General features: G+C 62.3%; 41 protein-coding genes. 14 read left to right on the forward strand and 27 right to left on the reverse strand.

The window, feature by feature from the left end:
- Positions 1–328: 328 nt before the first annotated feature.
- A complete protein-coding gene (locus tag NCT32_RS10605; protein WP_250490198.1) occupies positions 329–718 on the reverse strand; it encodes a type II toxin-antitoxin system VapC family toxin in 390 nt (129 codons plus the stop codon).
- Positions 715–966 (reverse strand): type II toxin-antitoxin system Phd/YefM family antitoxin, encoded by a 252-nt coding sequence (locus NCT32_RS10610; RefSeq protein ID WP_250490199.1) that lies wholly within the window; start codon positions 964–966, stop codon positions 715–717. The genes NCT32_RS10605 and NCT32_RS10610 overlap by 4 nt, the downstream gene beginning before the upstream one ends.
- Positions 967–1,199: 233 nt before the next feature.
- Here NCT32_RS10610 and NCT32_RS10615 point away from each other — a divergent pair, with 233 nt between their 5' ends.
- The 7 genes from NCT32_RS10615 (at position 1,200) to NCT32_RS10645 (ending at position 9,152) form a co-directional block, all read left to right on the forward strand.
- The gene (locus NCT32_RS10615; protein ID WP_250490200.1) at positions 1,200–2,624 is read left to right on the forward strand and encodes a UbiA family prenyltransferase; all 1,425 of its coding nucleotides are present in this window, start codon (positions 1,200–1,202) and stop codon (positions 2,622–2,624) included.
- A 3-nt stretch (positions 2,625–2,627) separates the two neighbouring features.
- Positions 2,628–3,941, forward strand: a complete 1,314-nt coding sequence (locus tag NCT32_RS10620; RefSeq protein ID WP_250490201.1) for an FAD-binding oxidoreductase — start codon at positions 2,628–2,630, stop codon at positions 3,939–3,941.
- Complete coding sequence (locus NCT32_RS10625) at positions 3,938–4,678, forward strand: SDR family oxidoreductase (protein ID WP_250490202.1); 741 nt, start codon at positions 3,938–3,940, stop codon at positions 4,676–4,678. Before NCT32_RS10620 ends, NCT32_RS10625 begins: the two co-directional genes overlap by 4 nt.
- Positions 4,675–6,390, forward strand: coding sequence for a hypothetical protein (locus NCT32_RS10630; RefSeq protein WP_250490203.1), 1,716 nt, complete (start codon positions 4,675–4,677; stop codon positions 6,388–6,390). Before NCT32_RS10625 ends, NCT32_RS10630 begins: the two co-directional genes overlap by 4 nt.
- Positions 6,391–6,496: 106 nt before the next feature.
- Positions 6,497–7,435, forward strand: coding sequence for an NAD(P)-dependent oxidoreductase (locus NCT32_RS10635; RefSeq protein ID WP_250490204.1), 939 nt, complete (start codon positions 6,497–6,499; stop codon positions 7,433–7,435).
- An 11-nt stretch (positions 7,436–7,446) separates the two neighbouring features.
- Positions 7,447–8,730 (forward strand): NAD(P)/FAD-dependent oxidoreductase, encoded by a 1,284-nt coding sequence (locus NCT32_RS10640; RefSeq protein ID WP_250490205.1) that lies wholly within the window; start codon positions 7,447–7,449, stop codon positions 8,728–8,730.
- The gene (locus tag NCT32_RS10645; RefSeq protein ID WP_250490206.1) at positions 8,727–9,152 is read left to right on the forward strand and encodes a GtrA family protein; all 426 of its coding nucleotides are present in this window, start codon (positions 8,727–8,729) and stop codon (positions 9,150–9,152) included. Before NCT32_RS10640 ends, NCT32_RS10645 begins: the two co-directional genes overlap by 4 nt.
- A gap of 82 nt (positions 9,153–9,234) precedes the next feature.
- On the opposite strand, the gene NCT32_RS10650 is transcribed toward NCT32_RS10645, so the two are convergent.
- Entirely contained in the window at positions 9,235–10,809 is a 1,575-nt protein-coding gene (locus tag NCT32_RS10650) for a hypothetical protein (RefSeq protein ID WP_250490207.1), read from the reverse strand.
- Between the two features lie 399 nt (positions 10,810–11,208).
- Here NCT32_RS10650 and NCT32_RS10655 point away from each other — a divergent pair, with 399 nt between their 5' ends.
- Positions 11,209–12,108: a class I SAM-dependent methyltransferase gene (locus NCT32_RS10655; RefSeq protein ID WP_250490208.1), complete on the forward strand. Its 900-nt coding sequence runs from the start codon at positions 11,209–11,211 to the stop codon at positions 12,106–12,108.
- A gap of 46 nt (positions 12,109–12,154) precedes the next feature.
- Here the strand turns inward: NCT32_RS10655 and NCT32_RS10660 are convergent, their stop codons facing one another.
- The 8 genes from NCT32_RS10660 to rfbB are packed head-to-tail and all read right to left on the reverse strand — an operon-like array spanning position 12,155 to position 24,246.
- Positions 12,155–14,344 carry a glycoside hydrolase family 99-like domain-containing protein gene (locus tag NCT32_RS10660; RefSeq protein WP_250490209.1) on the reverse strand — a complete coding sequence of 730 codons (2,190 nt, stop codon included), beginning with the start codon at positions 14,342–14,344 and terminating at the stop codon, positions 12,155–12,157.
- An 8-nt stretch (positions 14,345–14,352) separates the two neighbouring features.
- Positions 14,353–18,615 (reverse strand): glycoside hydrolase family 99-like domain-containing protein, encoded by a 4,263-nt coding sequence (locus tag NCT32_RS10665; RefSeq protein WP_250490210.1) that lies wholly within the window; start codon positions 18,613–18,615, stop codon positions 14,353–14,355.
- A complete protein-coding gene (locus tag NCT32_RS10670) occupies positions 18,612–19,964 on the reverse strand; it encodes an ABC transporter ATP-binding protein (protein ID WP_250490211.1) in 1,353 nt (450 codons plus the stop codon). The genes NCT32_RS10665 and NCT32_RS10670 overlap by 4 nt, the downstream gene beginning before the upstream one ends.
- Before the next feature lie 19 nt (positions 19,965–19,983).
- Entirely contained in the window at positions 19,984–20,805 is an 822-nt protein-coding gene (locus NCT32_RS10675) for an ABC transporter permease (protein ID WP_250490212.1), read from the reverse strand.
- Between the two features lie 46 nt (positions 20,806–20,851).
- Positions 20,852–21,748, reverse strand: a complete 897-nt coding sequence (gene rfbD, locus NCT32_RS10680; protein WP_250490213.1) for a dTDP-4-dehydrorhamnose reductase — start codon at positions 21,746–21,748, stop codon at positions 20,852–20,854.
- Positions 21,745–22,296, reverse strand: a complete 552-nt coding sequence (rfbC, locus tag NCT32_RS10685) for a dTDP-4-dehydrorhamnose 3,5-epimerase (protein WP_250490214.1) — start codon at positions 22,294–22,296, stop codon at positions 21,745–21,747. The genes rfbD and rfbC overlap by 4 nt, the downstream gene beginning before the upstream one ends.
- Entirely contained in the window at positions 22,281–23,174 is an 894-nt protein-coding gene (gene rfbA / locus NCT32_RS10690; protein ID WP_250490215.1) for a glucose-1-phosphate thymidylyltransferase RfbA, read from the reverse strand. The genes rfbC and rfbA overlap by 16 nt, the downstream gene beginning before the upstream one ends.
- Before the next feature lie 10 nt (positions 23,175–23,184).
- Positions 23,185–24,246 carry a dTDP-glucose 4,6-dehydratase gene (gene rfbB / locus NCT32_RS10695; RefSeq protein ID WP_250490216.1) on the reverse strand — a complete coding sequence of 354 codons (1,062 nt, stop codon included), beginning with the start codon at positions 24,244–24,246 and terminating at the stop codon, positions 23,185–23,187.
- A gap of 352 nt (positions 24,247–24,598) precedes the next feature.
- Between rfbB and NCT32_RS10700 the strand changes: the two genes are divergently transcribed.
- Positions 24,599–25,453, forward strand: a complete 855-nt coding sequence (locus NCT32_RS10700) for a symmetrical bis(5'-nucleosyl)-tetraphosphatase (RefSeq protein WP_250490217.1) — start codon at positions 24,599–24,601, stop codon at positions 25,451–25,453.
- Here NCT32_RS10700 and NCT32_RS10705 read toward each other — a convergent pair.
- From NCT32_RS10705 to NCT32_RS10730, 6 genes are all read right to left on the reverse strand, one after another.
- Positions 25,422–26,222 (reverse strand): 1-acyl-sn-glycerol-3-phosphate acyltransferase, encoded by an 801-nt coding sequence (locus NCT32_RS10705; RefSeq protein ID WP_250490218.1) that lies wholly within the window; start codon positions 26,220–26,222, stop codon positions 25,422–25,424. The genes NCT32_RS10700 and NCT32_RS10705 overlap by 32 nt on opposite strands.
- 2 nt (positions 26,223–26,224) lie before the next feature.
- Positions 26,225–27,502, reverse strand: a complete 1,278-nt coding sequence (locus NCT32_RS10710) for a dihydroorotase (protein WP_250490219.1) — start codon at positions 27,500–27,502, stop codon at positions 26,225–26,227.
- Between the two features lie 10 nt (positions 27,503–27,512).
- A complete protein-coding gene (locus NCT32_RS10715; protein WP_250490220.1) occupies positions 27,513–28,538 on the reverse strand; it encodes an aspartate carbamoyltransferase catalytic subunit in 1,026 nt (341 codons plus the stop codon).
- A gap of 62 nt (positions 28,539–28,600) precedes the next feature.
- The gene (gene pyrR, locus NCT32_RS10720) at positions 28,601–29,116 is read right to left on the reverse strand and encodes a bifunctional pyr operon transcriptional regulator/uracil phosphoribosyltransferase PyrR (protein WP_061119336.1); all 516 of its coding nucleotides are present in this window, start codon (positions 29,114–29,116) and stop codon (positions 28,601–28,603) included.
- Complete coding sequence (gene ruvX, locus NCT32_RS10725; RefSeq protein ID WP_250477012.1) at positions 29,103–29,549, reverse strand: Holliday junction resolvase RuvX; 447 nt, start codon at positions 29,547–29,549, stop codon at positions 29,103–29,105. Before ruvX ends, pyrR begins: the two co-directional genes overlap by 14 nt.
- A complete protein-coding gene (locus NCT32_RS10730; protein WP_061119338.1) occupies positions 29,546–30,124 on the reverse strand; it encodes a YqgE/AlgH family protein in 579 nt (192 codons plus the stop codon). Before NCT32_RS10730 ends, ruvX begins: the two co-directional genes overlap by 4 nt.
- 30 nt (positions 30,125–30,154) lie before the next feature.
- On the opposite strand from NCT32_RS10730, the gene NCT32_RS10735 reads away from it, so the two are divergent.
- Complete coding sequence (locus tag NCT32_RS10735; RefSeq protein WP_250490221.1) at positions 30,155–31,645, forward strand: deoxyribodipyrimidine photo-lyase; 1,491 nt, start codon at positions 30,155–30,157, stop codon at positions 31,643–31,645.
- Here NCT32_RS10735 and NCT32_RS10740 read toward each other — a convergent pair.
- Both NCT32_RS10740 and NCT32_RS10745 read right to left on the reverse strand, forming a co-directional pair.
- Positions 31,642–33,036 carry a hypothetical protein gene (locus tag NCT32_RS10740; protein ID WP_250490222.1) on the reverse strand — a complete coding sequence of 465 codons (1,395 nt, stop codon included), beginning with the start codon at positions 33,034–33,036 and terminating at the stop codon, positions 31,642–31,644. The two genes, NCT32_RS10735 and NCT32_RS10740, sit on opposite strands and share 4 nt — an antisense overlap.
- A 365-nt stretch (positions 33,037–33,401) precedes the next feature.
- Entirely contained in the window at positions 33,402–33,572 is a 171-nt protein-coding gene (locus NCT32_RS10745) for a rubredoxin (protein ID WP_025527884.1), read from the reverse strand.
- Between the two features lie 311 nt (positions 33,573–33,883).
- Between NCT32_RS10745 and NCT32_RS10750 the strand changes: the two genes are divergently transcribed.
- The 3 genes from NCT32_RS10750 to NCT32_RS10760 all read left to right on the forward strand — a co-directional run bounded on the left by NCT32_RS10750 (position 33,884) and on the right by NCT32_RS10760 (position 36,030).
- Complete coding sequence (locus tag NCT32_RS10750; protein ID WP_061119341.1) at positions 33,884–34,759, forward strand: hydroxymethylpyrimidine/phosphomethylpyrimidine kinase; 876 nt, start codon at positions 33,884–33,886, stop codon at positions 34,757–34,759.
- A 31-nt stretch (positions 34,760–34,790) separates the two neighbouring features.
- On the forward strand, positions 34,791–35,570 hold the full coding sequence (locus NCT32_RS10755) for a DUF72 domain-containing protein (RefSeq protein ID WP_250490223.1): 780 nt from the start codon (positions 34,791–34,793) through the stop codon (positions 35,568–35,570).
- 73 nt (positions 35,571–35,643) lie between these two features.
- Positions 35,644–36,030, forward strand: coding sequence for a hypothetical protein (locus NCT32_RS10760; RefSeq protein WP_250490224.1), 387 nt, complete (start codon positions 35,644–35,646; stop codon positions 36,028–36,030).
- Between the two features lie 100 nt (positions 36,031–36,130).
- On the opposite strand, the gene groL is transcribed toward NCT32_RS10760, so the two are convergent.
- From groL to NCT32_RS10785, 5 genes are all read right to left on the reverse strand, one after another.
- Complete coding sequence (gene groL, locus NCT32_RS10765; RefSeq protein ID WP_250490225.1) at positions 36,131–37,771, reverse strand: chaperonin GroEL; 1,641 nt, start codon at positions 37,769–37,771, stop codon at positions 36,131–36,133.
- Positions 37,772–37,868: 97 nt separating this feature from the next.
- Positions 37,869–38,159 (reverse strand): co-chaperone GroES, encoded by a 291-nt coding sequence (locus NCT32_RS10770; RefSeq protein ID WP_035500852.1) that lies wholly within the window; start codon positions 38,157–38,159, stop codon positions 37,869–37,871.
- Positions 38,160–38,868: 709 nt separating this feature from the next.
- Entirely contained in the window at positions 38,869–39,609 is a 741-nt protein-coding gene (locus NCT32_RS10775) for an SDR family NAD(P)-dependent oxidoreductase (RefSeq protein ID WP_250490226.1), read from the reverse strand.
- 282 nt (positions 39,610–39,891) lie between these two features.
- Positions 39,892–40,572: a peroxiredoxin-like family protein gene (locus tag NCT32_RS10780; RefSeq protein ID WP_250490227.1), complete on the reverse strand. Its 681-nt coding sequence runs from the start codon at positions 40,570–40,572 to the stop codon at positions 39,892–39,894.
- Between the two features lie 100 nt (positions 40,573–40,672).
- Complete coding sequence (locus NCT32_RS10785; protein ID WP_250490233.1) at positions 40,673–41,815, reverse strand: alkene reductase; 1,143 nt, start codon at positions 41,813–41,815, stop codon at positions 40,673–40,675.
- A gap of 318 nt (positions 41,816–42,133) precedes the next feature.
- Here NCT32_RS10785 and NCT32_RS10790 point away from each other — a divergent pair, with 318 nt between their 5' ends.
- Positions 42,134–43,048, forward strand: a complete 915-nt coding sequence (locus NCT32_RS10790) for a LysR family transcriptional regulator (RefSeq protein ID WP_250490228.1) — start codon at positions 42,134–42,136, stop codon at positions 43,046–43,048.
- Between the two features lie 713 nt (positions 43,049–43,761).
- Here the strand turns inward: NCT32_RS10790 and NCT32_RS10795 are convergent.
- The 3 genes from NCT32_RS10795 to NCT32_RS10805 form a co-directional block, all read right to left on the reverse strand.
- On the reverse strand, positions 43,762–44,271 hold the full coding sequence (locus NCT32_RS10795; protein ID WP_250490229.1) for a GNAT family N-acetyltransferase: 510 nt from the start codon (positions 44,269–44,271) through the stop codon (positions 43,762–43,764).
- 66 nt (positions 44,272–44,337) lie between these two features.
- Positions 44,338–45,162: an AraC family transcriptional regulator gene (locus tag NCT32_RS10800; RefSeq protein ID WP_250490230.1), complete on the reverse strand. Its 825-nt coding sequence runs from the start codon at positions 45,160–45,162 to the stop codon at positions 44,338–44,340.
- Between the two features lie 303 nt (positions 45,163–45,465).
- Positions 45,466–46,297 (reverse strand): transposase (locus NCT32_RS10805; protein ID WP_250490231.1); only part of this gene is annotated, 832 nt, incomplete at its 5' end.

Below are 46,297 nucleotides of genomic sequence, written 5' to 3' on the forward strand. Positions count from 1 at the left end.
GATGCGTCGGTGACGCGGATAGGTAATTAGGATACTAGGCCCTTCGGCGCGCGAGGTTTGACGGAAAGCTCGCGATTTCGATACGCCTTTCGCCATTCGCCTTTCAATGCCTGTACAAACACAGCGCAAAGCGATTCGAAACCTTGCGCTTCATCTTAACGATCGGCGGTCTCATGCTCACCGGTTTCATCGGTGGGCCGAATTCGCGCCGATGCCGATTGGTGCGCTTCCAGCGGTGCTCAAGCGTTGCGGGGACATTCCTGTCAACGCCGGCTGAAACCTGATCGGCTGATGGCCTTGACGATCCTGCTTGCGTTAGTCGAAAAGATTAGACATACCGCACCGGGGCGGAATCGTACTGCCGCACGATGTCATCGTGCGTAAGCAGCACGATTCCTTCCGAGATCGCCTGAGCGATTAGCATCCGGTCGAACGGATCTCTGTGAATCGGCGGAAGCTGCAGTATCTCGAGGGCGTGGTGAGCCTCGATTGAGAGCTCGTTGTATCCGGCGTCAAGAAGGTTCGTTCGAAAAACGCGGGCATCGAGTTGGAAATCGGGACGCCGGAGCGAGCTCTTGATGACGATCTCCCAGATGCTCTGAACACTGAAATAAAGCGTGTTGTTCGGATCTTCGATCAAACTTCGCGCTTGCCCGGACAGCGCCGGATCATCGCTCGCCGCCCAAATGAGCAGATGCGTATCGAGAAGAAGCTTCACTTCGACTTGCCCTCGAACATATCAGCAATTTCGTCTGCAGCCATCCTATCGAAGTCAGGAGGCACCGTCAGCTGCCCCTTCATGAATCCAATACGTCTGCGCGGCTGCTCCGCTTCTGCGTCTATCCTCACAACTTTGACCAACGGCTTGCCCGCTTTCGCGATAACGAACGGCTGTCCGCCGTTCACCGTCTCATCGATGAGCTTTGAGAGGTTGGTTTTCGCTTCGTGCATGTTGAATGTGCGCATTTTTACCTCCTGAACTTAGTTTCATTGACTTAGTTTATAGCGTAGATCAAGAAATTGCATATTTCGAGTCAACCGTGCCAAGGTAGAATTTTGCAAAAAATTAGGGCACGGTTTGTGCTCGAGCCCCACCGATAGTAAAGTAGCGCCCGCATAACGTTCAAATGCATGCCGTTTGCACAATTCTTCGAGGTGAATGACGCCTCACTCATAAAGTTGATTCCTTGGCCGATTGAATGCGCAGCAAACCCATCGTCGTCGACCTCGACGGCACGCTCATCCGTTCGGACGTACTGGTTGAAAGCGGGTTTGCGTTCCTGAGAGCATTCCCGCTTCGATTCTACGCACCGCTCCTGTGGCTCGCGCGCGGGGGCAAGGCCACGCTGAAGACGGGCCTTGCGGAGCACGCGAATATCGATGTCAGCGTTCTTCCTTACGACACCGAACTCATCGCATGGCTGAGCGAGGCGCGCGAATCGGGACGCTCACTCGTGCTTGCCACTGCGAGTCACGAACGCTTCGCCAAGGGCATCGCCGATCACCTAGGGATCTTCGACACCGTTTTCGCGACCAACGAGACGATCAATCTTTCGGCCGAAAAGAAACGCGACGCCCTGGTCGCCGAATACGGCGAAAAGGGCTTCGACTATGTCGGCAACTCCCATGACGACGTTCCAGTCTGGCAGGCCGCAGATCGCGCGTACGTGGTCAATCCGCTCCCCGGCGTGGCGCGCGCGGCGCACGGCAACGGCAATGTGGAGCGCGTGTTCGAGAGCCGCCCGTCGACGCTCAGAGTGTGGGCGAAGTCGCTGCGGCTGCACCAGTGGCTCAAGAATTTGCTGATCTTCCTGCCGCTGCTCGCCGGGCATTTCGCGGACGACTCGCATCGCGTGCTCGCCGCGATCATCGCTTTTATTACTTTCGGTATGTGTGCGTCGAGCGTCTATCTGCTCAACGACCTGCTCGATCTCGAGGACGATCGCCATCATCCGGTGAAGCGCAAGCGTCCGCTCGCCGCGGGCGCGATGCCGTTGCTCGTCGGCCTCACCTCATTTCCCGTGCTGGTGGTCGCGGCGTTCGGGATCGCATTCGCCTTCCTGCCCTGGCGCTTCGGCGCCGTGCTCGGGGGTTACTATGTGCTCACGCTCGCCTATTCGACGGTGCTCAAGCGCCGCGTGATGGTCGACGTGGTCGTGCTCGCGGGGCTGTACACCGTGCGCATCGTCGCGGGCACCGCGGCGATTGGCGCGCACCTGACGTTCTGGCTGCTCGCGTTCTCGATGTTCATCTTTCTCAGCCTGGCCCTCGTCAAGCGCTACGCAGAGCTTCATTCTATGAAAGAGCGCGGGCTCGTGAAGACGCGCGGGCGAGGCTACGTCGCGAGCGACCTGTCGCTGATCTCGTCGCTCGGCACATCGTCTGGCTATCTCGCCGTGCTGGTGCTGGCGCTGTACATCCAGGACCGCGGCACGACGGCGCTCTATCGCCATCCGCAGATCATCTGGCTCGCATGCCCGCTGCTACTTTACTGGATCAGCCGCACGTGGATCATCGCGCATCGTGGCGGCATGGACGACGATCCCATCGTGTTCGCCGCGCGCGACCGGACGAGCTTGTGCGTCGTCGCGTTGTGCGCGCTCGTTTTCTGGCTGGCGATCTGAACGATGACGGAGCTTCTGTCCTGGGGACGCTATCCCAAAGCGCCGCAGCAGCCGCATGCGGTCGCTTGGCGCGACATGACCGCACGCGTCTGGCGCGAGGCTGCGGCGCACGGCAGCACGCTTGCATTCGGCAACGGCCGCAGCTACGGCGATAGTTGCCTAGCGGCATCGGGACATGTAGTTCACATGCTCGCGCTCGACCGAATTATGAGCGCGGACTGGACGACAGGCGTGTTTCGGGCGGAACCCGGCATCACCCTGGAGCAAATTCTCACCGCGGCGGTCCCGCGAGGCTGGATGCTGCCCGTCACGCCCGGCACCAAATACGCGACGCTCGCCGGAGCCGTCGCCAACGACGTTCATGGCAAGAATCATCACGTCCGTGGGACGTTCGGCCGGCATGTTCGCGCCTTCGGCCTTCTGCGCAGCGACGGCACTGAAATGCAGTGCTCGCCTTCGTTCAACGAGAGTCTTTTTTCCGCCACGATTGGCGGTCTGGGCCTGACGGGGCTCATTACCTGGGTCGAGATCCAGCTGATGCCGGTTTTCACTAGCCAGATCGACGTGACGAGCATCCGGTTCGCCAATCTCGACGAGTTCTTCGTCCTATCGGAGGAACTCGATGCCCGGCACGAATACAGCGTCGCCTGGGTGGACTGCCTGAGCCAGGGCGCGGCGCTCGGCCGCGGCATCTTCATGGTGGGCGACCACGCGGCGCATGGGCCGCTCGCCATCGACGACCGCAAGAAGCACACGATGCCTGTAACGCCACCCGTCTCGCCCATCAACGGCCTGACACTGCGTGCCTTCAACGAACTGTATTACCGCCGCCAGCGCGGCGCGCGCGTGGAGTCGCGCGTCGGCTACGATGCGTATTTTTATCCGCTCGACAGCCTGCTCCACTGGAACCGCATGTACGGGCGCGCGGGGTTCCAGCAGTATCAGTGCGTGGTCCCGACGGCGAACGCGCGCGAAGCCACGCGTGCGATTCTCGAGACCATATCGGCGAGCGGCACAGGCTCGTTCCTGGCCGTGCTAAAACGCTGCGGCGATGTGGCATCGCCCGGCCTGTTGTCATTCCCCTTGCCCGGCGCGTCGCTCGCGCTCGACTTTCCACAAAGGGATGCGCGTAACGACAGGCTCTTTGCAACGCTCGACGCGATCGTGCGCGAAGCCGGCGGACGCCTCTATCCGGCCAAGGACGCGCATATGTCGGGCGCCGATTTTCGAACGGCCTATCCGCAATGGGAATTGCTGGAGGCCCAGCGCGACCCGGCCATGCTGTCGCGCTTCTGGGAACGAGTAGTCAAGACATGAAAAACATTGTTATCGTTGGCGCGACTTCCGCGATCGCCATCGCCTGCGCGCGCGTCTGGGCTGCGAAGGGCGCGCGTTTCGTTCTCGTCGCGCGCAATGGCGAGCGGCTCGCGCAGGTATCCGCCGATCTCACCGCGCGCGGCGCGCAGTTGGCGGCCTGCCATCAGTTGGATATCGATGACCTGGACGCGCACGCGGCCATGCTGGAACGCGCCGTTGCGGAACTCCGCTCGATCGATGTCGTGCTGGTCGCGCCCGGCACGCTGCCGGACCAATCGGCGTGCGAAGCGGATGCGTCCGTCGCGGTTCGGGAATTCAACACGAACGCCACGTCGCTGATCGCGCTTCTGACGCCGCTCGCTAATGTACTGGAGGGCCAGCGGCATGGCGCACTTGCCGTAATCTCGTCGGTGGCGGGCGATCGCGGACGGCCATCGAACTATCTCTATGGCAGCGCGAAGGCGGCGCTCTCGGCATTTCTCGAGGGGCTGAGGGCGCGCCTGTTCAAGAAAGGCGTGCACGTGCTGACGATCAAGCCGGGTTTCGTCGCCACGCCGATGACGGCGGGTCTGCCGCTGCCCGGCCCGCTCGTGGCTACGCCCGACAAGGTCGCGGGCGATATTGTGCGGGCCATCGACCGGAAAAAGAACGTGTTGTACACGCCGTGGTTCTGGTGGGGAATCATGGCGATCATCCGCAACGTGCCGCAGTTTCTGTTCAAGCGGGCGTCTTTGTGAGCTGTGCAGCACGCGCGCAAACGCTGCGGCACGTCGGGAACTGGACCCTCTTCGCGCTTGGCGCGGCCACGTTTCTCCTGACCGTGTACGGCGTCGTGCGGCATTTCTCGCCGGTGCCGCTCGCCGATCAGTGGGACGGCAACGTCGCATTCTTCATGCGCGCGGCGCAGAACCCGCTCGCTGCATTTTTCGAGCAGCACAACGAGCACCGGCTCGTTTTTCCGCGCATCTTCTTTTATCTGGACTTGCGCTACCTCGGCGGCCGCAACGTCCTGCTAATCGCCGCCAATCTCGCATTGGGCGGATGCATCGGTTTGCTCCTATTCTGCGTCGCGCGCCGTCATGCGCGCTTTCCCGGCGTCCGGTCGCTCGGTTTGGCGGGCGTGTGCCTGATCGTCGCGTTCTCGTGGATGCAGGGCGGCAACTTCTTCTGGGGCTTCCAGCTTCAGTGGTTTGCGGTGTATCTGTTCGCGCTCTGCGCGTTCCATTGCATGGACCGCTGCGCGGAATTCGTGGCGACGCGCGAAGCGGTCCGCGCGAACGCATGGCTGGCGCTTGCGCTCGGTTCAGCGGTGCTGTCGGCGTGCTCGATGTCGAGCGGCGTGCTCGTCTTCCCCGTGCTGTTCGCCGTCGCGCTTTACCGGCGCATCGGGGCGGGGCGCGTCGTCGTGACGGCGGCGGTTTCCGCGGCGACGCTGTTTGCCTACTTCGCTAACTGGCACGCGCCCGCCAGCAGCGGCGGTTCGCCGCTCGCCGCGTTGCGCGAGCATCCGGTGCAGGTTCTGCGCTATTTCGTTCTTTATCTGGGATCGCCTGCCGGGCAGACCGTGCTCGGGTCCAAAGGCGCGGACGTCGCGGGTCTCATCGTGCTTCTGACGCTGCTGGTTCACTGTGCTCGTCTTCTCTTCGCGCGTGGCGCCGACGCTCCGAAGGCGACGTCGCTTCTCGCGATGTCGATGTTCGTCGCCAGCAATGGCTTCGCGACCGCCTGCGGCCGGCTCGGCTTCGGGCTCGAATCGGCGCTCGCAGGCCGCTACACCACGGCCTCGCTCACGTGCTGGCTCGCGCTCGGCTTATTCACGTTCCTCAACGCTTCGACTCGCTCCGGCAAACGGCTCACGCTCGTCGTTGCGATGGCCGGCGTCGTTCTCGTCGCGTCGTTCGAGCGGCTCGCGCTGCGCTACGACGCGAAATCGATCTACGCGCTCGACGTCGCCGGGCTGGCGCTCAGGGCGCACGTGTACGATCCGGACTTTCTGCTCGGCGCCTATCCCGTGCCGTCCGCACTGGAGGCAATCGCGAAGCAAGCCGAGCCTCGCGGTTTCGCGATCTTCGCAAAGGATCAGACGGACTACTATGTTGCGCCCGTGCGTATCGCGGCGGGCACGGCCTGCGAAGGCAAGATCGAATCGATTCACGCCACGGGCACGCCCGGTATGCTCGTCGCGAAAGGATGGATCTTCGACCCGCATGCCGGTGCGGTGCCGCGCACCATCGTCGCGACGGACGCGGACGGCAACGTGCTCGGCACAGGCATCGCAGGCGGGAAGCGCCACGACATCGAGCGCGTCGCCGGCCGGGACGCGCTCTTTTCGCAGTGGACGGCATTCGTGGAAGCAGGCGACGCGCAACGCGTGCGCATCAGCGGGCGCTTGCGGGACGGCACGTTCTGCTCGCTGCCCGAAGCAGGCACGACCAGGCTCGCGCCCTGAGAAGCGCGGCGCAGATCGCCTAGCGAGCGGCCGCCCGTTCGGGCCGCCTGCCGCCACGCGGTAAAATGCCGCGTATTTTACCGAGTTTTACCTTTCGAGCTAACGCATGAAGCAAATCCGAATCCTTCTTCCCGGCGGCGCAGGCCTGGTCGGCCAGAACCTCGTCGCACGCCTCAAGGCTCAGGGGTACGACAATCTCGTCGTGCTCGACAAGTTTCGCGAGAACCTCGATATTCTCCGTCAGACCCATCCGGACGTGACGGCCGTCTATGCGGATCTCGCAGAACCGGGCGGCTGGGAGCACTACTTCGAAGGTGCGGACGTCGTGGTCATGTTGCAGGCGCAGATCGGCGCGCCGACCATCGAACCGTTCATTCGCAACAACATCGTGTCGACACGCAACGTGCTCGCCGCCATCAAGCAATACAACGTGCCCTATACCGTGCACATCAGCTCGTCGGTAGTGAATTCGGTGGCGAAGGATTTTTATACCGACACCAAGCGGGAGCAGGAAGAAATCGTGCTGGCTTCGGGGATCGAATGCGTGGTGCTGCGCCCGACGCTCATGTTCGGCTGGTTCGACCGCAAGCATCTCGGCTGGCTCTCGCGCTTCATGCAGAAGGTGCCGGTGTTTCCCATTCCCGGAAGCGGCAAGTACATGCGCCAGCCTCTGTACGTCGGCGACTTCTGCAACGTGATCATCAGTTGCATCAACTCGCGCATCAAGGGTTCGGCATACAACATCTCGGGGCTCGAACGTGTCGATTACATTGACATCATTCGCCAGATCAAGCGGGCCACGCGCGCGAGATGCGCGATCGTGAACATTCCTTACGGGCTGTTCGCCGTCCTGCTGAAGATCTACGCCGTCTTCGATAAAAATCCGCCTTTCACGGCCGATCAGCTGAAAGCGCTCACAGCGGGCGATGAATTCGAAATCATCGACTGGCCGGGCATTTTCCAGATTCGACAGACATCTTTCGCCAACGCGATGGACGAGACGTTCAATGATCCCGTCTACAGCCACATCGCACTCAAATTCTAGTTTCGCGACACATGAACGACGAGCGAATTGCAGTCCTGGGCGCGGGGCCGATGGGCCTCGCCGCCGCGTACCAACTCGTGAAAGACGGGCGCAAGCCGATCGTCTTCGAAGCGGACGACCGCGTCGGCGGCATGGCCGCGTGCTTCGACTTCGGCGGTTTGTCCATCGAGCGCTATTACCACTTCCACGCCATCTCGGATCACGCCTTTCTGAAGGTGCTCGACGAGCTCGGGCTGGCGGACAAGATGCAGTGGCGCGAAACCAAAATGGGCTACTTCTATCAGAATCGCGTGCAGCCCTGGGGCAATCCCATCGCCCTCCTGAAGTTCAAGGGGCTGAGCTTCGCCGCGAAGTTCCGCTACGGCCTGCATGCGTTTCTTTCGACCAAGCGCAACGACTGGAAACCGCTGGACAATGTAGAGGCAACCGGCTGGATTCGCCGCTGGATCGGCGAGGAAGCATGGGAAGTCCTCTGGCGCCGTCTGTTCGACTACAAGTTCTACGACTACGCGTACAACCTGTCGGCCGCGTGGATCTGGAGCCGCATTCGCCGCATCGGGCGCTCGCGCTACAACCTCTTTCACGAGAAGCTCGGATATCTCGACGGCGGTTCCGAAACCTTGCTTAACGGCATGCGGCGCTATATCGAGGAAAATGGCGGCGAGTTCCGGCTGGGCACGCGCGTGCAGAAGGTCGTCATGGAGAACGGCGCGGTCAAGGGCATTCAGGTTAACGACACGTTGCATCCGTTCGACAAGGTGATCAGCACCATTCCGCTGCCCTACGTGCCATCGGTCATGCCCGACCTGCCGCCGAAGATTCTCGACGCGTTCAAGAGCGTGAAGAACATCGCGGTTGTCTGCATCATCGCCAAGCTCAGGAAGCCCGTCACGGATAATTTCTGGCTCAACACCAACGACCCGGAGATGGACATTCCGGGAATCGTCGAGTACACGAATCTGCGCCCGCTGGATCAGCACATCGTCTATGTGCCGTACTATCTTCCGGGCGAGCACCCGAAGTATCAGCAGCCCGATGCGGTGTTCATCGACACCGTTAAGCGCTATCTCATGAAAATCAATCCGGCGCTCAAGCAAGCTGATTTCATCGACGTTCGGGCGAGCCGCTACCGCTATGCGCAGCCCATTTGCGAACCGGGTTATCTCGATCGCCTGCCGCCGATTCAACTCCCGGTGAAAGGCTTGCTGGTCGCGGATACGTCGTATTACTACCCGGAGGATCGCGGTATCTCCGAGAGTATCGATCTCGCCCGCAAGATGGCGAAGATGATATGAGGCGCATTCATTCGATCGCCAAGAACACCTTCGTCTCGCGCGAATTTCTCGTCTTCCTGCTGACAGGCGGCTTTGCCGCGGCGGTCAATTGGGGAAGCCGGATCGTCTATAACCTGTGGATGCCCTATTCGCCCGCGATCGTCGTCGCGTATATCACGGGCATGATCACGGCGTTTGTGCTCGCCAAGCTCTTCGTGTTCAAGAGCAGCACGCAGTCGACAGGACGCTCCGTGTTTTTCTTCACGCTCGTGAATTTCGTCGCGGTGCTGCAGACATGGACGGTCAGCGTGGGCATCGCGTACTATCTGTTCCCGCGCATTGGCATGAACTGGCACGATCGGGATATCGCGCATCTGGTCGGTGTGGCGGTGCCCGTGTTCACCAGCTACATCGGGCATAAGCGCTGGACCTTCAAGGGCTGAGCGTAGCGGGCGCGGCGTGTCCGGCTGAAACATCGCGTCGCGCGAGTTCGCGCGGCACGCGTTCTCAGGCGGCGCCGTTTCTTCATTTCAAACGGCAGTACCCGCCATCGCGCGTCTTCGCGAACACCGAAATGTTCGGTGTCGTTCGATAGAACGCCACCCAGCCCACGCGCGTCTCTCGCGTGCCGAGCGTGGCCGCCGCGTCGGCGCGCGTTTTGCCGACGACGCCGTTGCCGATCGTATCCCCATCCGCATCCGTCACGACGATGGTCTTCGGCGCCGAATCGTGCGACCGGTCGAAGACCCAGCCTTCCGCGCGGGACATGCCCTGCGTCTCGGTGGGCGCCGTGCCGTCGATATAGCCTTCGCAACGTTCGTCGGTGAGAATCCGCGCGGGAGGATGGTCGTAGCCCGGCGCGTCCGGCGCGAGAATGCTGAGCTTTTGCGCCCTCGCGGCTTCGATGATCGTCTTCAGATAGTCGTCGTGATCCCACAGAACGCCCAGATAAGCGTGATCGTAGACGCCCTCGCGGATCGCCTGCCCGGCGACGAGACGCTCGAACATCACGTCGCGATCCGGCGAAAGCGCCTTGCGCTGCGAAACGCCCACCGCGACGAGCGCGAAGAGCGCGCACACGCCGACGACGCGCCGCCACGGCCGCTGTTGAACGTTCAAGAAGCCGAAGAGAAGCAGCGCCATCCACGCGAGCAGAGCGTTGGTCGCGTAGCGCGGTTGATAGACGTTGCCCAGACCGAGCACCAGCCGCCCGACGCCCGTCGCGAATGCGGTAAGACACAAGAAGATCGCGAAAGCGAGCAATGCAGGCGCTTTCGTTCGCCGGGACCGGAGCGCCGTCCATGTGCCCCAACCGGCTCCGACCAGGACCACGGCGCCGGCGAAGGTTGCAAGCGGCGAGCTTCGAAACGCGAAGAACATGGGCGAACCGAGATATCGCACGCCATAGCGAATCAGGTCGCCGATCTGATGCTGGATGACGTAGGCGAGCGTGCCGTGCGGGATCGATCCCGTTGCGCCCTGTGAGCGCCAGAAATTGGCAGCCGCCACGATCAGGAACGTGGCCACCAGCGTGACCAGCACGCGAAGCGGAAAGCGCCAGTACAGCACGAGAAGGATCGAGAGAGGCCACGTGAGCGTGCCGTTGGCCATCGAAAACGATGCTGCGATGTTGCACAACAGCGCGACGACGAACGGGCGGACGTCATGCCCTCGCGCCGCGCTCACGGAGATCGAATGGAACGCGAGCAGCGCGAACAGGTTCACCGCGAACCATTGATTCTGGAAGCCCCACGTGAAGTTGTCGCTCTGCATCCACGAAAAGCAGAACGCCATCACGAAGCCGGCAACAGCCAGTCTGCACGTGCGCGAGAAGGACGATCCGAGTTGCACGCTTCGATACGATGCAAAGGCGAGCGCCGCGCACACCGCGACGTTTCCAGCCAGCGAAAGCACGTTGACGCCGCCGAACCAGCGCATGTCGGGCCAGAAGATGAGTCGCGAGAACAACAGGCGATGCTCGTTATGCAGACTCCAGAACGAAGGCCACCAGTGCTGTTCCGCCTGCATGTACCAGTTCACCGTTCCGAACCATTGGTCCCACCACGGGACGGGCGAATAGTTCAGGACGACGCCCGTCACCGAGGTTGCCGCAACAGCCAGCCCAAACAGAAACAGAAGGCAGGCTCCGGTCCGAAATCTGGGTAAGCGAGCCTTCTTTGAAGGCGTTTGGATGAGAGTATCTGCGCCCAACTACGTGTTCCCGTTGGCAAGTGAAAAGAAAGAGTGAGATCGTGCGCCGCTGAAAACGCGGTGCGGCGCGCCGCCGTTTCGAGCACGGAGTCTATCATTTGTGACGCAACGTCTCGCCGGCCTGTCCAATGGCCGAAAACCATGCCGTGTCAGGCTAGAGTTTTCCTGTACCATCTTCAGCGAACTGTAAGTTTCGGAGCAGTCGTGCTGACGCTCGATGCCCTCCGCGAAACAACCCGGTAGTTGGTTGCCCTCTGACGTCTCAATGCTTATCGACAGGAGAAGCGCATGGACCGTCCGGCAATCTTCGAGAAGTTGAATGCAATCGCGGAGCAAGGGGGGAACGTATTCGCGGCACTGCGCGAGTTGCCGCTCGACGTGGTGGCCGACGCGCTGCTCGAGATCCCGAGCCAGTATGCCGCGGCCCGCGCAGCGCTTCCGATGATGGCAGCGGACAGTGTTCAGGACGCCTGGACGGGCAATCACGGACACACGCTGCTGTTTCAGAGCGCGGCGTTCGCGCGCGCCGTGGAGGCGGGATTCTTTAGACACACGGGCCGGCTGCTCGACGGCGCAACGATGCTAGATTACGGATGCGGCTGGGGCCGCCTGCTTCGTCTCATGTACAAGTTCACCGATCCGGCCCGCTTGTACGGGTGCGATCCGTGGAGTGCGTCGATCGATCTTTGCAAGGGGTACAAGGTCGCCGCCAATCTGGCCGTTTGCGACTACGTTCCGGATGAAGTGCCCTTTCCGGATGTCCGGTTCGACCTCATCTATGCGTTCAGCGTGTTCACGCATCTGTCTGAGAAAACCGCGATCTCGGTGCTGCGCGCGCTTCGCAAGAGCCTCGCGCCAGACGGACTGCTCGCCATGACGATCCGCCCCGACAGCTATTGGTACGTTCACAACACGGGAAGCGCGAAAGCCGACACGGACCTGATGCGCCGGCTGCATCGCGAGAACAAGTACGCGTTCACGCCTCACCATGTCCAGCAGGGCGTCGGCGCAGTCGATGCCGAGGGACTTAACACTTATGGCGATGCCTCATTCTCGTTCGACTATCTGCGCACCCACTGGCCGGAATGGGAATTCGTCGGCTACGACGTGTCTTTGCTCGACCCCTATCAGACCATCGTATTTTTGAAGCCGCGCGAGACGCGTGCCGCTTCGCAGGGAAGCGAATGATACCGCGCGCTGTCCGGCGGTGTCCGGCCAGCGCGCGGCGGCGAAGTCAACCGCGCCGCGCCCAGGCGTATTCCCCGTAGTCGCCGACATCCTGCATCGTGGACCCCTGCTCCATCACGAGATTGGTGTCGACGACGCACATTCCCGCGTTCGCGACGGAGAGCGGCAATGCGCGCTCGACCGCGTGGGCGAGCGTGCCATCGAGTTGCCCCGCTTCGGCTTCGAAGTCATCGCGGGAAAGCGGCAGATCCAGCAATGGCTTCAGCGCGGCGACCTTGGCCCAGAACATCGTGCCGGCGGCGAACTCGTACTGCATCGACTCGGCATCGAAGCCGAGCTGGCGACCCAGGCGGCCTACGTTCGCCGCGTTGGAGCCCCAGTAGTATGCCGACGACACCATGTGTCCCGTAGGCCCGATCAATCCGAGGGTTTGGCGGTCTTCGAACGCGTACAAAATGCTGTCGATCACCTCGGGGGAGCCTAACAACTTGTCGTAGAGATCGCGGCGCCAGACGTCGCCATCGACGCGATGCTTCGACTTCTTCGAATGAATCTTGCAAAGATAGCGCTGGCCATCCGACACGACTTCCCGGAACAAGGTCATGAAGGGCAGGATATCGCGTCCGCGATTTTCGAGCCGACGCACGACGGCGTTAGCGAAATCCCGTTTGATCTGGGCTTCCAGATCCGCCGGCGCGCTTTGCGCTATTGACACGTACACGCCGGATTCGGGCGGCAGATTGCGCAGATAGCCCGCAATCTCAGGCCAGAGATCCGGATAGTGCAAATGCACGATCGCGGCCACGTCCTTGCCGTCGGCCTTCCATGTCTTGGGCTTCGGCGGCCCGAACGCCTCCAGTGTGCGGCGCGTCGCCTCGAGATGCGCGTGGCCCAGATAGAGGTCCGGCAACAGATGCGAGCCCGACTCCCAGCCGTTCCACGAATTGAGGAACACGAACCGATCATCGAGCGGCAGGCGCGCTGACGCATCGACGCAAAGATTCCAGAGCCAGCCGGCGAAAAGGCGCGGACTGAAATTCGCGAACACCTCCGCTTCGCGACCGCCGTATCCGGTGGTATCCCAGTTCGGGAACGCGCTTCGATAAACCGTCCGCGCGGCCTTGGGCGATTCGACGCTCGCCGCTGCCGCGGCGGCATAGTCGAACACGGCGCCAGTGAAGTCCGGCGCGAGCACGACGCTCGCCTGTGCCGGCGTCTGCGCCGCGCTGTCGGTGGGCGCATATTCAAGCACTGCGTCGAAATAGTCGGCATCGCGAGCGGAGATAAGTGGCGCGCCGACGAGATGCACATTCGCGACGCCTGCATCGGCGAGCGCCGACCGCAGCGCCGCCACCGACTCACGCGATGCGGCCGCGCTGCGTTCGGCGAGGATCACGAGCATCGGCTTGCCACTCACGCGCAGCCAGCGAGGATCGTGCATGGCCTGCACCAGGCCCGGCGCGAGGCTCGCCGCGCGCGCGGCGGAAAGTCCGCCCTGCAGCGCAGTTCCTTCCTCCGCCGAGGCCGAGGCTGACGCGTTCCGCAAGGCGGCGCGCGTCGTCAGACAGGCGGCGAAATGCATGTCGATATCGGGCGCGCCCAGGATCGTAAGCAATCCCGCCGGCAACTCGCCGCCGACGTCCATCAACTGATGAAAACAGAAAGCATGAATGCCGTACTGACGCGCGAGCGCGGCCTCTCGCGACATCGATTCCGCCGTGGGCGCATCGACGTCGAAAGGTTTCGCGGGAAGATGCGGCTGATAGTGCCCGACGAACCGCGGCGCCTGATGCGCAACGCGGCTCCAGCCGTCCACCGCAACGAAACCCGGGCCCGTGCCCGGCTCCGGCACGGGCATGTAAAACGCGATGGCCTTGACGAGCGTCTTCGCGGGACGTGGCACGTCCATCGCCGATGCATACTCGGGATGCAGCTTCACCAGCGGCGCGCGATAGCTGGTGTGCAGCATGCGGCGCAGGTCGCCCGGCATCCGGTTCAGAATCTCGAGCCGCTCGTCCGCCCCGGAAACCAGAGCCGAGAAGCTTGCCGCGACTTGCGCATCGACGGTCGAACGAAGATAGCGCGAGAACATCGCGCGAACGAGCATGCCGCCCGCGTGACGGATGGTCGATTTCCAGCCATGAGCGCGCGCATAGGACACAGCGATGCGCATCACACCGCGCACGCCGCCGCGTGGCCCGAGAAAACGCATGGACTTGGTATATAGAGACTTCATATGCTAACTCAGAACCCGGCCTGTCCCGTGATGCGATTGAGCGCCCGGCGTGTGGCGTCCAGATAGGCGTGGCCGTATTTCATGTCCGGTTCGAGGTGATTACCCTCGCCCCATTCGTTCCATGCGTTGATGAACACGATACGTTCGTCGCCGTGGGCGAAGGTATCGGTGAATTGCAGCGCTTGGCTCAGCCACGCTTCGTACGCTTCCGGCGAGGAATTCACGAAAATGTGCGAGTTATGCTGCTTGCGCGCCGTGTTGTCCCACGACGGCATCACGCCGCGGAACATCGGATACGGTGGCCGGGCTTTCATCAGCGTCTGCTGCGCGGTCAGTGGGTAATCGTAGACCACGCCCTTGAACGCCGGATCGAGGCCCTGCACCGGATGCGGCGACGGAACACCACAGCCATGCGGCGGAAATTCGACGGCGGCGTCGAAATCGAAGTCCGAAGGCTTCTCGTTGCGCGCCCAGCTATCGAACGACTGCACATAGGCCAGATACAGTTCGCCGAGACCCGCCTCGCGGGCGATGTCGCGCCAGATCTGCGCCGTGCGTCGCGGATTCGGCAGCAGCGACATGCGATACACGATGATGAGCGGGCGCCCGTTGATGCGGATATAGCGTCGATCCCTGAGCGTCGGCAGCAACGAGCGAATGAACGCGGCGTCGTCTTCGTCCGAGTGTTTCTGCGCCATCAGCACGGCGGACTCGAGACCGTCCCAGCGGCGCGTCCAGTTCTCGTTGGCCCAGCAGATGCAGAACGGGAAATCCGGTTCGCCCAGCGCCAGCACGTCGTTGAGCGGACGTTCGAGCAGACGGTGGCCGCCGAACCAGTAGTGGTAGTAGCAGAACCCGTGGATGCCGGCCGCGCGCGCGAGGTCGGCCTGCTGCTGACGCACTTCGGGCAGGCGCAGATCGTAATAGCCGAGATCGGCCGGACGATGTGGCTGATAATGACCAGCGAAGTTCGGATGCGCCTTCGCCACGTTGGTCCATTCTGTGAAGCCCTTGCCCCACCATTCGTCGTTTTCCGGAATGGGATGGTATTGCGGCAACAGGAAAGCGATGAGGCGAATATCCGTGAGATCCGCGAGACGCTCGCCCCAGCGCGAGACGAAGGTACTGCGCGAACTCTCCGCAATCTCGCTGTCGCGCGCCTGACCCGCCCCGGCGTCCGCGGCGTCCGGCGCGTAGGCGACGAGAGAGCCGGGTTCATACACGACGCGCTTGTCTTGCGCACCCACGCGCATGAAGTAGTCGTACAGATCGAGCCCGTCGAGTTCCGCCCCGGTGTCGATGCCCGCCGCGTCGACGAACGCAGCGCGCCGCAGCAGCACGATGGTGCCGGACACGGCCACGACGTCGCGCGCAACGTCATACGACGGATTGTTGGATGCCTGCATGAAACCGACGTGGCGCACTTCCCCGTTCGTGCCGATCAGAACGCCGGCTTCGCTGAGACGTCCGTCCGGCAGCGCGACCTTGCCGCCGACCGCCACGATGGATGCGTCGGACTCGATTCGCGTGACGAGGGCATCGAGCCATTGTCCGAACACCTGCACGTCGCTGCGCAGCACCAGAACGAAAGCGCCACGCGCGGACGCGACCGCTTCGTTCAGCTGAACCGAGGCTTCATCGCTCGAAGCCATGTGCAGGCGCACGCCAGACGACTCCGGCAGCAACGCGGCAAGCTCCGCCTGGGCGGGGCCCGCCAGCACTTCCACGTTGAAGCGCGCCAATTGCTGGCGCTTTCTGATCGAGGTCAGGCACGCCACCACCTGCGCGCAGTTCCCGACCGCCTTGACGAGCACCGTCACCTGCGGATCGGCATGCACCTCGAAGCGCAAGGTTTCGCATGCGTGCACGAGCCCGTCCGCATCGATCTTGACGAACGGATAGTCGATCGGTTCCGGCGTCTGCTGCGGCACGACCGGCGCGCCGGCGCTCGCGGCGTCGGCGAGCAACGGCTGACCCTGCACATGACGCCGCACGCGCGACTTGACGCCGTCCAGCCCTTCCGTCTTCAGAATACGCAGGCCATAGCGCACGAGCGCCGGATAACCGCCGCTCGACGCCGCCAGATTGTCCACTCGCCGGAATGCCGCCGGTGTCGCCACGGCCTTGCCGCGCGAGAGCGCGGCGCGCGGATCGCGCACGGCAAGAAGCAGCCCGCGCAAGGGCCGCGTCAGTTTCCACGAACGCGAGCCCGTCACCAGACGGTAGCGCGCGCTCAATTCTTCGAAACCCTGAGTGGCGGCGGCGAGCGTATTCTTGAGCGTGCCCACTTCGCGTTCGAGCGCGACCGCGTTGCTTTCCGCCGCGGCCAGCTCCGCCTGCGTCTCCCGCAGCACGCGCTCACGATGCTCCTGCGAAGTCCGTCCGGCTTCCCACGTGCCACGATTCTCGTCGAGCGCGCGCGTTGCGTTGGCAAGCTGCTGCTCCGTTTCCTGACGCTGCGCGTAGGCTTGCTGCAGTTCGGCTTCGCGCTGCTTCAGCAGCACGCGTACCGTGTTCAGCTCGTCGTTCACACTCAAGAGCCGGCCTCCGGCATCGACCACTTGAGCGCGTGAGTGAGTCTGCTCCAGCTCGCCGCGGAAAATGGCATGCTGCCACTGCTCGATGGTCACGCGGGCGCCGACGCCCGTCGCGAACGACTGGAACATCGATTCGAATTCGAGGTAGCGGTCGAAGTCGTGCACCGATGCGAGCAGCCCCGCATGAGCGAACACCTGCTCGAAGAACACTTTCTGGTTCAGCCAGCGCGGATCCGCGGGCGTCGCCCAGCGCGTCACCATATGGCCCATGCCGGCCAGTGCGCGGAATGCCAGGAAACCGAGTTCGATATCGCCCTCGAACGACCATTCCTGATCGATGATGCTGTAACCGCCGCCCGCTTTCCTAATGATGTTGAAGGGTACGATATCGAGCATCGACCCGGGCAGGGACGTCGACACCGCGCGGTTCGAGACCACGAAGCCGCGCTTCGCCGCCGCGTCGATGACCACGTCGACGAATTCGCGCAGGCACGCGCCGACCTGTTTCACGCTCCATCCCGGCGTCGTGACGATACGCAGGAACAGCGCCTCGAAACTCTCGCCCTCTTCGAGCCATTCATCGGCGAAAGCGAATTTGAACATCGAGCCGCTCTCCGGCGCGAGCGACGGCTCCAGCAGCCGGCGCTTCACCGCTACCCGGCCGTCCGCGCTCCGTTCGAAAGCGGTCGACTTGCGAAACGGACGGCGGCGGCCCGTGCTGAAGTGAACGGCGAGCGTGGCCTGATCGAGCAGCGGCGTCGGGCCCTCGACCGTGGCGAGAAATAGGAACGAATTGCTGAGGTCGTCCAGCAGATCGTTCTTGCCGACGACGCCCCAGGCCTGCTCGATCGAGAAATTCGGAATGACGTGAAGCTGATGATCGCGCTTGACGGATTGCACGGCCAGGATCCACGGCCGAAAGGCGTTCGTCTCGCCGAGTCCGCCCGGCAGGACGACCGAGGAAGGCAACTTGTAATCCGGAAACGGCAGCGCCAGATCGACCGTATCGAAACCCGCGGCGCGGATACGCTTCGACAGTTCGTGGCGGCCGAACGTGACCACGCTGTCGTCCGTGTAGAGGTCTTGAATGCCGAACATCGGCTTGCCGAGATGGTCTTCGGGCATGCCGGCCAGATACTTGAGCCCCAGTTGATTCTCGATGGCGATCAGAAGCGTGCCACCGGGCTTGATGAAGGAGCGCGCGCGTTCGAGCATGGCCTGAACGGGGTCCGCACCCTGCCCGTATTTGCGCGCGTATTCGAGCACACCGATCAGCGTGACGACATCGAATTTTCCGTCGATCCGCAAATCGTCAAAGGTGTCGCAGACGACCGTGGCGTTGTTGAGATCGCGCACGCGCGATGCGGCAATGCGCGCGCGCCGTGCGCTGCCTTCGAGCGCCACCACCTCGGCGCCCTCTTCGGCCAGAAAGCGCGTGATCGCGCCGCAACCCGCACCGATTTCGAGAAGGCGGCCGCGCAGCTTGCCGCTGAAAGGCCTGAGAAGGTTGGCGCGCTCGTGCGACAGGTGATAGCGCGATGGCCAGTCGGTGCAATGCCGGAGCAGTTCCTCGGACATCACTGACAAGTCGCTCGCGCCGGCGATTACGCCGGCTACACGCTCTTCGGCTTCATCTCCGTCGCTATAGGCGAAGGGCTCTTCGGTCGCGCGCGACCAGACGCGCGTATCCGGGTTGAAGCGATAACCAAAAGTGTTGAGATCGTAGTTTGTCATTGAATTTTGTCCAGCCGCATTTCCAAATTCATGTTCGCCAGACCGAAGTACGTCGGGTCCGGACTGACGACGAGATGAATCGCGTCGTAGCGGCGATCATGCGGAACGACCTCGCCGGCTTCGCGCGTCGCGATGCCGAGCGACACGAAGAAATCACCCGCGCCGAGATTGCAACGGAAACGCATGGTGGCGAGCGCCTGGTCCCCCGGCTCGCCGACTCGGCGGGCGTCGTCGAGATTCAGCAGCTCGGAGTTGCTTCCGAACAGGGTCACGCCTTCCTTGGTTTTGATCGTGACGCCGAGAATCGGGCGGATCAGGCGCTTCTTGAACGTGACCGCGACGGTCAGCGTGACGAGCGAGCCCGGTTCGATCGAATTCGGATATTCGACGTCGTCGCTGACGATCCGGAAGTCGCTGATATTCGCGGAGCCGTCGCCCCAGCGATACTCGTACTGGTTGTAACCGGGGCGGGTGACGAAGCGGTCGTTGACGAAATCGAGTTCGTGCGCGACATGCGCCACGCTTTCGTCGGACATCTCGTCTGGCGCCGCGTCGGCCGCCGGCGCTTCTTCGGTCGATTCGGCCTGAGCCGCCGCGCTCGCTTCCACCGGCTTGCGGCCGAAAAGCAGATCGAGATACCGGTTGACGACATCGCGCGGATTGCCGGCCATCAGCATCTGGCCGCCGTCGAGCAGCAGCGCGTGCGAGCAATGGGTGACGATCTGCTCGCTGCTGTGCGATACGAGCAGAATGCTGGTGCCGTTGCTTTTCAACTGCTTGAGGCGGTCGAAGCACTTCGCCTGAAAGCGTGCATCGCCCACGGCGAGCGCCTCGTCGACGATGAGAATTTCCGGGTCGGTCTGCGCCTGCACCGCGAACGCAAGCCGCACCATCATGCCGCTGGAGTACGTCTTGACCGGCTGATCGACGAACTGACCGATGTCCGCGAATTCGACGATGCTGTCGAAACGCGCCTCGATCTCCGCCTGCGACAGCCCGAGCAACGCGCCATTGAGGAACACGTTCTCGCGCCCCGTGAATTCGGGATTGAAGCCGGAGCCGAGTTCGAGCAACGCGGCGATACGGCCGTTGGCCTGCACGGAACCCGTACTCGGCGTCAGCGTTCCCGCGATCATCTGCAGCAGCGTCGACTTTCCCGATCCGTTGCGGCCGACAATGCCGATTGTCTCTCCGCGCGGCACGTCGAAGCTGACGTCGCGCAACGCCCAGAACTGACGATACAACTGGCGACGACGGCGATACAACATCTGCAGCAACCGGTCACGCGGTCGTTCATAGATGTTGTAGCACTTGCCCAGATCTCGGATTTCAATAGCGGAATCGTTCATGCGGTTTGTATGAAAGCCATCACAAGACGTCGGCAAAGCCGGGACGCGTCCGCTCGAACCACCAGAGGCCTGCCCATGCAAAGAGGTATCCGCACACAAGATAGATGGCGAGACCCGCCCAGTCCGGAGCATGTCCCCAGATCAGCACGTTGCGCATCTGCTCGATGATGAAGGTCAACGGATTCAGATAGATGATCGGCCGGAACGCTTCAGGCACCGAGGCGATCGGATAGAAAACCGGCGACAGGAACATCAGGAGCGACGTGAAAATGCCGACGACCTGCCCGATGTCGCGCAGGAAAACGCCGAGCGACATCATGAACCACGTGACGCCGGCGATCGCGAAGATGTAGGGAACCAGAATGAGCGGGGCGAGCAGCGCGGTCGCGGGAATATGCTGCTGCCACGCGAGGATCGCGCCGACGAGAATGATCGATGCGATGAACAGATGAAAGAGCGCGGTTCCGATGGTGATCCACGTCAACGCTTCGAGCGGAAAAACCACGCGCTTGACGAAGTTCGAGTTCGACACGACCAGCCCCGGCGAGCGCGTCAGGCATTCCGCCAGCAGTCCGTGCGTCAGCATGCCGACGAACATAACCACGGCAAATTCGAAGTGATCGGTCGAAGTCGGACGCCAGCGCGACTTGAACACGACACCGAAGACGAACGTATACACGCTCAAAAGAAGCAGCGGATTGACGAACGACCAGAAAACGCCGAGAAAGGAACCTTTGTAGCGGCCAGCGACTTCGCGTTTCACAAACTGCAGAATCAGGCCGCGTTCCGTCACCAGTGAATGAATCACGGACAATGGACTGGCGGGATTGATGCGACGCATACGTCCTCTAAGTTGAAAGACTGACGGTTCAGGAGATGCCTGCGAATCACACTGACAGTGCGTCGCGTATCGCCTGAACCATCGAGACTCGCCAATCGGGACGGTGCAACCTGAATCGTGCATCGAATGCCGCGCCGTCAAGACTCGAATTGGCCGGCCGCTTCGCCGGCACCGGATAGGCGTCGGCCGGAATCGCCTCGATACTCGTCGTCTTGATCGTGCCTTCGCTGGTGAGCGTGCGCGCCGTCTCGATGATCGACGATGCAAACTCGTGCCAGCTGGTCCTGCCCGACGCCGTCATATTGTAGAGACCGCTCGCGAACGCGCCTTGCGCCCGTTCGCGCATTGCCCCGGCGACGGCATGCGCGGTGAGGTCGGCGATCAGGCGTGCGGATGTCGGCGCTCCGAACTGATCGGCGACGACTCGCAACGCTTCGCGCTCCTGTGCGAGGCGAAGCATCGTCAGCATGAAGTTCTTGCCGCGCGCGCCGTACACCCAGGTCGTGCGGAAGCACAGATAAACGCCGCCCTCCGCCTCCAGCGCCTCTTCACCCAGCAGCTTGCTGCGGCCATAGGCGTTCAGCGGGCAAGTGGGCGCCGACTCGACATATGGACGGTCGCTCGTGCCGTCGAACACATAGTCGGTGGAGTAATGGATCAGCAGGGCCTTCGCCTTGCGCGCCCATCGGGCCAGCTCCGACACCGCTTCGCCATTGATCACATTGGCGAGCGCCTCTTCCTGCTCCGCGCGATCGACCGCGGTGTAAGCCGCGGCATTGACGATGACATCGGGCCGGATTTCGTCGAGCGCGGCCTGCAGCGTCTGCGGCTGCGAGAGATCGAAACGGGCGCGATCGCACGCGATGACCTCGCCGAGCACCGACGCGCTGCGCGCAACCTCCCAGCCGACCTGCCCGTTTGCGCCGGTGACCAGAATCCTCATGCAAACACCTCGGCTTCAGCCAACCGCTTGCCCGCCGCATCCTTCGCCGCGAGCAGGGGCTCGAAGTCGATCGGCCATTCGATGCCGATCTCGGGGTCGTTCCACACGATGCTGCGCTCGTGCGCCTGGAACCAGTAGTCGGTCGTCTTGTAGAGAAACTGCGCCGACTCCGACAACACGACGAAGCCATGCGCGAAGCCCGGCGGCACCCACAACTGCCGGTGGTTTTCCTCCGACAGGTTAACGCCGACCCACTTGCCGAAATTCGGCGAGCTCTGGCGGATATCGACCGCAACGTCGAACACTTCGCCTTCCACGACGCGCACGAGCTTGCCCTGCGCATGCTGAATCTGATAGTGCAGTCCGCGCAGCACGCCCTTCGCCGAGCGCGAATGATTGTCCTGCACGAACTCGACGCCGCTCTCGACATGCTCCGCGAATTCACGCGCGTTGAAGCTCTCGTAAAAGAAGCCACGCGCATCGCCGAACACTTTCGGCTCGATGATCTTGACTTCGGGCAACGCCGTTGCCGTTACCTGGATGGCCATGCGACTTGATCCTTGGGAAGATTGAGCAAATATTGACCGTAGGCGTTCTTCGAAAGCGGCTTCGCGAGCGCGAGCAATTGCTCCTCGCCGATCCAGCGCTTCCGGTAAGCGATTTCCTCGGGACACGCCACCACGAGACCCTGGCGCTTCTGCAATGTCGCGATGAAGGTCGCCGCTTCGATCAGCGACTCGTGCGTGCCCGTGTCGAGCCACGCGTAACCACGCCCCATGATCTCGACATCGAGCTTCTTCTGTTCCAGATAGCGCGAATTGACGTCGGTGATTTCGAGTTCGCCGCGCGCGGACGGCTTGATGTCCGCGGCGATGTCGCACACCTGGTTATCGTAGAAATAAAGACCCGTCACCGCGTAGTTCGAACGCGGCTTCGCGGGCTTTTCCTCGATCGACAGCGCGCGGAACTGCTGGTCAAATTCGACTACGCCGTAGCGCTCGGGATCGTGCACGTGGTAGGCGAAGACCGTCGCGCCGTCGGTGCGCGTGTCCGCGCTCTCGAGTTGCTTGGCGAGATCGTGCCCGTAGAAGATGTTGTCGCCGAGAATGAGCGCCGACGGTTCATTGCCGACAAATTCGCGCCCGATGATGAACGCCTGCGCGAGCCCGTCCGGCGACGGCTGCACCGCATACTGAATGTTCATGCCCCACTGGCTGCCGTCGCCGAGCATCGACTCGAAACGCGGCGTGTCCTGCGGCGTCGAGATCACGAGGACGTCACGAATGCCTGCGATCATCAGCGTGGATAGCGGATAGTAGATCATCGGTTTGTCGTAGACAGGCAGCAACTGCTTCGACACCGCATGGGTGATCGGATAGAGCCGCGTGCCGGACCCGCCGGCGAGGATAATGCCTTTACGCGCCATGTTCAGCTCCTCACGCACGCTGCGCGTAGTTCGTCTCGACCCACTTCCGGTACTCGCCGGAAGCCACCTCGTTGGCCCACGCCTGATTGTCCAAATACCACTGAACCGTCTTCGCGAGACCGGTTTCGAAGGTTTCGGCCGGCTTCCAGCCCAGTTCGCGCTCCAGCTTCCGCGCATCGATCGCGTAGCGGCGGTCGTGACCGGGACGATCCTTCACGTAGGTGATCTGATCGCGATAGGAGCCGCTCGACTTCGGTTTCGCTTTGTCCAGCAGGTCGCACAGCGTGTGCACGACATCGAGGTTCTTCTTCTCGTTCCAGCCGCCGACGTTGTACGTTTCGCCGAGCGCGCCACGCGCGAGCACTTCGCGGATCGCGGAGCAATGGTCGCCCACGTACAGCCAGTCGCGCACGTTCTGGCCATCGCCATAAACCGGCAACGGCTTGCCCGCCAGAGCATTCGCGATCATCAGCGGAATCAGCTTCTCGGGGAACTGGTACGGGCCGTAATTGTTCGAACAGTTGGTCGTGAGGACCGGCAGGCCGTAAGTATGGTGATACGCGCGCACCAGATGATCCGAGCCCGCCTTCGTGGCCGAATACGGGCTGTTGGGCGCATAGGGCGTGGTTTCCGAGAACTGCGGATCTGTGGCGGACAGCGAGCCGAAGACTTCGTCCGTCGATACGTGCAGGAAGCTGAACCCCTGCTTTTCGTCTTCGGTCAGCTTGCACCAGTACATGCGCGCGGCTTCGAGCAGCGTGAAAGTGCCGACGACATTCGTCTGCACGAAATCGGCCGGGCCATGAATCGAACGGTCGACGTGGCTTTCCGCCGCGAAATGCAGGATTGCCCGCGGCTTGTGTTTGGCCAGTAGCGCATCGATCGCAGCGCGGTCGCAAATGTCCGCGCGTGCGAACACATGACGGTCGTCGTCCTTGAGCGACTTGAGCGTTCCCAAATTGCCCGCGTACGTCAGCTTGTCGACGTTGAGAACGGGTTCATCCGAAGCGTTGAGCCAATCCAGAACAAAATTGGCGCCGATAAAACCGGCGCCGCCCGTCACGAGAATCATAAATAGCCCTCTTTGCTGACTTCAGCCAGCTTGCGAAGCCGAAGCATGTTCGATTTTGGAAAAACTTGCCTGCCGGCGCTGTTTTCGGAGAGGTCGGAATCTATGACCGACCCGAAGCTGCTCTTCGTCGCCTTTCGGTCAACCGCTAATTATAAGGCCATGCCATGCAAAAACTACACGACTAACAACTTGATACAGCTAGCTATTTATGGTTGCACCGCGTTGCAAAAGGTGTCATTTAGCGGCCATCCCGTTATTGTCTGACCGCACAGTATTCATCGCCTGTTTCATAATGCGCGGATATCCCGCATTCGAGCCGGTTCGCGGCTCCCTTCGGAACCCGTAATTTTCGATGACCGACGCCCTGACCTCCAGCATCGACGCTTCCCTTGCCCCGCTCGTCTTCGGCGATCTCCAAGGCTGCTGCGATCCGTTCCAACGCCTCCTGAAAAAAGCCGCACCCGCGTCAGACACCCCGCTCTGGTTCGCGGGCGACCTGATCAACCGCGGTCCGAAATCGCTGCAAACACTGCGCGAGGTGATCGCGCACGGCTCGCGAGCGACCGTCGTGCTCGGCAACCATGACCTGAACCTGCTCTCCGTCGCGGCCGGCTTGCGCAAGCCGAAAAAAGGCGACACGCTCGATGACATCCTGAACGCACCCGACGCCGCCGATCTCATCGAATGGGTCCGCCACAAGCCCGTCGCACATTTCGAGAACGACATCCTGATGGTGCACGCGGGCGTACTGCCGCAATGGGACGCGGCGACGACAGTGGAGCTCGCGCACGAACTCGAGCAGGCATTGCGCGCCCCGAACTGGAAAGAAACGCTCGCGGCGCTCTACGGCAACGAGCCGCATCGCTGGGAAGACAGTCTGAAGGGCGCGGATCGCCTGCGCGTGATCTACAACGCGTTGACGCGCATTCGCTTCTGCACGCCCGAAGGCGCAATGGAATTCGCCAACAACGGCGCCCCCGACGCCGCGCCGCCCGGCTATTTGCCGTGGTTCGACGTGCCCGGGCGCCGCACGCAGGACGTGACCGTCGTGTTCGGCCACTGGGCCGCGCTCGGCCTCATGATCCGCGATGACGTGCTCTGTCTCGATTCGGGCTGCGTCTGGGGCAACAAGCTGTCGGCCGTGCGGATGACGGCCGACCCCGCGCAGCGTGTGGTCACGCAGGTGAGCTGCTCGATGAAGAAGTGAGCGCCGCCTCGGCCATCGTTTCGACGACGGCCGGCGCACCACGCATGCGCTGCAGCGCCGCGTCGACCGCGGCCTGCGCTTCACTCGCAAGCAAGCGCCGGTCCGCGCCCGGCGCAAGCGGATCGCACACGTACAGATGCGCGGTGATCGCCCCCGCGCGCAACAGCGCGTTCAGCGAATCGTTGAGCGACATATCGCCGATATACGCGGGCGCAGTCGATTGCCGTCCTCGCGCGTCCTCGTACATCAGGCAGATCGGCTGCACCGGACACGATGCCGACACCGCCGCCTGAAACATGTTCGCGTGAAACGGCAGCAGCGACTGGCCATCGGTCGTCGTGCCTTCCGGGAACACGCACATCATTTCGCCCGAGAGCAGCCGGTTGGCGAGCTCGTGCATGATGCGCTTCGCGTCGCTGCGCTTCTCGCGCTGCACGAACACCGTGCCCAGTTGATGCGCGAGCCAGCCGACCACCGGCCACTTGCGGATCTCCGCCTTCGAGACGAACGGCGTCGGACGCCACGCGTTGATCACATAGATGTCGATCCACGAAACGTGATTGCCGACGACGAGCACGCCCGCATCGAGCCGCGCCTCGTCGTTATGCACGACGAGCTTCATCCCGGAAAGACGCAACATTTCGAGCGACCACACGCGATTCATCTCGGCGCGCTCGCTCGCGGACGCGCGTGGAAAGCGCCTCGCGACGATCCACATGCCGTACAGCAAGTGGACGGCGAGCCGCAGCTTGCGCAACGCGCAGCGCATGATCAGCGGCACTCGTACGCGACGTGACCGCCGACGATCGTCGCACGCACGCGCGCCGGCAGTTCGTAGCCGAGGAACGGCGTGTTGCGGCCCTGGCTCTTCAGTTTCTTCGGATCGACGCGCCATTCGCCCGCCGCGTCGAACACGCAGAGATCGGCGAGCGCGCCGGTCGTGATGCGGCCCGCGGGCAGCTTGAGCACGTCGGCGGGCGCGGACGAAATGCGCGCGAGCGCCTTCGCGAGCGGCACGTCGGCTTCGCGCGCCCACTTCACCGTCAGCGACAGCAGCAGTTCGAGACCAGTCGCGCCGGGCGTCGCTTCGGCGAAGGGCAAGAGCTTTTCGTCGTCGTCGAGCGGCGTGTGATCGGAGCAGATCGCGTCGATGGTGCCATCGGCGAGACCGGCGCGGATCGCATCGCGGTCGCGCTGCGAGCGCAGCGGCGGATCAAGACGGAACTGCGCATCGAAGTAGCCGATGTCGATATCGGTCAGATGGACATGATTGATCGTCACGTCGCAGGTCACCGCGAGCCCTTCGGCCTTCGCCGCGCGCACGAGCTCGACGCCCGCCGCCGACGACAGATGCGACAGATGCACGCGCGCGCCCGTCACGCGCATCAATTCGAAGATGGTATGCAGCGCGATGGTTTCCGCCGCCACCGGCACGCCCGACAAGCCGAGCCGCGATGCGACCGCGCCGCTCGCAGCCACCCCGCCCTTCGACATGTACGCGTCCTGCGGACGCAGCCACACGGTGTAGCCGTAAGTGGTCGCGTACTGCAGCGCGCGCTGCAAAGTGCGCGTATCGACGATCGGGTTATCGGCCTGCGAGAAACCGATGCAGCCCGCTTCGGTCAGCTCGACCATTTCGGTGATGGTTTCGCCCTTCAACCCGACGGTCAGCGCGCCGAGCGGATACACATGCGCGAGGTGCAGCTTCTGCGCGCGGAACTTGAGCATCTCGACGAGGCCCGGCTCGTCGAGCGTCGGATCGGTGTCGGGCGGGCACACGAGGCTCGTCACGCCACCTGCCATCGCGGCGGCCATTTCGGATTCGAGCGTCGCCTTGTGCTCGAAGCCCGGCTCGCGCAAACGCGCGGACAAGTCGACGAAACCCGGCGCGATGTAAAGCCCCGACGCGTCGATCACCTTCGCCGCGTTGAAATCGGCGGGCGCTTGGCCGATGCCGACGATCCGCCCCGCCGCGATGAATACGTCCTTGCGCGCTTCCGTGCCCGCGGCCGGGTCGATGATCGTGCCGTTCTGAATCTGGATCTTCATGTCGTCTTCTTCAGTCGCTGTTGCCGGCCACGATGCCCATCACCGCCATGCGCACGGCGATGCCGAAGGTCACCTGATTCAGGATCACCGACTGCGGGCCGTCGGCCACCTGCGAGTCGATTTCCACGCCGCGGTTCATCGGGCCCGGATGCATGACGATCGCATCGGGCGCGGCGAGCGCGAGACGCTCGGGCGTGAGTCCCCAACTCTTGAAATATTCCTGTGCGGAAGGCAGGAGCGCGCCGCTCATGCGCTCGTTCTGCAAGCGCAGCATGATGATCACGTCGACGCCCTTCAGACCTTCGTCGAGATTGTGGTAGACGTGCACGCCCATCTGGTCGAGGTTGCTCGGCAAGAGCGTGCGCGGTCCGATTGCGCGCACTTCCGGCACGCCGAGCGTGGTCAGCGCGTGAATGTCCGAGCGCGCGACGCGCGAATGCAGAATGTCGCCGACGATCGCCACGCGCAGCTTCGTGAAATCGCGCTTGTAATGGCGGATCGTGTACATGTCGAGCAGGCCTTGCGTCGGATGCGCGTGGCGGCCATCGCCTGCATTGATCACGTGCACATGCGGCGCGCAATGCTCGGCGATCAGATACGGCGCGCCGCTCGACGCATGACGCACGACGAACATGTCCGCGTGCATCGCGGAGAGATTGTTGATCGTGTCGAGCAGCGATTCGCCCTTGCTAGTCGACGACGCGTTGATGTTCAGATTCAGCACATCAGCCGACAAGCGCTTGGCCGCGATTTCGAACGTGGTGCGCGTGCGCGTCGAGTTCTCGAAGAAGAGATTGAACACCGACTTGCCGCGCAAAAGCGGCACCTTCTTCACCTCGCGGTCGGTCACGCTCACGAATTGCTCGGCGGTGTCGAGAATGTGCGTGACGATCGAGCGCGGCAGCCCTTCGATGGTCAGCAAGTGCTTCAGCTCGCCGTTCTTCGTGAGCTGCGGGTTGCCTTTGAGAAAGCCGTACCGGAATTTATCCGATGCGGGCGCGCCCGGAACGGCAGCGCCCTGGATGGCGGTGTTCATGATATTCCCGGATGTTTCTTTGGAAAGAAGCGTAAAGACGTAAAGCAGCCGCCATGTGCGCGTCAGTGCGCGCGCGGTTCGGTCGTGAACGCAAGTGTGTTGTCGTCACGGCGCGCGAGCACGAGATCCTCGTTCGCGGACACTTCGACCGTGCCGCCGGTAAAGCGCGCCGCGATCGGCATTTCGCGCCCGCCGCGGTCGGCGAGCACCGCAAGGTCGATCGACGCCGGGCGGCCGTAGTCGTACAACTCGTTGATCGCCGCGCGCACGGTGCGGCCCGTCGACAGCACATCGTCGATCAGGATGATGCGACGGCCGTTCACGTCGAAAGGCAGCTCGGTCGGACGCGCCTGGCTGTGCAGGCCCTTTTTCGCGTAGTCGTCGCGATGCAGCGCGACATTCACCACGCCGAAGTGCGGCGCGTCCAGGTCCTTCGCGAGCCGCTCGGCGAGCCACACGCCGCCGCTGTAGATGCCGGCGAGCACGGGGCCATCGGGTGCGGCAAGCGATTGTCCGAACGCGGCGCGAATCTGGTCGACGAGCGCACGGTAGAGCGTCTCGGCGTCAATGGAACTCATGATCGTCGGCAAGTCCGTCGAGGTATTGTTGAAGGATGACGCGGGCGGCTTCGGCGTCGATCTCGTCGAAGCGGCCGCGTGTGTTGGTCCGCACGCCGCGTTCGCGCAGATCGGCTTTGGCGTCGACGGACGAGTAGCGCTCGTCCACCCATTGCACGGGCACGTTGAAACGGCCGTTCACCTGATTGCCGAAGCGCTTTGCGAGCGCGCTCATTGCATGAGGCGTGCCGTCGGGATGCATCGGCATGCCGACCACGACAGCGTCGGGCTTCCACTCGTCGAGCAGTTTGCCCACTTCGACGAAGCGATATTCGCGATCGCGATTTTCCAGCGTAAGGAGCGCACGCGCGCTTTTCGTGAGCGTGTTGCCGACGGCCACACCGATACGCTTCTCGCCGTAATCGAATGCCAGCAGCGTGGCTTCGCGGCTCATGCGTGCCCTGCTTCGCCGGACAACATCGAGCGCGACACGCCGAGCAGCGAGAGCGCTGCTTCGAGGCGATCTTCGGCGGGCACGTCGAAGATGATGCGCGGATCGGCTTCCACCGTGAGCCAGCCGTTCTTCGAGATTTCCTCTTCGAGCTGCCCCGCGCCCCAGCCGGCGTGACCGAGGGTGAGCAGGAAGCGCTCGGGACCCTTGCCGCTCGCGACTGCTTCGAGCACGTCTTTCGACGTGGTCATGGAGAGGCCGCCGGGCACGCTCATCGACGAACTGTACGGCTCGCCCTCGCCCGCTTCGTGCAGCACGAAGCCGCGCTCGGTCTGCACGGGACCGCCGAAATACACGGGCAAATGGACGAGCGGCTCGATCTCGAGCTTCAGATCGATGCGATTGAAGAGCGACTGGAGATCGATATCGGTCGGCCGATTGATGACGAGGCCGAGCGCGCCCTTCTCCGTGTGATCGCAAAGGTAGACCACCGTTCCTGAGAATGTCGGATCCGCCATGTTCGGCATGGCGATCAGGAACTGATTCGTCAAATTGATGCGATCGGAAGTCTTGGACATAATTCAGAATTTTAACAAAGGCGCTGCGAGATGGCCGGCTTTGATGTGGGTTTGGTCTGGTTTCGGCGGGACCTTCGCGCGGCAGACAATGCTGCACTCTATCATGCGCTTACAAGGTGCCGCCGCGTGCTGTGCGCCTTCATTTTCGATCGCGATATTCTCTCGCCGCTCGATAGAAATGACCGGCGCGTACCGTTCATCCATGCAAGCGTCGTCGAGCTGGATCGCACGCTGCGCGAGGCCGGTGGCGCGTTGATCGTGCGGCACGGTCATCCGGTTCACGATATTCCGGCGCTCGCGCGCGAATGCGGAGTCGATGCGGTCTTCGCCAACCGAGACTACGAGCCGTCCGCGAAGGCGCGCGACGAGGCGGTCGCGCAGAAACTCGCGAGTCAGGACATCGCTTTTTTCACGTTCAGGGATCAGGCCGTCTTCGATCACGACGACGTGATGACAGGCGCGGGCAAGCCCTACACCGTCTTTACGCCGTATAAGCGCAAATGGCTCGCCACGCTCACGCCGGACGCGCTGAAGCCGTATGCGTCGGAGGATCATCTGAGCGCACTCGTGCAACCGCCGGCTGGCGTGACATGCGCGGTTCCATCGCTCGCCGCGCTCGGCTTTCCGGATGCGCACGGCCCCGCGTTTCCCGCGGGCACGAGCGGCGCTTACGAACTTTTCGACGATTTCCGCGACCGCATGACCGACTACGGTCGCACGCGTGATTTCCCCGCGCTGAAGGGCCCGAGCTATCTCGGCGTGCATCTGCGGCACGGCACGGTGTCGATCCGCGCGCTCGCCCCCAGCCCCCACGACGCGCAGCGCCACGGCGACAAGGGCGCGGAAACCTGGCTCGGCGAGCTGATCTGGCGGGAGTTCTATTTCTCCGTGCTGCACCATTTTCCGCACGTCGGTGTGCCGGGCGATCACCGCGCGTTCAAGCCGGAATACGACCGCATAGTCTGGGAAACCGGCGATGCCGCCGACGCCAGTTTCGCCGCGTGGTGCGCGGGTGAGACCGGCTACCCGCTCGTGGATGCGGCGATGCGGCAGATCAACACGTCCGGCTACATGCACAACCGGCTGCGCATGGTGGTCGCGAGTTTTCTGACGAAGGATCTCGGCATCGACTGGCGGCGCGGCGAGGCGTATTTCGAAGCGCACCTGAACGACTTCGAGCTCTCGAACAATAACGGTGGCTGGCAATGGGCCGCATCCAGTGGATGCGACGCGCAGCCGTACTTCCGGATCTTCAATCCGGTCACGCAATCGCGGAAATTCGACTCGACGGGCAAGTTCATCCGGCATTACGTGCCGGAACTCGCGGGCCTGCCGGACCGCGATATTCACGCGCCGTGGCTTGCGAAACCGGACGCGCTGAAGGCTGCGAAACTCTCGCTCGAGGCGGATTATCCGCAGCCGATTGTCGATCACGATGCCGCGAGAAAACGCACGCTCGCGCGCTACGACGTCGTGCGCGGACCGGGCGCAAAGCGCGACGCGCCGCCCGAGGACGATTAACGCGCGATCAGCGCCGGCTTCTCGATCATCGCGGTGAGCGCGACGATCGAGCCGCGGCCTTCGGAGGGCGCAATGCCGGCGGCCGCCTGATGCAGCATCGAGCGCAGCATTTGCGCGGCGCGCTCGGGCACGGTCGCATCGATGCCGCGCGTCGCGCCCTCGGCGCCATCGGCGTGGGTTTCTCCATGATGTGCGACGCGCCGCCACGCCAGACCGAGTGTGTCCGCCAGCAGCGCGACATGACCGAGGCCGAGCGCACAGGCCGCCGCACCCAGCCGATGCGACGCATCAGCCGCGGAGAGCGCCGCGGCTTCGTCCACGGTGCCGGTCTCGCTCGCCTGCGCGCCGCGCTCGACGAGCGCATCGATCGATGTCTCCGCACTCTGCAGGAAGTCTTCGTAGGCGGCCGCGTTGACGCGCAGCACGCCGAGATCGCGGGTTGCGGCGTCCGGCGTGGCTTCCTCGCTCGCCTGCGCGGCGCTCGCTTCCCACGCCGCCTCCGATGCCGGCGTCGCCGCGACGTGCCACGCCACGGTCAGGCCGTAGTCGCGCAGCACGTCGACGTGCCCGGCGTCCTCGGGCGCCGCGCCGTACAGCGCGAAATCGCGCCACAGAAGCGCGAGCGTCGCTCGCACCAGCGAACGGGGCGCGTACGACAGCGCATGCGCCTGGTCCGCCAGCACGAGGTTGAAGCGCGCGTAGAGACGCTTCGCGTCGGCGATATGGTCGAGCTCACCGCCCGTGCGTTCGGCGCGCTCGCGCAACGCACGGACCGTCGAGGACGCGAGCCGCCAGAAATCGTAGGGATCGGAACCGCGCAATTCGTCGAGACAGGCATCGAGGCGCGCGAAGGCATCGGCGGATTCTTCAGCCGGTGCGCGCAGGAGCTTGAGCAGCGTCTCCTCGTAGTGCGCCCGCACCCGCGCGAGGCGCTCGGGTGCAATGCCGCGCAGCGTCGCCGGCGCGATCGCGCGGCCCGCGAGCGCGAGGTCGTCGTAGGAAACCGGCGCGACGCGCGTGTGCGCGGCCAGCAGCGCATGCAGGCCGCGATAGTGATCGAAAAGCACGGTCGAGCACGAAAGCTCGCGCAGATTATGGCGCTCGACCGCGCCGCGAAACACGCCGATCGCGTCGGCAATGCGCGCGTGGCTTCCCTCCGAGTCGTCGCCAAGCGGCGCGACGAGCGCGAGCGCCTCGGCGAATCGCTGCCCGGGCAGCCAGCCCGCGGAATGCAGCGCGGCAATGGCGCGCTTCAACGCGGCCCCGGTTTCGCCCTGACGCTGAAACGCGTGCAGCGCGTCGGTCAGAGCCATTTCGGCGAGGCGCACCGATCCGCCGCGCGGATTGGGCAGGGCTTCGAAAGGAACGGGCAGATCGGGACGAGATGTCATAACAAGCGCTCACAAGCCGGTTCGCGGGCGCGGTGATCGAACGCCGCCGTCGCACGCGGTTGAAATGCGTCATCGGTAGGCGCGCACGGTGTCGCCACGCCTGCTTCAAGCGTATGCCTTGACGAGCGGGTGCGGGGATCGAATGTGTCCGACGAGACTTGTCGCACATTTCACTTCGTTCGCCAAACTCGCGCGATGCCGGAATCGCCGCAACGAAATCGCCCTACGCCTCGAAATCCGAAAAAAAACCAGGCAAACCGCACGGCGGCAGCCCACGCGCGGCACGCGTCGTCATCGTCGAACGCGGTCCGCTAAAAAACGCGCGCCGCATGACGCGAGTCATGCGGCGCGGCAGAACGACAAGATCAGATCTGAACCATCTCGAAATCTTCCTTGCGGGCTCCGCATTCGGGACAGGTCCAGTTGATCGGAACGTCCTCCCAGCGCGTGCCCGGCGCGATGCCCTCTTCGGGCAATCCCGCCTCCTCGTCGTAGATCCAGCCGCAGATCAGGCACATCCAGCTTCTGTATTCCATACTTATGCCGCGTCGATTGGTCGGTTGAAATTAGGACATGATGGTACCGTGTTGCCGTGTCGATGCCTAGCAAGCGGCCCGCCCGCTGTGCGCGCATCGTGACATCGGTCGAAACGGGCGCCGCGCAGGCTTGCGTCACCCCGAGCCCGCGCGCCGGAAAAAAGTGCGCAAAGAGAACAGCCGGACGGCATTAGGCCGCATAATCAGACATGACCGAGCGGGCATTCGCTCACGCGCCCGAGGCGCGGACGAGTTCGCTTAAAGCCGATCGTCCATTCAAGCAATCCAATACCATAATGTCCGCTTTTGCCATGACCGGCGACTCCCCCCCGATCGTTCTCACTTTCGGCCTTTCCGATCCCACGGGCGGCTCGGGCCTGCAAGCCGACCTGCTGACGCTCGCGAGCATGGGCTGCCACGGCGCGACCGTGCTCACCGGCTACGCGGTGCGCGACTCCGCGACCTGCGATGAAGTGACCGGGCTCGATCCAGACACCGTCGCAACTCAGGCGCGCATGTTGCTGGAGGACATGCCGATCGCCGCGTTCAAGATCGGCGCGGCGACCCGCGCGGAGCTCGTGTCCGCCATCGCCGAGGTCGTCTCCGACTACGACGATGTGCCGCTGATCCTTGCGCCCGATTTCACGCTCGACGACGAACACGTGCTGTCCGCCGACGAGCTCCGCGAATCGCTTGCCGATCTGCTCGTGCCGCAGACCACCATGCTGATTGCCGACCATGCCACGCTGCTGCAACTCGCCCAGCCGGACAGCGACGCCGAATCGCCGACGCTCGATTCCGCGATTTCCCACATCCTGGCGCAAGGTTGCGAGTACGTGCTCGCCATGGAAACGGGCACGCATCGGCACGTGAACACGCTGTACAGCGAAGAGGGACAAGTGCGACAGGACACGTGGGAGCGCGGCGTGCAGCGCATCATGGGCCTGACTGATACGCTCGGCTCCGCCGTCGCCGCCCTGCTCGCGAATGGGCAGGAGCCCGCCGAGGCCGCCCGCGAGGCGCAGGAGTACGTGTTCCAGGCCGCGCGCGCCGCGTTTCGCCCCGGCATGGGCGCGTATTTGCCGGACCGCTTCTTCTGGGCGCGCTCGAACGACGCCGACGAAGACGGCGACACGTCCTCGCTTCCTGATGATCCAACGGGACTGCCCGGAGAAGCCCGACACTGACACCCGAACAATAAGGGAGCGACGCGAGCGCATGCCATATCGACTGCCCCATCTGCACAAGCCCGGCCCGCAAGGCGCGATCCGCATCGGCTGCGCGGGCTGGGGCCTGTCGAGCGCCGTCTCCGCGAGCTTTCCGCATGAAGGCACGCATCTCGAACGCTATTCGCACGTGCTGACGTGCGTCGAGATCAACTCCAGTTTCTACAAGCCGCATCGCGAGCAGACTTACGCACACTGGGCGGAGAGCGTGCCCGAGTCGTTCCGCTTCTCGGTCAAGGTACCGAAGGCGATCACGCACGACGCGCGCCTCGTCGATACCGAATCCCTGCTCGACGAATTCCTCCAGGCGGCCGGACAACTCGGCGACAAACTCGGCTGCTGGCTCGTGCAACTGCCGCCGAGCCTGCCGTTCGATCACGACGTCGCCGAGTCATTTTTCGCGGCGTTGCGCGAACGCACGAAGTTGCCGGTGGCGTTCGAGGCGCGAGAGCATACTTGGTTCACGACGCACGCAGCGGCGCTTCTGAAGGCGCATCACATCGCATACGTGGACGCCGATCCGATCCCCGATGAATGCGAGATCAAGCATCGCGCGGACGCGTCGCTCGTCTATGTGCGACTGCACGGCTCGCCCGAGCTCTACAGGTCTTCCTACGGCTACACCTATCTCGACGAGCTCGCCCGCACACTGCATAACCGCGCGAAAAAGACGGCTGAAGTCTGGTGCATCTTCGACAACACCACCGAGAGCCATGCGCAGCCCAACGCACTGCATCTGATGGAGCGGTTGCGGATTCATCACAAGGTCTGACCACATTCGACGCCACGGAGATTCCCCGATGCATAAGCCGGCAGGACGAATTGCCCGTTTGCTTGGAGCCACGATGCTCGCCTCGCTGTTCAGCCTTGCTCTGCCCGCTCACGCTCAGAATGCCGCGCCGCCGCCGGGCGCGACGCCCGCAGGCGACGGCACGTTTTTACTGACGATCTTCCTCAAGCATGACGAATCGAAGACGCTGCCGCAGATAAACCAGCAACTGAAAGAACAAGGCTACTTCAAGCAGTTCCCGCCGCCGGGCGTCGAAGTGGTGTCGTGGTACGTGATGATGGGCATCGGACAGGTGGTGACGCTGCGTGTGCCCGCCGAGCGGCTGCGCGAAGTGAACCGCGCGATCGAGAGCACCGCGTGGGGCGGCTATCGCACGGAGTTTTACCCGACCTACGACTACAAGGCGGCCGCGCAGAAACTTCGCGACGAGATGAACAAATAACGTTTGTATGGACAAAAAACCCGCATCGCTGCGGGTTTTCCTTTGGCACGGCGCGAAACCTCTTCCGAAGCCCGCGCCGATGCAATCGGCCAAAGCCAGATTACATGTCCATGCCCATGCCGCCCATGCCGCCGGGCATGCCGCCAGGCATCGGAGCGTCTTCCTTCGGCAGTTCGGCAACGGCTGCGTCGGTCGTCAGCAGCAAGCCTGCCACCGATGCCGCGTTTTGCAGCGCGGTGCGCGTAACTTTCGTCGGGTCAACGACGCCGGCTTCCACCAGGTCACCGTACTCGCCGGTCGCCGCGTTGTAGCCGTAGTTGCCCGAACCTTGAGCAACGGCCGCCACCACGACGGAAGCTTCTTCGCCGCCGTTCGTGACGATCTGGCGCAGCGGCTCTTCCATTGCACGCAGAACGATCTTGATACCTGCGTCCTGATCGGCGTTGGCGCCCTTCAGGCCGTCGATCGCACGACGAGCGCGGATCAGCGCGACGCCGCCGCCAGCCACGATGCCTTCTTCCACAGCCGCGCGCGTTGCGTGCAGTGCGTCTTCGACACGTGCCTTCTTTTCCTTCATTTCGACTTCGGTCGCAGCGCCGACCTTGATCACGGCAACACCGCCGGCCAGTTTGGCCACACGTTCTTGCAGCTTTTCACGGTCGTAGTCCGACGTTGCTTCTTCGATCTGCTTGCGCACTTGCTTCACGCGCGCTTCGATGTTCGTGGCTTCGCCAGCGCCGTCGATGATCGTCGTGTTTTCCTTGGCCACTTCGATGCGCTTCGCCTGGCCCAGTTCAGCCAACGTCGCCTTTTCGAGCGTCAGGCCGGTTTCTTCCGCAATCACTTGACCGCCGGTCAGGATCGCGATGTCTTCCAGCATGGCCTTGCGACGGTCGCCGAAGCCCGGAGCCTTGACGGCGACGGTCTTCAGGATGCCGCGGATGTTGTTGACGACCAGCGTTGCGAGCGCTTCGCCTTCGACGTCTTCAGCGATGATCAGCAGCGGACGGCCAGCCTTCGCGACTTGCTCCAGCACCGGCAGCAGATCACGGATGTTCGACACCTTCTTGTCGTGCAGCAGCACGAACGGGTTTTCCAGAACGGCGACTTGCTTGTCCGGGTTGTTGATGAAGTACGGCGACAGATAGCCGCGATCGAACTGCATGCCTTCCACGACGTCCAGTTCGTCTTGCAGCGACTTGCCGTCTTCGACGGTGATGACGCCTTCCTTGCCGACCTTGTCCATCGCTTCAGCGATGCGCTCGCCGATCGACGTGTCGCTGTTCGCCGAGATCGAGCCGACTTGCGCGATTTCCTTGTTGGTCGTGCAGGGCTTGCTGATCTTGCGCAGTTCATCGATCGCGGCCGTGACGGCTTTGTCGATGCCGCGCTTCAGGTCCATCGGGTTCATGCCCGATGCGACGTACTTCATGCCTTCGCGAACGATGGATTGCGCCAGAACGGTAGCGGTCGTTGTGCCGTCACCTGCGTTGTCGCTGGTCTTGGAAGCCACCTCCTTGACCATTTGCGCGCCCATGTTCTGGAGCTTGTCCTTCAGTTCGATTTCCTTCGCGACCGAGACACCGTCCTTGGTGACCGTCGGGCCGCCGAAGGAGCGCTCGAGCACCACGTTGCGGCCCTTCGGACCGAGCGTGACCTTGACCGCGTTGGCCAGGATGTTCACGCCTTCGACCATCTTGGCGCGTGCGGAATCGCCAAAAGTGACTTCTTTAGCTGCCATATCCAAACTCCTTGATTCGATTCGGTTTGCTGGCTTCGCTCAGCGCGCCCGAAAGGGCTGCGGCTTGTTGGCGAAGCCGAACGTGCAGGAAGGATGCTTACTTGACCAGAACGGCCATGATGTCTTCTTCGCGCATGACGAGCAGTTCTTGCCCGTCGACCTTGACGGTCTGGCCGGCGTACTTGCCGAACAAAACGCGGTCGCCGACCTTCACGTCGAGAGCGTTCTGCACGCCCTTGTCATCGCGCTTGCCCGGGCCGATGGCCAGGACTTCGCCTTGATCCGGCTTCTCAGCCGCGGCTTCCGGAATCACGATGCCCGATGCGGTCTTGGTTTCCTGGTCCAGACGCTTGACGATGACGCGATCGTGCAAAGGACGAAGGTTCATACACACTCCTCTTGATTGAGACTGAAAACACGGGAAAAACCCGTCCGTTGAGAACAATCTCGCCGGACGGCAATCTTGTTAGCACTCTCGTGCAGTGAGTGCCAATTATATGGACCGAGTTTGACAATTTCAAGGAGGGGCACGAACTGTCGAAGTTCACCCAACATTGAGCTACGTTCGTCGAACGTTGAACCGCTAAACCGCGAGTACACGTTGCTTACGGCGCAAGATCTTCCATCAGATCAGCGGTTTACGATGGTGGGACGCGACTCCCAGCCCGGGCCGTCACTGCGTGCGGGCCGGCTGAAGAACCAAAATGAAACGACTCGCCCACGCAAAGAGTTGTTCCTTCGAAGTTAGGTGTTTACCCTTCCTCGAGCCGCCTCATCCATCGACGTTTGCCATCAAAGATATGAAGGTAATTCCAACGCAGTCGGCATCATTGGAGAATTGGGAGCGTCACGATGTGCGGATTCGATGCATCGAACGTCGCTACGCGACCCCATTTCGGCCACTCCGCGACTGCGAGATAAACGGCCGTCCTCGAAAGCTCAACGGCCGTTGGTTACTTCAATAAAGATGCAAATGGCGATGTGTCAGTCAACGATGGTGCGCTGCGCCAAAGTGATCCGACATCTGCGTGCGTGATTGCCCGATACGTAACAAGCACGGCAAGTTCACTGCGCGACGAGAGTCAGTTGACTCTCGCCTAAGCATTCGTTCCGCCATCAACCGTTAGATTCGCTCCGGTGATATACGCCGCCTCGTCACTAGCAACAAAAGCGACGATCGCCGCAATTTCGTCGACGTGCCCGTACCGCTTAAGGGCAGTCATCTCTAGCTGCGGCGTGGCCCAATCACCCCCTGCTGGGTTGAGATCCGTGTCAATCGGACCGGGTTGAATATTGTTGACGGTGATAGCGCGTTCGCCCACCTCGCGGGACAGGCCTTGCGTGAACATGCGTATAGCAGCCTTCGTCGCAGAATACGAAACAAGGCCGGGCGTCATCATTCGCTCGCCCACGCACGAGCCGATATTTATGATGCGACCGCCAGTCCTCAGGTGCTTGAGAGCCGCTTGAGTTGACAGGAACACGCCTCGGATATTCAGGTTGATCACGTGGTCCAATTCCTCCAGCGTCGTCACTTCAAACGGTTTTGGAATCGCTGTGCCTGCATTGTTGACGAGAATGTCGAGGCCGCCATACGCGGTAATCGTCTGCTGTACCACATTATTGATTGCCTCTGCGCTTGCGGCATCGGCCTGGATTGCGATCGCCTCGCCTCCAGCGGCTTCAATTGCTTTCACCACGGTTGCAGCGGCTTCACTGCCTTTAGAGAACGTGATCACCACGCGTGCTCCATCCGCGGCCAATCTTCTGGCAATCGCAGCACCGATGCCCCGCGAACCGCCTGTCACGATGGCAACCTTATTACCTAGCTTAGCCATAAGAACTCCATATCCTCGTCGAGTGGAAAGATCCACTTCGCCGCCCCAGACGAAGCAACACAACAAGCGGCGACGAAGTGGTGAAACACTTTGCTTTCAAGGGACCGTCAATAAGGCAGGACCTCCGGAATTTCCGGGACAATGCCCAGCTTGGAGAAGGAATCGCTTGCATCTCCGCACGTCCATACGACGAGGCGATTCGCGCGGCAACTGGCAGGAAGTCTCCAAAAGCGGATGCGAAGACGGATGCCGGATTAGTACTGAGGCATTTACCGCTCGCCACTAGTGCGTGAAATCGTGGGCTTTTGTCACGACCGTCAAGGCTGGAAGACTTCCACGCGGGCGATCTCGATCGCGAATTTTGCGTTTCACCCGAAGCGCGTCGAGCCCCTTCAGCAGGGACTCCGTATCCAATCCGTTTCGGTAGTCGAAGTCGACGTGCGCAAAAACGACAACGCCGTCCTCCTCGAGAATGTAGGTCGCTGGGACCGGGACGAGAAACACGCCCGACTTGCGTATCCTGGGTGGTACATAGCCCAGATCTATATAGCGACTGCGCAGTTCCTCCGGAAGATCGAAGGTTAAACCGAACGCTCGCGCAAGGCCGAGGTCGGTGTCGACGAGTTTGGGAATCGGTAACACGCCAGCGCGATCGTCCGATTGACCAGGCGGAGCAACGGCAAGCGCCCTCGCTCCCGAGGCAGCAATACGCTCATGCACGGCCGAAAATCGCACGAGGTTTTCTTCACCGAATGCACACCACGAACCACGCTGGAAATAGAGCACGACCGGACCCGCGCGCAGCAGTTGATCCAGCGCGACGCGGCGGCCGAGCGTGTCATGCAAGGCAAACGTCGGCGCCCGGGCTCCCGCATGCAGCGCGTTCGTTGCTGCAGCCGCCTTCGAGACCATCGTGATTTCCGCCGCGGCATCCGTGTCCACTACCACTTGTGCTTGACTCATGATCGATGTCTCCATCGAAGCCGGCCGCGCATCGCAACGGCCTGCGCACGGCCGGCTTTCTTGCTGTCACGCTGCATCCCGCGAACGCCCGAACAAGCCGTTACACCGCCTCGGCACTTTCTTCATCCTGGACAGTGCGGCTTGCTGCCTGCTGCACTTCATACATTGGAAAGTCCGAGTAGTTCTCTTCGTTACCTCCCCAGAACGCCGCGCGGACATAAGGCGTGAGCGGCAGATCACGCGCCAGGCGAGCGGGAAGATCCGGGTTCGACGAGAAGTGACGTCCGAATGCAACCAAGTCGGCCACGCCCGACTCGACGACCGCGATCGCACTTTCGCGATCGAACCCGCCCGCCGCGATGATCGGACCCGCGAAGTGAGGACGCAGATACGCCGCCGCCACGACAGGATGGCCATGATGCAATGTATCGTCCCCCTTGATACGCGGCTCGATGACGTGAAGATAGGCAATCCCGTACGAGTCGAGCACCTTGGCGACATGGCTGAACGTCGCCTCGGGGTCGCTGTCGGATACGCCGCCCCATTCGCCCGACGGCGAGATCCGCACCCCGACGCGATCCGCGCCGAACACGGAAATCAGCGCTTCGAGTGCCTCGCGCATGAAACGCACACGGTTCTCGACCGGGCCACCGTATTCATCGGTACGCCGGTTCGTGCCGTCCTGGATAAACTGGTCGACGAGATAGCCGTTGGCCCCGTGCAATTCGACACCGTCGAAGCCGGCCTTCTTCGCGCGTTCCGCAGCCTGACGGAAGTCTTCGACAATCCCCGCAATCTCGTGGGTTTCCAGCGCACGGTGCGGCGACGCCGGAACGAACCCGTCCGTGGTGAGCGCAACGCCTTCGAACGGCACCACCGAGGGCGCGACGGGCGAGCCGCCGTCGTTGACTTCGACGTGGCTCTGACGTCCACCGTGGATCAGTTGCAGGAACGCACGACCACCCTTCGCGTGCACCGCGTCGGCGATCGCCTTCCAGCCCGCGTCCTGACCGTCGTGGAAGATGCTTGCCGCGCCTAGATACGAGCGCGCCTGCCGTGAGATGCTCGCCGCTTCGATGATGACGAGGCCCCCTTCCGAAGCACGCTGACCATAGAAGCTCGCCATCATCGGGCTGGGAATATCATCGGGCTGAATGGTGCGCAGACGGGTCATAGGCGCAAGGACGACACGATGAGCGAGGTCATAGGTGCCGACTTTGCTGGAACTAAACAGCTTGGTCATGATGTTTCCTTTGAGAGTATGGTTGCGCACCCCAGGGACGGGTGCGTCACGCGATGCGTTGAGATCAAATGTAAAGAACCGGCGGGGCCGGATATAGCCCTCTATCAGGATGAGGTCTATTCCAGATGGGGATAAATCGGCGACGCGAATGGCTGTGCGTTGCGGGCTGCCACCGCCACGCGGGCATGAGGCCTCCACATCGAATGCGTCTTGCCAGGTGAGGTACGCTGTCGGCACGGCAGACGCCGCACCTTGCTGGTGCTTCGAACCCTGCGCTCGCGGCGCCTCATCCATTCTGCGCAGCTCAGGAGAATTCCGATGGACCGCCTTGCCGCATTCGAGATTTATATCCGCGTCGTCGATACAGGCTTGTTCTCCGCAGCTGCGCGCCATTTCGACATCGGCCAGCCGGCTGTGTCGAAGGCCGTGGCGCAACTGGAGGAATGGCTCGGCGTCAAATTGCTACTGCGCTCGACCCGTGCGTTGACGCCAACCGAGGCGGGGCAAAATTTCTACACACGTGCGAGGCGTGCCGTCGAGGAATCGGGCGCGGCCGTGCTTGCCGCACGGGGCACGGCTGCGGGACTGACAGGAAAGCTTCGCGTGTCCGCCGCAGTCTGCTTTGCAAGGCTGCATATCGTTCCAAAGTTGCCCGGCTTTCTGAGCAAGCATCCCGACCTGGAAGTCGAACTGCTCCTTGACGACCGCAATATAGATCTCGTCGAAGAAGGCGTCGATCTGGCATTGCGAATGGGTGATCTGCGCGATTCAAACATGACCGCCCGACGCATCGGCGAGGCTCGCCGGCGCGTACTAGCGACACCCGCGTACTTTGATCGCTGCGGCATTCCGACGAAGCCTGCAGATCTGCTCGAGCATCACGCGGTGGTCTACACGCGCGACATTAACAGCGGCGAGGACTGGACATTCCGCAGGGACTCCGTCGAGCAGTCCATCAGACTACAGAGTCGCGTGAAGATATCCGCGACCGAGGGATTGCGCGCCGCCGTCTTCTCGGACATCGGCCTTGCCGTCGCGTCCGAATGGGCGTTTTCTCCCGAACTAAAATCGGGAGCGGTCGTCGCCGTCATGGATGACTGGAAGCTGCCGGGTATAGCTCTCTCCGTGCTGTATCCGACGGGGCGTATGGCGAGCGGTAAAGCGCGTCAGTTCGCTGCTTTCGTTGAAGAATGTCTGTCGGCCGAATTTGCGCCGACGCTCCTTTCTGCGTGAAAGATCCAGGGTAGTCGACAGCGGCGATAACAACAGCCGCGTACCTTCTTGCGTAGCGAACCGCTTGAGATTCGATCTCGAATGGCTGGTTAAGGCGAGTAGGCGGTCGACTTGCGCCTGCACTACGAGCGTCGCCTCCTGGCCGAACCCGGAAATAGCAGTGAGTCGGAGGATCACTGGACCCGACCAGCGGCGAACTTCCGGACCCGACCCACTCCGGTCAGATCACCTTCTCCAAAACGGTCAGTCAGCGGAATTCAATTTTGCGGACTGGAATGCCATAAGCGGCCGTTGGCGACTTCGCCCAATCGAGCATATTCAGCCGTCGGCTCACGCGTGCGCACGACATTCAAACGGCGCTTCGACCGAGATACTGGTTATTCGCGGTGTCTATTACTTCGCTGCCTGTGAGGCCCGAGCGAATGTTGGTTGTCCAGCCCTCAAGCGGACAACATGGTGCTCGTCCAGCAGATACTCCGCGCTTGGTCGTTATCGGCAATTTCGGCTAATCGACAGCCATCGCCAGCGTCGCGCCTGGACGCGCACAGAGTAGCGGTGCAGCAGGCTAGGTTAGCGAACGCTCAGCTAGCCGCTGTGTTCAGCTCGTGGGTGGCCGCTGCTTAGGAGAAGGCATTGACTGTCACCGCTTTCGCGAATACGTCCGATGAAGCGACTAGGTCATGCATATGCGATCACTCATATGCAGTGCGCCCTCATTTCAGCCTCAATCGAAACAGTAGCGAGCCCCTGTCCGGATAGTCGTACTGTACGGGCAATTCGCTGCCGGAAATCTGCTCGAATCCATGGCGCCTGTAAAATGTGTGCGACCGGGCAGCACTCGAGGGCGTATCGAGGACGATCGTAGTGAGCCCGCGCGAGCGTGCGAAGGCGATCAGCGATTCATACAGTCGCGACGCACAATCCTTATCCTTGCCGCGCCAGTCGACGGCCACGAAAAACTTCTTAAGCACCGCCACTTCCGGCGTTTGAATCATCAAGCCGATGGTGCCGACGACTTTCTCTTGCTCATCGAGCGCGACCCAGAAAGCGCCGCCAGCCGACAGGTAACTTCGTTCGATGTCGACCAGGTCCGGTTGATCGTCGAGCGATATATCCAACCCCGCCTCAACATTCTGGATATTCAGGATCAAATTGACGGCTTCCTGCTGATGCGAAGCAGTGAACGAAACCACGAAAGGGGCGCGAGAATGACGGGTGGACATGATGAATACCTTGGTCTTGGTTAAGGGAAGGATCACCACACCTTAGCTGCGCAGGCTCAGCGGCATCTAGAACGTTCTTGAGCCGGCGTGCCGGGCGACTGCGCCGGGCGTCATTCCAAACATTGCGCGAAAGTGCCGACCCATGTGGCTCTGGTCGGCAAACCCCGTTGTCATGGCGACTTCGGCAATCGGCATCGCGTCGAGGAGAAGGCGCTTGCACCGTAAGAGACGATGCACGAGTTGATAGCGATGCGGACTGAGGCCGTACACAGCCGAAAAGCGGCGACAGAACTCAGGCACCGACAGCGATGCTTCGCGAGCAAGTTCGGCAAGCGAAACGTTGCGATCCAACGATGCGCGCAGATATTCGCAGACCCTCTGAATCGACGGTTCCGCGGTCGCCGACGAAAGCGAACCGGTATGTGTAGTGATTGGCTGCACCGCCGCGCACACGCGCTCCCAAAACAGCGACCATTCGATATGACACGAACGATCCTCGTTGGATGCCGCGTGGAGCCGCCGCGTCAGCGCAGCGAATTCCGCCACCAACTTCGGATGGGTCAAAGGCTTGAAGATAGCCTCGGGTTCAATACGGTGGATGGCGCAACGCATACGCCACTCGACGTCGGGCACGTAGAGCATCACATACTCGCAGCCTTGTTGGTCAATGCCGCGTCCCGCGTGCGCGACACCCGGTGCGAGCGTGTAGATCTGGCCCGCTTCGACGATCGCAGTCTGGCCATCCCGCGGTGACGTGTCCTTCGCCCCACTCAGTACGGCACCAATTGCCCATGTATCGTGTGCGTGCGAGGCAAATCGGTGCCGGCTGAATCGGGCATGAAAAACCTCGACGTTCGCTGTCACGCAACGTTTGAGGCGCGCGAATTCCAAGGGGCCTGTTGGATATGTGGGTGCTGGCATGCGTGGAATTTTGCCATGACATGCATATCGGCCACGAGGGTTTCTCCACGACGTTCGGCATCGAGGCGAAGGAATGACGGCTGTGGATTCAAAAGGCGACATTGGAGTCTTGACCGCTTCAACGGCGTCAACGGGTCGAGGCTGTGCGAAAACAAGTGAGGCATCTCGGCGAGGCAGACGGACGGACCTGGTCAATCGACGAGCGGTCGGATAGGTGCGGTCGCCAAAGAAAATTCCGCCTCGCTTTCGATCAAGGCGACTCGCCGCTTGCTTTCATATCTTCATCGCTTCGATCAACGACGACGCGCCTAGAATACTGATTGCTCGCTTCAGGTTGTACGCTAAGACGTGAAGGCTCATCTCGGTTCGCACGCGCGGGAGGGTCTTCATCAAGAAGTGCGCGGATCCCATCCAGAACTTGAGCGTACCGAATGGGTGTTCGACCGTCTGTCGTCGCAGTCTTGCAGTATTTGGATTCTTATCAAGGCGACGCTGCATGTCCTCAAGTACCTTCTCATGTTCCCATCTCGCTATCCTTCGATAGGGGCTCTGAGTGCATTGCGGCTTGAGTTTGCAACTTGGACATGCTGACGGCCAATACTTGTGAATTGTCAATCCTGCCTCGACCGTCTTGAAGCGCCAAATCGCTTTTTCTCCTGCCGGGCACCGGTACGCATCTTCAGCCTCAATGTAAACAAAATCTCTCTTGTCGAAACGGCCCTCTGCTTTGCTGTTCGATGTCAGCGGTTTGGGAACTAGCGTCTTGATCCCTTGCTTTTCGCAGCGCAGAATCTCATCGCTCTTGTAGTAGCCCCGATCGGCAAGCGCCGTCAATTTCTTTTTGCCGATTGCGTCTCGCGCCATCTCTGCCATTCTCGCCAACTGCGTTCGATCATGTCCAATGCTGACGACGTCATGTGCAACGATCATGTGGTTCTTAAGGTCTACAGCCGTTTGTACGTTATAGCCGACCATTCCCGTGCCGCGCCCACTGGTAGCCATTGAGCGAGCGTCCGGATCCGTTAGCGAGATTTGGCCATCGGGCGCCGCGCGCATTCGCACTTCAATCTCGCCGAGCTTCTGCACTTGCGCCTTGAGACTCTCG

It is taken from the genome of Caballeronia sp. INML2 (assembly GCF_023631365.1).
Classification (GTDB): Bacteria; Pseudomonadota; Gammaproteobacteria; order Burkholderiales; family Burkholderiaceae; genus Caballeronia; species Caballeronia turbans.

Coding starts and splice junctions, on each gene's coding strand:
- pyrR (WP_061119336.1), bottom strand. CDS start 29,116: ATGAGTTCCATTGACGCCGAGACGCTCTACCGTGCGCTCGTCGACCAG.
- groL (WP_250490225.1), bottom strand. CDS start 37,771: ATGGCAGCTAAAGAAGTCACTTTTGGCGATTCCGCACGCGCCAAGATG.
- ruvX (WP_250477012.1), bottom strand. CDS start 29,549: ATGAGCCGCGAAGCCACGCTGCTGGCATTCGATTACGGCGAGAAGCGT.
- NCT32_RS10760 (WP_250490224.1), top strand. CDS start 35,644: ATGCTCGCCTCGCTGTTCAGCCTTGCTCTGCCCGCTCACGCTCAGAAT.
- NCT32_RS10640 (WP_250490205.1), top strand. CDS start 7,447: ATGAACGACGAGCGAATTGCAGTCCTGGGCGCGGGGCCGATGGGCCTC.
- NCT32_RS10700 (WP_250490217.1), top strand. CDS start 24,599: ATGACCGACGCCCTGACCTCCAGCATCGACGCTTCCCTTGCCCCGCTC.
- NCT32_RS10675 (WP_250490212.1), bottom strand. CDS start 20,805: ATGCGTCGCATCAATCCCGCCAGTCCATTGTCCGTGATTCATTCACTG.
- rfbB (WP_250490216.1), bottom strand. CDS start 24,246: ATGATTCTCGTGACGGGCGGCGCCGGTTTTATCGGCGCCAATTTTGTT.
- NCT32_RS10705 (WP_250490218.1), bottom strand. CDS start 26,222: ATGCGCTGCGCGTTGCGCAAGCTGCGGCTCGCCGTCCACTTGCTGTAC.
- NCT32_RS10755 (WP_250490223.1), top strand. CDS start 34,791: ATGCCATATCGACTGCCCCATCTGCACAAGCCCGGCCCGCAAGGCGCG.
- NCT32_RS10730 (WP_061119338.1), bottom strand. CDS start 30,124: ATGTCCAAGACTTCCGATCGCATCAATTTGACGAATCAGTTCCTGATC.
- NCT32_RS10785 (WP_250490233.1), bottom strand. CDS start 41,815: ATGACCAAGCTGTTTAGTTCCAGCAAAGTCGGCACCTATGACCTCGCT.
- NCT32_RS10615 (WP_250490200.1), top strand. CDS start 1,200: ATGCGCAGCAAACCCATCGTCGTCGACCTCGACGGCACGCTCATCCGT.
- NCT32_RS10745 (WP_025527884.1), bottom strand. CDS start 33,572: ATGGAATACAGAAGCTGGATGTGCCTGATCTGCGGCTGGATCTACGAC.
- NCT32_RS10645 (WP_250490206.1), top strand. CDS start 8,727: ATGAGGCGCATTCATTCGATCGCCAAGAACACCTTCGTCTCGCGCGAA.
- NCT32_RS10610 (WP_250490199.1), bottom strand. CDS start 966: ATGCGCACATTCAACATGCACGAAGCGAAAACCAACCTCTCAAAGCTC.
- NCT32_RS10660 (WP_250490209.1), bottom strand. CDS start 14,344: ATGAAGTCTCTATATACCAAGTCCATGCGTTTTCTCGGGCCACGCGGC.
- NCT32_RS10715 (WP_250490220.1), bottom strand. CDS start 28,538: ATGAACACCGCCATCCAGGGCGCTGCCGTTCCGGGCGCGCCCGCATCG.
- rfbA (WP_250490215.1), bottom strand. CDS start 23,174: ATGGCGCGTAAAGGCATTATCCTCGCCGGCGGGTCCGGCACGCGGCTC.
- NCT32_RS10635 (WP_250490204.1), top strand. CDS start 6,497: ATGAAGCAAATCCGAATCCTTCTTCCCGGCGGCGCAGGCCTGGTCGGC.
- rfbD (WP_250490213.1), bottom strand. CDS start 21,748: ATGAGGATTCTGGTCACCGGCGCAAACGGGCAGGTCGGCTGGGAGGTT.
- NCT32_RS10735 (WP_250490221.1), top strand. CDS start 30,155: ATGGCCGGCTTTGATGTGGGTTTGGTCTGGTTTCGGCGGGACCTTCGC.
- NCT32_RS10655 (WP_250490208.1), top strand. CDS start 11,209: ATGGACCGTCCGGCAATCTTCGAGAAGTTGAATGCAATCGCGGAGCAA.
- NCT32_RS10770 (WP_035500852.1), bottom strand. CDS start 38,159: ATGAACCTTCGTCCTTTGCACGATCGCGTCATCGTCAAGCGTCTGGAC.
- NCT32_RS10750 (WP_061119341.1), top strand. CDS start 33,884: ATGACCGGCGACTCCCCCCCGATCGTTCTCACTTTCGGCCTTTCCGAT.
- rfbC (WP_250490214.1), bottom strand. CDS start 22,296: ATGGCCATCCAGGTAACGGCAACGGCGTTGCCCGAAGTCAAGATCATC.
- NCT32_RS10665 (WP_250490210.1), bottom strand. CDS start 18,615: ATGACAAACTACGATCTCAACACTTTTGGTTATCGCTTCAACCCGGAT.
- NCT32_RS10795 (WP_250490229.1), bottom strand. CDS start 44,271: ATGTCCACCCGTCATTCTCGCGCCCCTTTCGTGGTTTCGTTCACTGCT.
- NCT32_RS10625 (WP_250490202.1), top strand. CDS start 3,938: ATGAAAAACATTGTTATCGTTGGCGCGACTTCCGCGATCGCCATCGCC.
- NCT32_RS10710 (WP_250490219.1), bottom strand. CDS start 27,502: ATGAAGATCCAGATTCAGAACGGCACGATCATCGACCCGGCCGCGGGC.
- NCT32_RS10620 (WP_250490201.1), top strand. CDS start 2,628: ATGACGGAGCTTCTGTCCTGGGGACGCTATCCCAAAGCGCCGCAGCAG.
- NCT32_RS10780 (WP_250490227.1), bottom strand. CDS start 40,572: ATGAGTCAAGCACAAGTGGTAGTGGACACGGATGCCGCGGCGGAAATC.
- NCT32_RS10790 (WP_250490228.1), top strand. CDS start 42,134: ATGGACCGCCTTGCCGCATTCGAGATTTATATCCGCGTCGTCGATACA.
- NCT32_RS10775 (WP_250490226.1), bottom strand. CDS start 39,609: ATGGCTAAGCTAGGTAATAAGGTTGCCATCGTGACAGGCGGTTCGCGG.
- NCT32_RS10670 (WP_250490211.1), bottom strand. CDS start 19,964: ATGAACGATTCCGCTATTGAAATCCGAGATCTGGGCAAGTGCTACAAC.
- NCT32_RS10740 (WP_250490222.1), bottom strand. CDS start 33,036: ATGACATCTCGTCCCGATCTGCCCGTTCCTTTCGAAGCCCTGCCCAAT.